The sequence below is a fragment of the Arthrobacter sp. P1_B11 genome, assembly GCF_056406715.1.
The window spans coordinates 1-57,671 of sequence record NZ_JBFTZQ010000003.1 but is presented as its reverse complement, the minus strand read 5'-3'; the positions used below and the strand labels follow the sequence as shown (position 1 = coordinate 57,671).

The 57,671-nt window shown below is 63.9% G+C and carries 50 protein-coding genes and 3 tRNA genes; 25 read left to right on the top strand and 28 right to left on the bottom strand.

What is annotated here, in order from left to right; translation table 11 throughout:
* Window positions 1-223: 223 nt before the first annotated feature.
* From AC1D14_RS03640 to rpmH, 9 genes are all read right to left on the bottom strand, one after another.
* Window positions 224-568, bottom strand: coding sequence for a hypothetical protein (locus AC1D14_RS03640; RefSeq protein WP_476968058.1), 345 nt, complete (start codon window positions 566-568; stop codon window positions 224-226).
* A gap of 2,667 nt (window positions 569-3,235) precedes the next feature.
* Window positions 3,236-4,576: a ParB/RepB/Spo0J family partition protein gene (locus AC1D14_RS03635; protein ID WP_476881198.1), complete on the bottom strand. Its 1,341-nt coding sequence runs from the start codon at window positions 4,574-4,576 to the stop codon at window positions 3,236-3,238.
* A 67-nt stretch (window positions 4,577-4,643) separates the two neighbouring features.
* Window positions 4,644-5,696 (bottom strand): ParA family protein, encoded by a 1,053-nt coding sequence (locus tag AC1D14_RS03630; RefSeq protein ID WP_230119130.1) that lies wholly within the window; start codon window positions 5,694-5,696, stop codon window positions 4,644-4,646.
* Between the two features lie 86 nt (window positions 5,697-5,782).
* On the bottom strand, window positions 5,783-6,433 hold the full coding sequence (gene rsmG, locus AC1D14_RS03625; protein WP_476881199.1) for a 16S rRNA (guanine(527)-N(7))-methyltransferase RsmG: 651 nt from the start codon (window positions 6,431-6,433) through the stop codon (window positions 5,783-5,785).
* 19 nt (window positions 6,434-6,452) lie between these two features.
* Window positions 6,453-7,046 carry a Jag family protein gene (locus AC1D14_RS03620; RefSeq protein ID WP_230119128.1) on the bottom strand — a complete coding sequence of 198 codons (594 nt, stop codon included), beginning with the start codon at window positions 7,044-7,046 and terminating at the stop codon, window positions 6,453-6,455.
* Window positions 7,046-8,023 carry a membrane protein insertase YidC gene (yidC, locus tag AC1D14_RS03615; protein WP_230119127.1) on the bottom strand — a complete coding sequence of 326 codons (978 nt, stop codon included), beginning with the start codon at window positions 8,021-8,023 and terminating at the stop codon, window positions 7,046-7,048. The genes AC1D14_RS03620 and yidC overlap by 1 nt, the downstream gene beginning before the upstream one ends.
* A 16-nt stretch (window positions 8,024-8,039) precedes the next feature.
* Window positions 8,040-8,435, bottom strand: a complete 396-nt coding sequence (yidD, locus tag AC1D14_RS03610; RefSeq protein ID WP_230119126.1) for a membrane protein insertion efficiency factor YidD — start codon at window positions 8,433-8,435, stop codon at window positions 8,040-8,042.
* Window positions 8,428-8,838, bottom strand: a complete 411-nt coding sequence (gene rnpA / locus AC1D14_RS03605) for a ribonuclease P protein component (RefSeq protein ID WP_230119125.1) — start codon at window positions 8,836-8,838, stop codon at window positions 8,428-8,430. Before rnpA ends, yidD begins: the two co-directional genes overlap by 8 nt.
* Before the next feature lie 39 nt (window positions 8,839-8,877).
* Window positions 8,878-9,015: a 50S ribosomal protein L34 gene (gene rpmH / locus AC1D14_RS03600; RefSeq protein WP_011776797.1), complete on the bottom strand. Its 138-nt coding sequence runs from the start codon at window positions 9,013-9,015 to the stop codon at window positions 8,878-8,880.
* 469 nt (window positions 9,016-9,484) lie between these two features.
* Here rpmH and dnaA point away from each other — a divergent pair, with 469 nt between their 5' ends.
* The 12 genes from dnaA to AC1D14_RS03540 all read left to right on the top strand — a co-directional run bounded on the left by dnaA (window position 9,485) and on the right by AC1D14_RS03540 (window position 22,883).
* Entirely contained in the window at window positions 9,485-10,906 is a 1,422-nt protein-coding gene (gene dnaA / locus AC1D14_RS03595) for a chromosomal replication initiator protein DnaA (protein ID WP_230119124.1), read from the top strand.
* Window positions 10,907-11,431: 525 nt separating this feature from the next.
* On the top strand, window positions 11,432-12,556 hold the full coding sequence (gene dnaN, locus AC1D14_RS03590) for a DNA polymerase III subunit beta (protein WP_230119123.1): 1,125 nt from the start codon (window positions 11,432-11,434) through the stop codon (window positions 12,554-12,556).
* Between the two features lie 113 nt (window positions 12,557-12,669).
* Window positions 12,670-13,554 (top strand): phosphogluconate dehydrogenase (NAD(+)-dependent, decarboxylating), encoded by an 885-nt coding sequence (gnd, locus tag AC1D14_RS03585; RefSeq protein ID WP_230119122.1) that lies wholly within the window; start codon window positions 12,670-12,672, stop codon window positions 13,552-13,554.
* A gap of 57 nt (window positions 13,555-13,611) precedes the next feature.
* Window positions 13,612-14,814: a DNA replication/repair protein RecF gene (gene recF / locus AC1D14_RS03580; protein ID WP_230119121.1), complete on the top strand. Its 1,203-nt coding sequence runs from the start codon at window positions 13,612-13,614 to the stop codon at window positions 14,812-14,814.
* Window positions 14,801-15,361, top strand: a complete 561-nt coding sequence (locus AC1D14_RS03575; protein ID WP_230119120.1) for a DciA family protein — start codon at window positions 14,801-14,803, stop codon at window positions 15,359-15,361. The genes recF and AC1D14_RS03575 overlap by 14 nt, the downstream gene beginning before the upstream one ends.
* A 407-nt stretch (window positions 15,362-15,768) precedes the next feature.
* Window positions 15,769-17,856 (top strand): DNA topoisomerase (ATP-hydrolyzing) subunit B, encoded by a 2,088-nt coding sequence (gene gyrB / locus AC1D14_RS03570; RefSeq protein ID WP_290369765.1) that lies wholly within the window; start codon window positions 15,769-15,771, stop codon window positions 17,854-17,856.
* A 59-nt stretch (window positions 17,857-17,915) separates the two neighbouring features.
* On the top strand, window positions 17,916-20,597 hold the full coding sequence (gene gyrA / locus AC1D14_RS03565) for a DNA gyrase subunit A (RefSeq protein ID WP_230119119.1): 2,682 nt from the start codon (window positions 17,916-17,918) through the stop codon (window positions 20,595-20,597).
* Window positions 20,594-21,292: a DUF3566 domain-containing protein gene (locus tag AC1D14_RS03560; RefSeq protein ID WP_230119118.1), complete on the top strand. Its 699-nt coding sequence runs from the start codon at window positions 20,594-20,596 to the stop codon at window positions 21,290-21,292. Before gyrA ends, AC1D14_RS03560 begins: the two co-directional genes overlap by 4 nt.
* Window positions 21,293-21,391: 99 nt before the next feature.
* A tRNA-Ile gene (locus tag AC1D14_RS03555) sits at window positions 21,392-21,465 on the top strand.
* Between the two features lie 52 nt (window positions 21,466-21,517).
* Entirely contained in the window at window positions 21,518-21,640 is a 123-nt protein-coding gene (locus AC1D14_RS03550; RefSeq protein ID WP_354962153.1) for a DLW-39 family protein, read from the top strand.
* A gap of 72 nt (window positions 21,641-21,712) precedes the next feature.
* A tRNA-Ala gene (locus AC1D14_RS03545) sits at window positions 21,713-21,788 on the top strand.
* Window positions 21,789-21,959: 171 nt separating this feature from the next.
* Window positions 21,960-22,883 (top strand): DMT family transporter, encoded by a 924-nt coding sequence (locus tag AC1D14_RS03540; RefSeq protein ID WP_230119116.1) that lies wholly within the window; start codon window positions 21,960-21,962, stop codon window positions 22,881-22,883.
* Window positions 22,884-22,977: 94 nt separating this feature from the next.
* Here the strand turns inward: AC1D14_RS03540 and AC1D14_RS03535 are convergent, their stop codons facing one another.
* A complete protein-coding gene (locus AC1D14_RS03535; protein WP_230119115.1) occupies window positions 22,978-23,850 on the bottom strand; it encodes a glycosyltransferase family 2 protein in 873 nt (290 codons plus the stop codon).
* Window positions 23,851-24,009: 159 nt separating this feature from the next.
* Window positions 24,010-24,966: a hypothetical protein gene (locus tag AC1D14_RS03530; RefSeq protein ID WP_230119114.1), complete on the bottom strand. Its 957-nt coding sequence runs from the start codon at window positions 24,964-24,966 to the stop codon at window positions 24,010-24,012.
* Between the two features lie 156 nt (window positions 24,967-25,122).
* On the opposite strand from AC1D14_RS03530, the gene AC1D14_RS03525 reads away from it, so the two are divergent.
* The 3 genes from AC1D14_RS03525 (at window position 25,123) to AC1D14_RS03515 (ending at window position 27,858) form a co-directional block, all read left to right on the top strand.
* The gene (locus AC1D14_RS03525; protein ID WP_230119113.1) at window positions 25,123-25,668 is read left to right on the top strand and encodes a peptidylprolyl isomerase; all 546 of its coding nucleotides are present in this window, start codon (window positions 25,123-25,125) and stop codon (window positions 25,666-25,668) included.
* A gap of 7 nt (window positions 25,669-25,675) precedes the next feature.
* Window positions 25,676-26,554 (top strand): rhomboid family intramembrane serine protease, encoded by an 879-nt coding sequence (locus tag AC1D14_RS03520; protein WP_230119112.1) that lies wholly within the window; start codon window positions 25,676-25,678, stop codon window positions 26,552-26,554.
* An 836-nt stretch (window positions 26,555-27,390) separates the two neighbouring features.
* Complete coding sequence (locus AC1D14_RS03515; protein ID WP_230120380.1) at window positions 27,391-27,858, top strand: carboxymuconolactone decarboxylase family protein; 468 nt, start codon at window positions 27,391-27,393, stop codon at window positions 27,856-27,858.
* Between the two features lie 215 nt (window positions 27,859-28,073).
* On the opposite strand, the gene AC1D14_RS03510 is transcribed toward AC1D14_RS03515, so the two are convergent.
* Entirely contained in the window at window positions 28,074-28,667 is a 594-nt protein-coding gene (locus AC1D14_RS03510) for a DNA-3-methyladenine glycosylase I (protein ID WP_230120381.1), read from the bottom strand.
* A gap of 16 nt (window positions 28,668-28,683) precedes the next feature.
* Entirely contained in the window at window positions 28,684-28,938 is a 255-nt protein-coding gene (locus tag AC1D14_RS03505) for a cell division protein CrgA (protein ID WP_230120383.1), read from the bottom strand.
* Between the two features lie 175 nt (window positions 28,939-29,113).
* Between AC1D14_RS03505 and AC1D14_RS03500 the strand changes: the two genes are divergently transcribed.
* The gene (locus tag AC1D14_RS03500) at window positions 29,114-29,899 is read left to right on the top strand and encodes a class E sortase (protein WP_230120385.1); all 786 of its coding nucleotides are present in this window, start codon (window positions 29,114-29,116) and stop codon (window positions 29,897-29,899) included.
* A gap of 170 nt (window positions 29,900-30,069) precedes the next feature.
* A complete protein-coding gene (locus AC1D14_RS03495) occupies window positions 30,070-30,711 on the top strand; it encodes an anthranilate synthase component II (RefSeq protein WP_230120387.1) in 642 nt (213 codons plus the stop codon).
* Between the two features lie 125 nt (window positions 30,712-30,836).
* On the opposite strand, the gene pknB is transcribed toward AC1D14_RS03495, so the two are convergent.
* Genes pknB through AC1D14_RS03460 form a run of 7 tightly spaced genes read right to left on the bottom strand, consistent with a single transcriptional unit; the run spans window position 30,837 to window position 40,593 of the window.
* A complete protein-coding gene (pknB, locus tag AC1D14_RS03490; protein ID WP_476968057.1) occupies window positions 30,837-32,783 on the bottom strand; it encodes a Stk1 family PASTA domain-containing Ser/Thr kinase in 1,947 nt (648 codons plus the stop codon).
* Window positions 32,784-32,786: 3 nt separating this feature from the next.
* Window positions 32,787-34,634, bottom strand: coding sequence for a protein kinase domain-containing protein (locus AC1D14_RS03485; protein WP_476881206.1), 1,848 nt, complete (start codon window positions 34,632-34,634; stop codon window positions 32,787-32,789).
* Entirely contained in the window at window positions 34,631-36,085 is a 1,455-nt protein-coding gene (locus AC1D14_RS03480) for a peptidoglycan D,D-transpeptidase FtsI family protein (protein ID WP_230120390.1), read from the bottom strand. Before AC1D14_RS03480 ends, AC1D14_RS03485 begins: the two co-directional genes overlap by 4 nt.
* On the bottom strand, window positions 36,082-37,542 hold the full coding sequence (locus AC1D14_RS03475) for an FtsW/RodA/SpoVE family cell cycle protein (RefSeq protein ID WP_230120391.1): 1,461 nt from the start codon (window positions 37,540-37,542) through the stop codon (window positions 36,082-36,084). Before AC1D14_RS03475 ends, AC1D14_RS03480 begins: the two co-directional genes overlap by 4 nt.
* Entirely contained in the window at window positions 37,539-39,368 is a 1,830-nt protein-coding gene (locus AC1D14_RS03470) for a protein phosphatase 2C domain-containing protein (RefSeq protein WP_230120392.1), read from the bottom strand. The genes AC1D14_RS03475 and AC1D14_RS03470 overlap by 4 nt, the downstream gene beginning before the upstream one ends.
* 2 nt (window positions 39,369-39,370) lie before the next feature.
* On the bottom strand, window positions 39,371-39,853 hold the full coding sequence (locus AC1D14_RS03465) for an FHA domain-containing protein FhaB/FipA (RefSeq protein ID WP_230120393.1): 483 nt from the start codon (window positions 39,851-39,853) through the stop codon (window positions 39,371-39,373).
* Entirely contained in the window at window positions 39,850-40,593 is a 744-nt protein-coding gene (locus tag AC1D14_RS03460; RefSeq protein WP_230120394.1) for an FhaA domain-containing protein, read from the bottom strand. Before AC1D14_RS03460 ends, AC1D14_RS03465 begins: the two co-directional genes overlap by 4 nt.
* A 387-nt stretch (window positions 40,594-40,980) precedes the next feature.
* Here AC1D14_RS03460 and AC1D14_RS03455 point away from each other — a divergent pair.
* Window positions 40,981-41,063 (top strand) — tRNA-Leu (locus AC1D14_RS03455).
* Between the two features lie 312 nt (window positions 41,064-41,375).
* On the opposite strand, the gene AC1D14_RS03450 is transcribed toward AC1D14_RS03455, so the two are convergent.
* The 3 genes from AC1D14_RS03450 to AC1D14_RS03440 all read right to left on the bottom strand — a co-directional run bounded on the left by AC1D14_RS03450 (window position 41,376) and on the right by AC1D14_RS03440 (window position 44,262).
* On the bottom strand, window positions 41,376-42,752 hold the full coding sequence (locus AC1D14_RS03450) for an MFS transporter (protein ID WP_230120395.1): 1,377 nt from the start codon (window positions 42,750-42,752) through the stop codon (window positions 41,376-41,378).
* A gap of 172 nt (window positions 42,753-42,924) precedes the next feature.
* Window positions 42,925-43,104 carry a universal stress protein gene (locus AC1D14_RS03445; RefSeq protein ID WP_230120396.1) on the bottom strand — a complete coding sequence of 60 codons (180 nt, stop codon included), beginning with the start codon at window positions 43,102-43,104 and terminating at the stop codon, window positions 42,925-42,927.
* Window positions 43,105-43,290: 186 nt separating this feature from the next.
* Window positions 43,291-44,262, bottom strand: coding sequence for a 2-hydroxyacid dehydrogenase (locus tag AC1D14_RS03440; RefSeq protein WP_230120397.1), 972 nt, complete (start codon window positions 44,260-44,262; stop codon window positions 43,291-43,293).
* 311 nt (window positions 44,263-44,573) lie between these two features.
* Here AC1D14_RS03440 and AC1D14_RS03435 point away from each other — a divergent pair, with 311 nt between their 5' ends.
* The 6 genes from AC1D14_RS03435 to AC1D14_RS03410 are packed head-to-tail and all read left to right on the top strand — an operon-like array spanning window position 44,574 to window position 51,046.
* Complete coding sequence (locus AC1D14_RS03435) at window positions 44,574-46,133, top strand: ABC transporter substrate-binding protein (RefSeq protein ID WP_230120398.1); 1,560 nt, start codon at window positions 44,574-44,576, stop codon at window positions 46,131-46,133.
* Window positions 46,134-46,158: 25 nt separating this feature from the next.
* On the top strand, window positions 46,159-47,088 hold the full coding sequence (locus tag AC1D14_RS03430; RefSeq protein WP_230120399.1) for an ABC transporter permease: 930 nt from the start codon (window positions 46,159-46,161) through the stop codon (window positions 47,086-47,088).
* A gap of 8 nt (window positions 47,089-47,096) precedes the next feature.
* Complete coding sequence (locus AC1D14_RS03425; protein ID WP_230120400.1) at window positions 47,097-48,113, top strand: ABC transporter permease; 1,017 nt, start codon at window positions 47,097-47,099, stop codon at window positions 48,111-48,113.
* Complete coding sequence (locus AC1D14_RS03420; RefSeq protein WP_230120401.1) at window positions 48,110-49,276, top strand: ABC transporter ATP-binding protein; 1,167 nt, start codon at window positions 48,110-48,112, stop codon at window positions 49,274-49,276. Before AC1D14_RS03425 ends, AC1D14_RS03420 begins: the two co-directional genes overlap by 4 nt.
* Window positions 49,269-50,324, top strand: a complete 1,056-nt coding sequence (locus tag AC1D14_RS03415; RefSeq protein ID WP_230120402.1) for an ABC transporter ATP-binding protein — start codon at window positions 49,269-49,271, stop codon at window positions 50,322-50,324. The genes AC1D14_RS03420 and AC1D14_RS03415 overlap by 8 nt, the downstream gene beginning before the upstream one ends.
* Window positions 50,321-51,046 (top strand): sulfite exporter TauE/SafE family protein, encoded by a 726-nt coding sequence (locus AC1D14_RS03410; RefSeq protein WP_230120403.1) that lies wholly within the window; start codon window positions 50,321-50,323, stop codon window positions 51,044-51,046. Before AC1D14_RS03415 ends, AC1D14_RS03410 begins: the two co-directional genes overlap by 4 nt.
* On the opposite strand, the gene AC1D14_RS03405 is transcribed toward AC1D14_RS03410, so the two are convergent.
* Entirely contained in the window at window positions 51,039-52,070 is a 1,032-nt protein-coding gene (locus tag AC1D14_RS03405) for a 2-hydroxyacid dehydrogenase (protein WP_476968056.1), read from the bottom strand. The genes AC1D14_RS03410 and AC1D14_RS03405 overlap by 8 nt on opposite strands.
* Window positions 52,064-53,365, bottom strand: a complete 1,302-nt coding sequence (locus AC1D14_RS03400) for a glucarate dehydratase family protein (RefSeq protein WP_230120405.1) — start codon at window positions 53,363-53,365, stop codon at window positions 52,064-52,066. Before AC1D14_RS03400 ends, AC1D14_RS03405 begins: the two co-directional genes overlap by 7 nt.
* 121 nt (window positions 53,366-53,486) lie before the next feature.
* Between AC1D14_RS03400 and AC1D14_RS03395 the strand changes: the two genes are divergently transcribed.
* The gene (locus AC1D14_RS03395) at window positions 53,487-54,398 is read left to right on the top strand and encodes a LysR family transcriptional regulator (protein WP_230120406.1); all 912 of its coding nucleotides are present in this window, start codon (window positions 53,487-53,489) and stop codon (window positions 54,396-54,398) included.
* 73 nt (window positions 54,399-54,471) lie between these two features.
* Here AC1D14_RS03395 and AC1D14_RS03390 read toward each other — a convergent pair whose 3' ends face one another.
* The 3 genes from AC1D14_RS03390 to AC1D14_RS03380 form a co-directional block, all read right to left on the bottom strand.
* Window positions 54,472-55,167, bottom strand: coding sequence for a FadR/GntR family transcriptional regulator (locus tag AC1D14_RS03390; protein ID WP_230120407.1), 696 nt, complete (start codon window positions 55,165-55,167; stop codon window positions 54,472-54,474).
* A gap of 10 nt (window positions 55,168-55,177) precedes the next feature.
* Window positions 55,178-56,305 (bottom strand): L-talarate/galactarate dehydratase, encoded by a 1,128-nt coding sequence (locus tag AC1D14_RS03385; protein WP_230120408.1) that lies wholly within the window; start codon window positions 56,303-56,305, stop codon window positions 55,178-55,180.
* Between the two features lie 155 nt (window positions 56,306-56,460).
* On the bottom strand, window positions 56,461-57,671 hold a 1,211-nt coding region (locus AC1D14_RS03380), incomplete at its 5' end, for an HNH endonuclease signature motif containing protein (protein ID WP_476968055.1).

Sequence of the window (57,671 nt, the reverse complement as noted above, 5' to 3'; positions counted from 1 at the left end):
CGTGACTTCATTGCCGCTGGCGGCGAGCCCATCCACCGTCCTGAAGCCATCCACCGAAGACGCATTGAAGCAGCGGGGACGTGGCGAACGTGACTAATCCGCCAACTTTTGGCGGAAGAGACATGAGATTATTCACATGGTTATCCACATCGAAATCCACAGACTTTTCCACAGTAGCGTAGGACATCAGCCTGAAATTTCGGAATGCATGCCGTCTTGTCGATCACCGACGACGAATGGCATCTTTCAGAGAAGCGCGGGGCAGAGCCTGGCGACCGAATGCCACAGCAATATGTGTCCGCCGAACAGTGATCATGCTAAACCAAATTCGCTTAATCACGCGCAAAATAGCGCAATCTTTCGCCGTGTCCACACCAACGCGAATGGCTGCGCATTGTTTCACGTGAAACGATGCGCTTCTTCTTGGCCCGTTGTCGCCATGGAACGGTGCGACCCACCGAAACGAATCAGGGAAGCCGCCGTTGGGGTCGGCGAAAGGAAGCCATGTATCCCCAGAGTTATCCACAGGGTTTTCCACTGCAGTATCCACCGGTGTATCCACAGTCACGCCCCTCCTGGATGGGACCTTCGCTCAAGGGATCAACCGGCGTCAACCCTGGGGCATTCACAGACGTGCGGGAAGTTGTCAGCCGGGTCTGACCAACGGGCCCCAACTATCGTGGGTGCCACCGCTAGGGAATCCCATTCGCCTATGGGGATACGAGACGGGTCACCCTTCGCCGAGTCTGATGCAGTGAGACCGGAACGGTCTGACGGGGAACGACACAGACCGCTGCCCCCGACTGGGCAACTTGTGGTCTCCGCGGGCCGTCGGTGGGAAATCATTGGCCAGGGAGGCACCCTGAAGGGCCTTCCGTTGGGGGCAGTGCCGATATAGTTCTGGTCGCTATCGACATCCTGATCGTGGCCGCGCTCGTCTTGGTCGATACGCTCGCCAGTCGATCACGGAGATCTCGCCCGAAGATAGAGAAAACGGCCCAACAATCAGGGCGCTGCTGGCCTGCTCCGTATTGTGCGTTGTCGAGACGCCTCCGCCGGCTCGCGGGGACCTGGCTTGTCAGAAAGCCGGACAACTGGTCGCCACAGGTCCCGCTTCCCATACGCAACCGACGCTTTGCGCCTCAGAGCCATGTAACCAGCCTAGCCTGGTGATATCGGCAGGGCCCTTGGCGGAGCCTGTGCGAATGGGGGACAACGACCCATCGTTGGCCCACCGCTATATTCGATGCACGGGCCACCACCGCCCCCTCTCATGTTTCACGTGAAACGACGTCGGCAGAGTTGCACTTGAGACGTTGTGCGCCGCGGTACTCACCAGGTGGTCCGGGAAGGTGCTCAGGGGGAGGGTGGTGAGGGAAGGCCGGTACTCCGCCACTCCAGGGAGCCTGCTTTTTAGGTCGCCTGCTTCCTTGTGGGGAGTGATGCCCACTCGCCTCTCAGTTGTCGTTACATGCGAGCCCGGGGCCCGTGGCCTGGACAATCTAAATATCTCGACCATTTGGCGGCATTCGCCTTCTGAGTCGCCGACAAACTGTTCAACGATAGTTGAGGCCATTGTTGGAGTTCACCGGAACACGTTCATCCAGTGTACGGATTCCAATAAGGTTAGGATTCTGACAGGATCGGGCGTTCGGTGACAGTGATGGTGGGGAAAGTAGTGGTCATGCCGGACGCCACGCTGACAGTTAGCTCTCAAGAAAGCTCGTCCGCTGAGTCCCAATCGAATGCCAACCCCCGAATCGCTAAGGCTTGGCGCCCAAGGGAGAGGGTTCCGCTCGGCACTGCCTCGCGACACGGCATCGCTCCGATGGGGCGGGGCTTCCTGCTGCTCATCCTGCGCGCCGCAGTCAACGGAACCACTGCGCAACCCCGGCCGCCAGCCGGCAGAGGGTCGGAGCCCGGCAAGAGGTGGAGCAAAGGAGGTGGAACACTGGATCTCCTCTTAAAGTTCATGTCGGGCGTACGCGGAAGTTTCACGTGAAACATGGCCGTGATCGGGGTGGTCAAACAATACGGGGGCATCTCGGTGGACTCAGTTCTAGATACACCGCTCTGGATACGTCGCGATTCTGGATACCCCGCTCACACCTGACCGACCATGACCCGCAGAGTACGATCCGTGCAGTGAATGGCACCCCGAACTGCACAGCCAACAGATCGTTTCACGTGAAACACCTCTTCTGCACGCGGAAGGTCCGTTCGTCTCGGATCGGGTCCGTACGTCCTTCGGGCCTGCGACCTGCCGATGGTCGCCGCGGGCTGCAGTTCAAGCGGGTGCGTCGCAGCCGATCATTGTCTGGCCATCAGCTGCTGTTCCTTGAGGACCGCGGCGTCCCCAGGACGGCACCAAGCTCATCCCGAGCCGCTGAGGGGCCCGGAACCCATGGCCGGGCAGACACTTCGCCCTTGCTCTTGATTCAGGCTGTGCAACGGCTAGGGGGCTCCTGAATGCCCATCGGGAGCGCGCGGCCAACTGCTCCAGGGAGTCGTTTGAGCGGGCCCCGGCAGGCCCCAGCAGACGAAAGACGTCCTACCGGACAGTCCCTTGTCCACACGATGCCCAAAGGGATCCCCACGAGCCACACGGCCGCACCCTTATAGACGGCATACCCACCACATTCGCCGCGATCTGAGACAGCACGAGGGCCTGCGCCCTAGGAGCCCTAGGAGTGCTCGATTGAGCCCTTTGCGGCTCCGCAGACCAGCCATGGGCCACTAAAACGCCGTTTCGCCCTTTCGGGTGACCGAACCAGTCCGGAACGTGCGAGGCTGGGTTGGGCAGCAGCTTCGCTGGGCGCCGAAAACTTGGTCCAAGACGTAGGGCTAACGAACGAACTGAATTCGAACTCAATCGCGCCCGCGGACAGGGACCATTCTTCCCAGGCATCGGCTTACACAACGTGAAGCCAAAGTCTTCTGCCACCCACGATCCGGCGTTCATCAAATCGAACAGTCTTGTCCGACAGTTCGACCCCCGACCGGGACAGCGGCAGGGGTGTCTACGCCAAATGTTTGACCCTATCTAGCTCTGGATATGGTCCATCCCGGGACCGTAAAGAGGCCGACAAGCCAAGATAATAGTTGCCTCACGCGGCTCCACGAAGCCGACAGTCAAAAGTGATGCACGCGAGCCACCGAACCGGAGCGCCAACCCGCCTTGGGACAAAAAAAGGGGCCCGTTTCACGTGAAACGGACCCCGAAGTTCTTTCTAACTTAGCTTTCAGAGCCAGGAGCCAAAACATCCATGATTCTGTTGAGGTCCTCAACGCTCGCAAACTCGATGCTGACGCGTCCCTTTCGCGCGCCCAGCGAAATCTTCACGTTGGTATCCAGCCGGTCCGACAGCGACGACGCGAGGTAGTCCAGGCGTTCGTGGCGCGCCCCCGGCCGCGGAATGTTGTTTTTCGGCGCAGTTGCCGGTTCCCGGTGTAGCGTCACGGCTTCCTCGGTGGCGCGCACCGACATTCCCTCGGCAACAATCCGCTGCGCCAGACGTTCCATGGCGGCGGCGTCCGGCAACGCGAGAAGCGCACGAGCATGACCGGCGGACAAAACATTCGCAGCCACCCGTCGCTGAACCAGCGGCGGCAGCTTGAGCAGCCGAAGCGTATTGGACACCTGCGGGCGGGACCGGCCGATTCGATCTGCCAGCTGCTCGTGGGTGGTTCCGAAGTCCTCGAGCAGCTGCTGGTACGCCGCCGCTTCTTCCAGGGGATTCAGCTGGCTACGGTGAAGGTTTTCCAGCAGTGCATCGCGCAGGAGGTCATCGTCCGTGGTGTCGCGGACAATTGCCGGGATGGTCTCCAGTCCGGCAGCCTGAACGGCACGCCACCGGCGTTCGCCCATCACCAGTTCGTAGGGTTCTCCACCTTCTTCGGTTGAGGTACGCACCACAATTGGCTGGAGGACGCCGATTTCACGTACGGAGTGAACAAGCTCCGCCATGTCGTCCTCATCGAAGACGGTCCGGGGCTGTTTTCGGTTCGGATGGATGTCAGAGACGGGGATTTCGGCAAACCGCACTCCGGGGACCTCAACCAGCTCGACAACGTTTGAAGCCGATGATCCGCCACCGCCGTTCGCAGCCGGACCGGAGTCAACGTCAGTCACGTCAGTCTTCGCGCGGGACTCGGCTGAAAGAGACTCAGCCTTTGTGCCAGACGTAGCACCCTGTTCCTTGTCAGCTGCCTCGGTGTCCTTCACGCCAGCTTTGTTGCCGGCGGACCGTGCGCCGGCAGGCTTTACGGGAGAAGCCTTCGCCGCAGGCTCAGCAGCGGCCGTGGTACCGGGGGTGCGCCTGGAAGCTACCCCCTTAGCAGCGGTCTCAGAAGCAACGGACTCAGGGGCAGCGGACCCCGCGGAGACAGACTCAGAGACGGCAGGAGCGTCGGCGTCAGAAATAACCGGCGTGTCAGCGCGGGCAGTCTTGCGTGCTTCCGGGAAGAACAGGTCCACTGGACGCGACGGAGCCGCTCCGTTACCGGAAGCGCTTGCGGCGGAACTTGGAATGAGTGCGCCAAGACCGCGACCGAGCCCGCGTCGCTTATCGCTCATGGATAAATCCCTCCATTGGAAGAGCCCGGCTATGCCCGGCTCCGGCTGTTGCAGTGTTTGGAAAATTCTAACGCTCAGCGATTTCCGCTGCGGCTTCCAGGTAGGAAAGTGCACCGCTGGAGGACGGATCGTAAGTCATGACAGTCTGCTGGTAGCTCGGCGCCTCGGAGATCCTCACGGAGCGGGGGACAACCGCACCCAGCACCTGCTCAGGGAAATGCTGGCGCACCTCGGCAGCCACCTGCGCTGCCAAGTTGGTGCGGCCGTCGTACATCGTGAGCAGAATCGTGGAGACAACCAGGTCGGCATTTAGGTGCTTCTGGATCATCTCGATGTTCTTGAGAAGCTGACTCAGCCCCTCAAGAGCGTAGTACTCGCACTGGATGGGAATCAGCACTTCACCGGCGGCGCAGAACGCGTTGACCGTCAGCAGCCCGAGGCTCGGCGGGCAGTCGATGAAGATGTAGTCCAGGCGCGGTTCGCCCTTTTTCTCCCGGGCCTTCGCATAAACGTCGATCGCACGGCGGAGCCGTTGTTCCCTGGCAACGAGGGAAACGAGTTCGATCTCAGCGCCGGCAAGGTGAATGGTGGCCGGCGCACAGATGAGGTTGCTGATGTCAGGGCAGGGTGCCACAACATCCTCTAGCGCGACATCGTTGATCAGAACGTCGTAGATGCTGTCCACGTCGGCATGATGCTCAATGCCCAACGCCGTGGAGGCATTGCCCTGGGGATCGATATCGATAACCAGGACGTTCAGTCCGGCCGCAGCCAAGGCAGCAGCGATGTTGACGGTGGTGGTGGTCTTACCAACACCACCTTTTTGGTTTGACACTGTGAAGACGCGCGTCTTCTCCGGCTTCGGAAGGTTGCGGCCCAGCAGCCTTTCGCGGCGCTTGTTCTCGTGTGCCAGCTCGCGGGCTATGGGGCTGGAGTCATCCATGGTGTCCAGAACATTGGATGCACCCGGTGTTTCACGTGAAACCTTGGCGACACTTGCCTTGCCTGCAAACGGATTCAGGTGATTTGAGGCCGTAGCGATGGGCGCAGCAACGGCCCGTGCCGACCCCAAAGACACAAACGGGGGGATCCGCTGTGTGGAGGTTTCGCTACTGGTCACTGGGACACACTCACTCTCGTTCGGCTTTCGCTGCCGCTCTCTAGCCTAACCGGTCCATCATCAAGACCTGCGGCACCGGGCCTGGACTAGGCGATCTTTCGGGACTTCTTCACTACGATGCGCACCACGGTGGTGGGCTCGTCAAGCAGGTCCTGCCCGACTGTGACGACCGACGTCTGCACGCCGCCAAGCCTGCGGATCAATTTAGCGGCCTTCTGAAGTTCCTCAGCGGCGCTGCGTCCCTTGATGGCAACAACTTCGCCTTCTCCGTCAAGGAGTGGAATGGTAAGTCCGGCCAGGTTGCTCAGGGCGGACACTGCTCGCGCCGTGACAACGTTGGCCTTGACCATGCCGACGGCAAGTTCAGCGCGGGTGCGCATGATGGTGACATTGTCCAAACCGAGGTCATCAACCACTTCCTGGAGCCAGATGACCCGGCGTTCCAGGGGCTCAATGAGCGTCAGTTCCAGATCCGGACGGGCAATGGCCAGGCAGAGGCCGGGCAGCCCGGCGCCGCTGCCAACGTCGGCCACGTGGCTTCCCTGGGCGATCTCACTTTCGATGACAGCGCAGTTCAGTACGTGCCGTCCCCACAGGCGCGGAATCTCCCGCGGCCCGATCAGTCCTCGTTCAGTTCCCGACGTCGCCAGGTGTTCGACGTACCGTTCGGCCAGGCCCAGGCGGTCGCCGAAGATCTTCTCCGCCGCCCGGTGCTCAGCTTCCGTAATTTCAACCATCAGTCTGTCAGCCGGCGGTTCAGTCGGCGGAGACAACGATGTGGCGTCCGGCGCCTTCGCCCTCGGACTCGCTTACAAACCCCAGATCGGCTACGGCGTCATGAACGATCTTGCGCTCATAGGCGCTCATCGGCTCCAAGGCAACGGCGTCGCCGGTTTCCTTGACGGTGGCCACGGCGTCTTCGGCGATCTTCTGCAGGTGTCCGGCACGTTCTTTGCGGTAGCCGTTGATGTCGAGCACAAGGCGGGACCGGTTTTCCGTCGCGGACAGAACGGACAGACGCGTCAGTTCCTGCAGAGCCTCGAGGACTTCACCGTCGCGACCCACGAGGCTCTCCAGGCCGGCGGATTCTTCCTCGGCGACGATGGAGATGTAGGTACGTCCGTTGCGGACCTCAATGTCGATGTCGCCATCGATGTCGGCGATGTCGAGAAGTTCTTCGAGGTAGTCAGCTGCGACGTCGCCTTCTTCTTCCAGACGGCTCGCGGACGTGCCCTTGTCGGCGGCCGCAGCCCCGGCATTCGTGCCCTCGGCGGTCACGGCCTCGGCGTCGTTGTCCTGGTCTTCGCTGACTTCAGCGGAAAGTGCGTGCTCGGAGCTTTCAACAGACATTACTTCTTCTTCCTGTTCTTACGTTGTGGCTGGACGCGCTGGCTCCTGGCCTCCGCGACCGCAGCTGCAGCGGCGGCCTCTGCCGCTGCATCGACCTTCTTGCCTCCCAGAATGGGGAGGGCCGGAAGGCCCTTGGCGGCACGGCGCTCGGCGAGGGCCTTGGCGGCGGGGGATCCCGGCGTGGGCATGCGGCGGATAACGAAGAACTGCTGGCCCATGGTCCACAGGTTGGTGGTGGTCCAGTAGATGAGGACACCGATGGGGAAGTTGATGCCGCCGACGCCAAAGACGAGAGGCAGGATGTAGAGCATCATCTTCTGCTGGCGCATGAAGGGACTCGCCATGGCCTCTTCGGACATGTTCTTGGCCATGATCTGCTTCTGCGTGATGAACTGCGAGGCCGTCATGGCAAGGATCATCACGATCGACAGGATCCAAACGGCAACCTCACCGCCGGCAGTGCTGCCGTGTAGCAGCGACGCGGAGAGCGGTGCACCGAAGATGCTTGACTCGTCGAATTGCTTGACCTGCTCGATGCTCATGGCACCGATGCCCTGGCCACCCGCCTTGGCCGAGCTGATGCCGGAAAGCACCTGGAACAGCGCGAAGAAGAACGGCATCTGGATCAGCATCGGAAGGCAGGCAGAGAACGGGTTGGTGCCGTGCTTCTTGTACAGGGCCATCTGCTCCTGCGCCATGGCCTGGCGGGAGAGCTGATCCGTCTTGCCCTTGTACTTGTCCTGCATCTTCTTCAGGTCGGGCTGCAGCAGCTGCATGCCTCGCTGAGCCTTGATCTGCTTGACAAACACGGGGATCAGGGCGGCACGGATCACCAGCACCAGCCCGATGATGGACAACGTCCACGTCCAGCCGTTCGCGGCTGGCAGGCCGATGAAGCTCAGTCCGTCATGGAAGCCGACCATAATGACTGAAACCAGCCACTTGAACGGAGCCATGATTGTTCCAAAGATGTCCATGCGATATCCCTATTCGTTAGGCCGCAAGGCGGCCTTCTCCATCAGTCTGAGCAGCCAGGTACTTGTCCGGATTGTTCAGCACAACAATTGTGGGGGTCTGGTCTTCCGGCCATTCCCGGTGGCCGGCGGGGACGTGGTCCACACCGCCGGCATTCCATGGATGGCAGCGCGCGAGGCGCCTGGCAGCGAGCCAGCTTCCCTTTACCGCGCCGTGGACGGTGATGGCTTCAAGCGCGTAGGCCGAGCACGAAGGAAAGAAGCGGCAGACCTGTCCGTACAAGGGCGAAATCACCTTGCGGTAGGCCATCAGCAGAAGAATGAGGATGTTGCGCGGCAGGTTCCAGACGAATCTGCCGGCAGCCGCTGCTGCGGACTTTGGCGAACGGACGACGGCGGCAGTCAGGTCAAGCACGCTGTGTCCCTTCCCGTGTTGTTCCGTTCGAACCAGTTCCAGCCGACCGTTGATGGCGGCTTTCCAACCGCTTCGTGGTGGTTTCCAAGGCAGCGTTGTAATCCGTCAGCAGTTCCTGCCAGCTGGCGGTCGCCGATGAGGGCAACGCCCGTACCACAATAGCGAACCCGGTACCGTACTCGCGTAGCGAGACAGCACCGGCTTCCCTAAGTCTCCTCTTAACGAGGTTCCTGGCAACAGCGTTCCCGACAGCCTTGGAAACGATGAACCCGATCCGGCTAGGTTCATCGGCTCCGATAGTTGCCGTATATAACACTACGTTCCGGCGTCCATTGCGGACGCCGGAACGTACAGTTGTTGAAAAATCGGTTGAGGTCCTCAGACGGTTCCTGGTGGCCAGCACCGTTAAACTCGCAAAGGAAAGTTACCGACGAGTCAGTATTTAGGCCGACAGTTCGACGCGGCCCTTGCCGCGGCGGGCAGCCAGGATGGCGCGGCCGGCACGGGTACGCATACGAAGGCGGAAGCCGTGCTTCTTGGCTCGACGGCGGTTATTCGGCTGAAAAGTCCGCTTGCTCACGTTAGTTACTCCAGTGGATCAAAGGTGCGCCCACCCGATCAAAGGGGAAGAACTGGCCGACGCTAAGTTTTGTATATGTCTGCTTCCCCCGGTTTTCCGCAACGCTGGGCGTTCGAAAGATCCAAAAATGGGGTCAGAAAGCAGGCACAAAGGACTCCACAACGTTAGGCCAGACCGCGTCCTTGAGTCAAACCGGATGGGTTGCCGCCATCTTTCCCCAGCTGTGGCTAACTCCTTGTCCCAACCTGTGGATGAAGTGGCTCACAGGGCCCCTTTTCGAACCACACCGGTGTAATTATCCACAAGCTACTTCCCAGCTATCTTCTAGCCTTTTCATCCCCTAGAGTGGCTCAGTAGCCAATTATCCACGGACTGTGCATAAACCTGTGGATTAAGCCGGGCCGGTACCCCGGATCCGGGCTTGTGGCTGCATGTAATGCAGGTAAGCAAGCTTTGAGGAACCGGATTGATGACAGTAGACGAAGCCAACCACGCCAATACTGTCGGAAGTTCCTGGCGGCGCGTGGTGACTCTTCTTGAGCAGGACGACCGGGTATCCCCAAGACAGCGCGGCTTCGTTATCCTCGCCCAGGCGCAGGGCCTCATCGGTTCCACGCTCCTGGTCGCAGTGCCCAACGAACTCACTCGGGAAGTTCTCCAGACCCAGGTCAAGGACGCACTCGACGACGCGCTTCACAACGTCTTCTCTGACGACATCCGGTGCGCGATCGACGTGGACACAGATCTGGTGCCCCTCCACAAGGAGCCGGAACCCGCCGTCGAACTTTCCCTCGCAAGTGACCAGTCAGTTGAACTGAAGCCGCAGCCGATGCTGCCGAGCACCTCCCACGAATTCGGCCGGCTGAATCCAAAGTATGTTTTTGACACGTTCGTGATCGGCTCGTCCAACCGGTTCGCCCATGCAGCAGCCGTGGCCGTGGCCGAAGCGCCGGCGAAGGCCTACAACCCGCTGTTTATCTACGGCGACTCCGGACTCGGCAAGACCCACCTGCTGCACGCGATCGGCCACTACGCCCGCCGTCTCTACAGCGGCATCCGCGTGCGCTACGTGAACTCTGAGGAATTCACCAACGACTTCATCAACTCCATCCGTGACGATGAAGGCGCCAGCTTCAAGACCACCTACCGGAATGTGGATGTCCTCCTCATCGATGACATCCAGTTCCTCGCCGGCAAGGACCGGACGCTCGAGGAGTTCTTCCACACGTTCAACTCCCTGCACAACAACAACAAGCAGGTTGTCATCACCTCGGACCAGCCGCCCAAGCTGCTGGCAGGATTCGAAGACCGCATGAAGTCCCGCTTCGAGTGGGGCCTGCTGACCGACATCCAGCCGCCGGAACTGGAAACCCGCATCGCCATCCTCCGGAAGAAGGCCCTCAGCGAAGGCCTTTCCGCTCCGGACGACGCGCTGGAGTACATCGCTTCCAAGATTTCCAGCAACATCCGCGAGCTCGAAGGCGCCCTCATCCGCGTCACGGCCTTCGCCAGCCTGAACCGCCAGCCCGTGGACGTGGCGCTGGCCGAGATGGTTCTCAAGGATCTCATCACCGACGACGGTGCGCAGGAAATCACATCCAGCCAGATCCTCACGCAGACCGCGGATTACTTCAAGCTCAGCATGGAAGAGCTCTGCAGCAAGTCACGGACCCGGACCCTGGTCACGGCTCGGCAGATCGCCATGTACCTCTGCCGGGAACTGACGGACATGTCGCTGCCGAAGATCGGACAGGAGCTCGGCGGCCGCGACCACACCACGGTGATCCACGCGGACCGCAAGATTCGTGAGCTCATGGCCGAGCGACGTGTGATCTACAACCAGGTGACTGAGCTGACCAACCGGATCAAGCAGCAGCAGCGGGACTCGTAGGCCGCACTTCCTTACCTTATTAACAGGTGCATGTGGATAACCCTGTGGACAGTTAAGGGGACAACCGCGGTTAATGGGCTTAAAACCCTTAAGGTGTCTGTGGATCGCCGAAACGGCCAAAAATGTTATCCCCATCCACAGCCTGTTTAAAACCTGCCCCGCCCACAGTCCGTGAACAGGGCTTAACCCCGGATTCCTGCCGTGAAATAGAGTTATCCACAGTTTCCACAGCAGTTATTAACACTACTAATCCCAAAAAATTGAAATCCCTCAAACAACAATCTCGTTTCCCTACTCACCCGACTCCGCGGCCATGGCCCCAAAGGGCCAGCGTCCTTGCCGGGGATGGGGAAATCCTCAATGTTCCGGCTAAGCTGTCAGCAGCGCTCCCATCCCCGGGTCTGTCTGTGGTTCAGCAAGCGCGGACCATGCAGGTTCCGGTGTCCGGACGCAAAGGTTTTGTGAACTCCCTGCGGGAGTTCCCGTTCAGAAAATGGCAGCAGCAATGAAAGGCGGCACCCTTCCGTGAAGTTCAAAGTCGAACGGGACGTCCTGGCAGAAGCCGTCACCTGGACAGCCCGGTCGTTGTCCCCGCGGCCGCCAGTACCGGTCCTCTCGGGCCTGCTGCTCAAGGCCGAGGCCGGAACGGTCAGCCTCTCGAGCTTCGATTACGAAACGTCAGCGAGACTTGAAATCCCTGCCGACATCAGGGATGAGGGCACCATCCTGGTCTCTGGCCGGTTGCTCGCGGACATTTGCCGGAGCCTTCCGTCCGCCCCGGTGGAAATCGAAACCCAAGGCAACAAGGTGACGCTCACCTGCCGCCGCAGCAGTTTCCACCTCGCCACCATGCCGGAAGCCGAATACCCGCCGCTGCCGGCACTTCCCACCATCAGCGGAACGGTCGCGGGCGACTCCTTCGCACAAGCGGTGTCCCAGGTGATCATCGCTGCGAGTAAGGATGACACCCTCCCCATCCTTACTGGCGTAAGGATGGAGATCGAGGATGACCTCATCACCCTCCTTGCTACCGACCGCTACCGACTGGCCATGCGGGAAGTCCCGTGGAAACCAGTCACCCCAGGCATGTCCACCAGCGCCCTGGTCAAGGCGAAGACCCTCAACGAAGTCGCCAAGACACTCGGCGGCAGCGGCGACATCAACCTGGCCATTGCGGATGACGACAGCCGGCTCATCGGTTTCGAGAGCGGCGGACGCACCACGACTTCGCTTCTTGTCGACGGTGATTACCCCAAGATCCGCTCCCTGTTCCCGGATTCCACACCGATCCACGCGACGGTGCAGACCCAGGAACTCGTAGAAGCCGTCCGCCGTGTGTCGCTCGTTGCCGAACGCAACACCCCCGTGCGCCTCGCCTTCACGCAGGGCCAGCTTCACCTCGACGCCGGAACCGGCGAGGACGCGCAGGCTTCCGAAGAACTTGAAGCGCAGCTTTCCGGCGATGACATCACCGTGGCGTTCAATCCGCACTACCTCGTGGAAGGCCTGAGCGTGATCGAAACAAAGTACGTCCGCTTCTCCTTCACCACCGCCCCGAAGCCGGCCATGATCACGGCCCAGATGGATGCGGATGGCGAAGATCAGGATGACTACCGCTACCTCGTGATGCCGGTCCGCCTTCCCAACTAGCCACTTTCCCAACCAGGTCGCACTTAACGCCGTTTTGAGTGTTAAAGATGACATCTGCTGCGACCCAGTTGCACAGACCCACCACCACCCCAGCGCAGAAAAGAGTTCCCACCGTGCACATCGGACTGATCGGCCTTGGCAAAATGGGTTTCAACATGCGCGAACGGCTGCGCAAGGGAGGCGTGGAGGTCACGGGCTTTGACCGCAATCCGGACGTGACCGACGTGTCCTCCGTGGATGAACTCATCGCCGCCGTTCCCTCGCCCCGCCTGATCTGGGTGATGGTCCCGTCGGGTGACATTACGGACGCCGTCATCAGCGAACTCGGCAACAAACTTCAGCCAGGCGATCTCGTGATCGACGGCGGCAACTCTCGATTCACAGAAGACCAGAAGCACGGCGCCGCCCTGGCCGACAAGGGCATCCGCTTCGCGGACTGCGGTGTCTCCGGTGGAGTCTGGGGCCTGCAGAACGGCTATGGGCTCATGGCCGGCGGTGAGGCCGCGGACATCGAACGCGCGTTGCCGGTCTTTGACGCCCTTCGTCCTGAAGGAGAGCGGGCAGACAGCTTCGTCCATGTGGGCGGCGTCGGGGCGGGCCACTACGCCAAGATGGTCCACAACGGCATCGAGTACGGCCTCATGCAAGCCTATGCCGAAGGCTATGAATTGCTCGCTGCCAAGGAGATCGTCACCGATCTTCCCGGTACCTTCCGCGCCTGGCAAAAGGGAACAGTTGTCCGGTCCTGGCTGCTGGACCTCATGGTGAAGGCGCTGGATGAGGATCCTGGCCTGGCCTCGATCGACGACTACGTCGAGGACTCCGGCGAGGGCCGCTGGACCGTGGAAGAGGCCATCGCCAACGCGGTTCCAGCCCCGGCCATCACCGCCGCGCTCTTTGCCCGGTTCTCCTCCCGCGAGGACAACTCGCCGGCCATGAAGATGGTGTCCGCACTGCGCCACCAGTTCGGCGGGCATGCCACCCGTCCGGCAAAGTAGCACCCGCACCGGGGCCGTGAGTCCCGGAACCAGTGTCCCGAGAATCCTGAAGAGCGCGTGTACCTAGAACACCTGTCACTGACCGACTTCCGCAGTTATGCGCAAGTGGATCTCCGGCTGGAACCCGGCGTCACCGTCCTGGTCGGTTCCAACGGGATCGGCAAGACCAATCTGATGGAAGCCATCGGCTACCTTGCAACGCTGAGTTCGCACAGGGTGAGCGCCGATGGGCCGCTCCTGCGTTTCGGCACCGAACGCGCACTGATCCGGGCCAAACTGGTGCGCGGCGAACAGTCCACCGTGCTGGAACTTGAGATCAACGGCGGCCGGGCCAACCGCGGACGCATCAACCGCAGCAACCCTGTCCGGGCGCGGGATCTTCTGGGCATCTGCCACACCGTCCTTTTTGCCCCTGAGGATCTGGCCCTCGTCAAAGGAGATCCGTCCAGCCGGCGGCGTTTCCTTGACGAGCTGCTCGTGAGCCTTGTTCCGCGGCACGCCGCCACGCGGAGTGACTACGACCGCGTCCTCAAACAGCGTAACGCCCTCCTGAAGTCGGCCCGTGCCGGGAAATTCACGGCTGGCCATGAGACAACCCTGGATGTTTGGGACCAGCACATGGCGCGCGCAGGCGCGGAGCTGCTGCATGCCAGGCTGGAGCTCGTAGAGCGGCTTCGTCCGCACCTCAACAGCGCCTACGCCCAGTTGACCGACGGGTCCAAGGCCGCCGATGCGGTGTACCGGTCAACACTTCAAAACATGATTGACGACGACGGCGCACCCACCGGAACGAACGTGGAACCTTCCGCGGGTGGAGACCAGATGGAAGACCTCCTGCTGCTTTCCGTTGACGAGCTCACCGAGCGCTACGTGAGGGCCTTCGCAGCGTCCCGCCGCAAGGAACTCGAGCGTGGCATCTCGCTTGTCGGTCCCCACCGCGATGAGCTTGAACTTGTCCTCGGACAGGCACCGACGAAGGGCTATGCCTCCCATGGTGAAACCTGGTCCATGTGCCTCTCCCTGCGTCTTGCCTCCTACTACGTCATGCTCGATGACGCGCGCACCGGCGGTTCGGCACCCATCCTGATCCTGGACGACGTTTTTGCCGAGCTTGATGTGCAGCGGCGGCGTAAACTGGCCGCAATAGTAGCCGGCGCCGAACAGGTCCTCGTAACCGCCGCTGTTGACGCCGACATTCCTGAGGAACTGACCGGGCGGCGGGTGAAGGTTATCCCGGGAGGAATCGATGAACAGGGATAAGGACGGCGGCCTCCAGCCAGGCCGTGACCCTGATGAGATCGATGCCGCCCAGGCCGCGTTGAACAGGATGCGCGACGCTGCGGCTGCCCGCGGCGAGGTGCGCCGGGCGGCGCCCCGCGCCGGAAGCAGCGCCCAAAAACAGCGCACCGCGGCGCGGAACACTCGCGGATTCAGCCAGTTCCATGCCACCGGACGCGATCCCTTGGGACTGGGAAAGGTGGTGGGTCGCCTTGTTGCCGAACGTGGCTGGACCTCACCCGTGGCGGTCGGATCGGTCATGGCCGAGTGGGGCACGCTGGTGGGGCCGGAGATCGCTGCACACTGCACACCCGAAAGCTTTACGGACACCACGCTGCACGTGAGGTGCGACTCCACGGCCTGGGCCACGCAGCTTCGGCTGCTGAGCATCAGCCTGCTGGAGAAGTTCCGCACTGAACTTGGCGACGGCGTCGTCACCAGCATCCAGGTGCTGGGTCCGGCCGCGCCAAGCTGGCGCAAGGGGGGCCGCACCGTCAATGGCCGCGGGCCCCGGGACACCTACGGATAGAGCCCGTCCGCAAGTGGCAGCGGCCAGCCCGCGGCCGGATCTATTGAAAAATGCACAAACGGCGTGTAGGGCGTTCAAACCGCCGTGAGCCGTATAGGAACCCGAAGACGGTACCGCTGGGGCCTTGCAGGCGGGGCCAATGGCCTGCGAGAGGCACACTGCTCGCCGTTCGCCGCCCTGGAATGCGGGGATCGGTCCTCTTTCACGATAGAATCTCTGTAGATAACTGGGCGCCGGTGAAACGTTGACTGAGTCCGTTTTCCGACGCTTTTCCAGCGGCCGGAAGACGGTTCCGCAAGCCAACCAAGTAGACGGCGTTATCAGTGACGCGCCTGTTGGCGGGCGCCTTTCCCCTGGGAGACGGCATCGGCCAGCCACTATCAATTACAGAGGAGTCGAAAGCGCCTGTGGCTAACGACAATGCAGATATCCAGGCAGTGGAACCCGCAATGGAGGATGCCCCGACGCCTGACACGCCGGCTGAAGCGGTGACCAAACGGGAATACGGCGCCAGTGACATCACCGTCCTTGAGGGTCTTGAGGCTGTGCGTAAACGGCCCGGCATGTACATCGGATCCACCGGCCTCCGCGGCCTGCACCACCTCGTGTACGAAGTGGTGGACAACTCCGTTGACGAGGCCCTGGCCGGATACTGCACACATATTGAAATCGTCCTGCAGGCCGACGGCGGCGTCAAAGTGGTGGACGACGGCCGCGGCATCCCCGTCGACATTCACCCGAGTGAGGGCAAGCCCACCGTTGAGGTGGTCATGACTATCCTGCACGCCGGCGGAAAGTTTGGCGGCGGCGGATACGCCGTCTCCGGAGGCCTCCACGGTGTGGGCATTTCGGTGGTCAACGCACTCTCCAGCAGGGTAAACACCGAGGTGCGCAGGCAGGGCCACGTCTGGCGGATGTCCTTCGCCGACGGCGGCAAGCCCCAGGGCGGGCTGGACAAGGGCGAGGAAACCGACACCACCGGCACCACCCAGACGTTCTACCCCGATACCGGCATTTTCGAGTCGGTTGAATTCGACTTCGAGACGCTGCGCGCCCGCTTCCAGCAGATGGCCTTCCTCAACAAGGGCCTGCGCATCACCCTCACCGACGAGCGCGTCACTACCGCTTCCGGCGAGAACGATGATCTGGACCTTGACAGCGTCGCCACCGAAGGCGAAGTCAACGCGGACCACCGCACCGTTGTCTACCAGTACAACGACGGGCTGCTGGATTACGTCAAGCACCTGAATTCCGGCAAAAAAGTCGATGTGGTCCACGAGGACGTCATCGCCTTCGAAACCGAGGACACCGAACGCAAGATTGCGGTGGAAATGGCCATGCAGTGGACCAGCGCGTATTCAGAGAGCGTCCACACCTACGCCAACACCATCAACACCCATGAAGGCGGAACCCACGAAGAGGGGTTCCGGGCCGCGATGACCTCACTCATCAACCGCTACGCGCGGGAGAAGAGCATCATCAAGGAAAAGGAAGAGAACCTTACCGGCGACGACATCCGTGAGGGCCTCACGGCCGTCATCTCGGTGAAGCTCGCCGAGCCGCAGTTCGAAGGCCAGACCAAAACCAAACTGGGCAACTCGGAGGTCAAGGGATTCGTCCAGCGCGTGGTCACTGACCAGCTCGGAGACTGGCTCGAACGCAACCCCGGACCGGCAAGGGACGTGATCCGCAAGGCCATTTCGGCTGCCCAGGCTCGCATGGCCGCCCGCAAGGCACGTGACAACGCCCGCCGCAAGAGCCCGCTGGAATCCTTCGGCATGCCCGGCAAGCTCTCCGACTGCTCCTCCAAGGATCCTTCGAAGTGCGAGGTCTACATCGTGGAGGGCGACTCCGCCGGCGGTTCGGCCAAGCGCGGGCGCAACCCGGAAACGCAGGCCATCCTGCCGCTGCGCGGCAAGATCCTGAACGTGGAACGGGCCCGGCTGGACAAGGCCCTCGGCAACAACGAGGTCCAGTCCATGATCACCGCCTTCGGCACGGGAATTGGTGAGGACTTCGACCTCAGCAAGCTGCGGTACCACAAGATCGTCCTCATGGCCGATGCCGACGTTGACGGCCAGCACATCACCACGCTGCTCATGACGCTCCTGTTCCGCTACATGCGCCCGCTGATCGAAAATGGCTACGTATACCTGGCACAGCCTCCCCTGTACAGGATCAAATGGTCCAACGCCCCGCATGATTACGTGTACAGCGACCGTGAGCGCGACTCCAGGCTGGTGTCCGGACAGGCTGCGGGCCGACGCATCCCCAAGGACAACGGCATCCAGCGCTACAAGGGACTCGGCGAGATGGACTACACGGAACTGTGGGACACCACCATGGACCCGGACCACCGGACACTGCTCCAGGTCACCATGGAAGACGCCGCCGCCGCGGATCAGATCTTCAACGTGCTGATGGGCGAGGACGTCGAATCACGCCGCAACTTCATCCAGCAGAACGCCAAGGACGTCAGGTTCCTCGATATCTAAGCGGTTTACCGCACTGATATTCCCGAGCCGACATATACCTGAAACGGAAAATACACACTATGAGTGACGAAACCCCTGAGGTTCCCGCGGACTCCGGAGATCTCCCCGAGCCGGTGTTGGAGGGCGATCTGCTGATTGACCGCGTGGAGCAGGTCGACCTCCAGACGGAGATGCAGCGGTCCTACCTCGACTACGCCATGGCCGTTATTGTGGGCCGCGCGCTGCCCGACGTCCGGGATGGTCTGAAGCCCGTGCACCGCCGCGTGCTGTACGCAATGTTCGATGGCGGCTACCGCCCGGACCGTTCGTTCAACAAGTGCGCGCGCGTCGTGGGCGAGGTAATGGGCCAGTACCACCCTCACGGTGACACCGCCATTTACGATGCGCTGGTGCGCCTGATCCAGGACTGGACCATGCGCTACCCGCTGGCACTCGGGCAGGGAAACTTCGGCTCCCCGGGCAACGACGGCGCAGCAGCACCGCGGTACACCGAAACCAAGATGGCTCCCCTCGCCATGGAGATGGTGCGGGACATCGACGAGGAAACCGTCGACTTCCAGGACAACTACGACGGCAAGAACCAGGAACCCACCATCCTGCCGGCCCGGTTCCCGAACCTGCTGGTCAACGGCTCCTCGGGCATCGCCGTCGGCATGGCCACCAACATTCCGCCGCACAACCTCCGCGAGGTTGCCGACGGTGTCCAGTGGTACCTGTCCAACCCCACCGCCAGCCGCGAGCAGCTCCTCGAAGAGCTGCTGCTCCGCATCAAGGGACCGGATTTCCCCACTGGCGCCACCATCCTGGGCCACAAGGGGATTGAGGACGCGTACCGCACCGGCCGCGGCTCCATCACCATGCGCGCCGTGGTCAACGTTGAGGAACTCCAGGGCCGCACGTGCCTGGTGGTCACCGAACTGCCCTATCAGGCCAACCCGGACAACCTCGCCATCAAGATTGCCGAGCTCGTCAAGGACGGCAAGGTCCAGGGCATCGCCGATCTCCGTGATGAAACTTCGGGACGCACCGGCCAGCGCCTGGTGATTGTCCTTAAGCGGGACGCCGTGGCAAAGGTGGTGCTGAACAACCTTTACAAGCACACCCAGCTGCAGGAAAACTTCGGCGCCAACATGCTGGCGATCGTGGACGGTGTGCCGCGCACACTCAGCCTAGACGCCTTCATCCGCCACTGGGTGACGCACCAGATGGACGTCATCGCGCGGCGTACCCGTTACCGCCTGCGCAAGGCCGAGGAGGAAGCGCACATCCTGCGCGCGCTCCTGAAGGCCCTGGACATGCTGGATGAGGTCATCGCCCTCATCCGTGCGTCCAACACCACCGAAGCCGCACGCGATGGCCTAATGGAACTGCTGGATATCGACGAGCTTCAGGCAAGGGCGATCCTGGACATGCAGCTCCGTCGCCTGGCAGCCCTGGAACGCCAGAAGATCCAGGACCGCCACGCCGAACTCGAAGCGATGATCGCAGAGTTCAACGCGATCCTTGCCTCGGAGGAGCGCCAGCGTGAGATCATCAGCACCGAGCTGGCGGAAATCGTTGCCAAGCACGGGGATGACCGGCGAACCAAGATCCTCATGGGCTACGACGGTGACATGTCCATGGAGGACCTGATCCCCGAAGAGGAAATGGTGGTTACCATTACCCGCGGCGGGTACGTCAAGCGGACAAGGAGTGACAACTACCGCTCCCAGCAGCGCGGCGGTAAGGGCATAAAGGGCGCCCAGCTGCGCGGCGACGACGTCGTGGAACACTTCTTCGTTACCACCACACACCACTGGCTCCTCTTCTTTACCAACCTCGGACGCGTCTACCGGGCCAAGGCCTATGAACTGGCTGAGGCCGGCCGGGACGCCAAGGGACAGCACGTGGCCAACCTGCTGGCCTTCCAGCCGGACGAACACATCGCCCAGGTGCTGGACCTCAGGGACTATCAGCACTCGCCGTACCTTGTGTTGGCCACGAAGCGCGGGCTGGTCAAGAAGACGCGGCTGGAGGACTACGACACCAACCGCTCCGCCGGCGTCATCGCGATAAACCTTCGCGACGAGGATGAGCTTGTTTCCGCCCAGCTGGTATCCGAGACAGACGATCTCATGCTGGTATCCCGGAAGGGCCAGTCCATCCGATTCACCGCGACTGATGATGCACTCCGCCCCATGGGTCGGGCCACCTCAGGCGTGACGGGCATGAAGTTCCGCGAGGATGATGAGCTCCTCGCCGCGAACGTGGTCACCGACGGATCATTCGTGTTCATCGTCACCGAAGGCGGCTACGCCAAGCGGACCGCCGTCGAGGAGTACCGTCTCCAGGGCCGCGGCGGGCTGGGCATCAAGGTGGCTAAGCTCGCCGAGGAACGCGGTGACCTGGTTGGCGCCCTGATCGTCCAGGAAGAGGATGAAGTCCTGGTGGTCATGGAGGGCGGCAAGGTGGTCCGCTCGTCCGTGGCAGGGGTTCCCGCCAAGGGCAGGGACACCATGGGCGTCATCTTCGCAAAACCTGACAAGAACGACCGCATCATTGAGGTGGCGCGGAACAGCGAACGTGGCCTTGAGGGAGAGGAATCTCCGGAGGATGACGTAACGTTGGCTGAAGATACGGGATCCGTAGACGGGTCCGCAGAGGCAGAAACAGCAGAGGCAGAGCCGGCGATGCCCGCGGCATCCGAGGATGCCGACAGCGACACCGAGCTGAACGAAGACAACACCGGAGGTAACGAGTGAGTAATTCCGACTCATTTCCCAAGCCGAGCAGTAATGGTCCCGGCGGGATGCGGCAGCCGGCAACCGCTCCACGAGTGAATGCCCCGGTGCGTCCGCAGCAGAGTCCGGGCACGGCGTCGGGCATTCCGGGGCAACGCCCCGCGGCGCCAGGACAGTCACTGCCTGGACAGTCAACCCCGGGACTGCCCTCCCAGGGCCAGCGCCCGGCGGCGCCGGGACAGCGCCCCGTCCAGGGGCAGCGGCCCCAGGCCCCGGGCCAGAGGCCCGCGGCACCCGGCCAGCGGCCGGGCCAGAGTGCCCCGGGACTGGTGAAGCCGGCCCCGAAGGCCAAGGTCCGCCGTGCGCGCCTGCTGGTAAGCAAGGTGGACCCCTGGTCCGTCCTGAAGATGGCGTTCCTGCTCTCCGTGGCACTCGGCATCGTCACCGTGGTTGCGGCCATTGTGCTGTGGACCGTCCTGGACCTGACAGGCATCTTCGACCAGGTGGATAGCCTCCTTGGCACCCTCGCGGGCTCCGAGGGTGGCGGTTTTGAACTGAAGAAGGTTGCGTCGCTCGGCCAGGTGGCATCCTTTGCCGTCATCATCGCCGTAGTCAACGTTGTGCTGCTGACGGCCCTGTCCATGCTGTCCGCCGTGCTGTACAACATCTCCGCCACCCTCGTGGGCGGCATCGGCGTCACGCTGACGGACGACTAAAAAACCCGTGATTCCGCGGAATTAGCACCGCGGAATGCCTCGATTTGAGATCGGGCCGGGATGTGCTGTAAAGTCATGTCTCGGCCCGATGAGGCATCGGGGCGTATAGCTCAGGCGGTTAGAGCGCTTCGCTGATAACGAAGAGGTCCCAGGTTCAAGTCCTGGTACGCCCACGGAACCTGCACAGGTTCAAGTAAAGGATCAGGTAAGACTGACCGGAACGGGGTGCGTGTGAAGAAGTTGCTGGCATTTGCAGCTGCGATCGCAGGCGTCCTGCTCTACAGGAAAGTGCAGGAATCCGAGGCCCGGAAAACGGTCTGGAGTAAGTCAACCGATACGGTTGAATAGTCCGGATCCCCGGTACGGAGGCTGGTCAGACGGCCTCCGGAACTAGGGTATGATTGACGGGTTGCTTCTTATGGGGGCATGGCGCAATTGGTAGCGCACCTGCTTTGCAAGCAGGGGGTTCGGGGTTCGAGTCCCCGTGCCTCCACCATAAGGAAAGTCCCGGCCAGAGATGGCCGGGACTTTTTTGTTTAGCGGGTTGCCGTAGCCCCGCCCGGCGGACCTTGCCACAGGGATCTGGCCCTTCGGACCTTGCCACAGGGCGGCGAGCGGCCCGTATTGGCCGAATCGGAGGGCCGCCCGGGCACACTACTGTGGAGTCGTGAACTTCTTCCTCGCGGCCCTGGGCGTACTGGGGGTGGCCTCCTCCGGGCCCCTCATCGCTGCGACACTCGGTGCAACCACGGTCAGTGCCCTCGCTATCGCCTTCTGGCGCAACGCGATAGGTGCTGCGGTCGTGGCCACACCCACCCTGATCAGGGAACCGCGGCAGTTCGGCCACATCACGGGCCGGGAGTTCCGCTGGTCGCTCGTGGCGGCTTCGGCCCTCGCGTTGCATTTCGCCTGCTTCATTACCTCCCTGCAGCTGACATCGGTTGCTGCGGCAACCGCCTTGGTCTGCCTCCAGTCCGCCTGGATCGCCGTCATACAGATGCTCCGCGGCGTGAGGCACCGGTGGCAGGTCCTCGTGGGGCTCGGCATCGCTTTCGGCGGCGTCGTCGCCATTACGGGCTTTGACATGGGCGCATCGCCCGAGGCGCTGCTCGGCGACCTCCTGGCGGTAGCTGGCGGGCTCCTCGCAGGGGTTTATACGCTGGCCGGGGGCCGTGCCCGGCAGAGCATGACAACGGGAACCTACACCACGCTCTGCTACGGCATGTGCGCGGCGCTGGTGGCGCTGCTGGCGCTCATCACCAGGCAGCCGCTCCTGGGGTTCGACGCCGGCGGCTGGCTGGGGATCGTAGCCATCACCGTTTGTGCGCAGCTGGTGGGGCACACCGCCTTCAACTACCTGCTGGCAACCATGAGTCCACTGCTCGTCTCAATGATCATCCTGCTTGAGATTCCCGGCGCAGCACTGCTTGCGGCCATCTTTCTGAACGAGACCCTGCCCGCCGGTACGTATGGCGGCCTTGCACTGATCCTGGTGGGGCTCGCCGTCGTCGTCACAGGTCAGCGCACCGGCAAAGCCGGGCGGGGCAAAACACCGCAGGAGCGGCCCTTGGCGGAGCTGGGGACGGACTGAGGGGGAAAGTTTCCCGCCCCCGGCAGGCGCTGAAGCTGTTTGACGGAGCCGCGGCGCCTGGGCCGGCGCTAAGGGCCGGCTTCCAGCGCTGAGACTACTGTCCGCCGCGGCGGGCTGGCTGGCTGGTGTTGACCGTGTGAATGGCTCGCAGGAGCTTCGCAGGGAAGTACACGGAGAAGAAGACCACCATAGGGGCCTTGAGGGCCATTTTCTTGACGTTGTGGGCCTTATATGTGCGGTCAAAGCGGGTCACGTAGTAGCGGTAGTCACGGGGTGAGTCCTCGAGCCGCCGGGCGGACATTCCAGAGACCATCTGCGGCCAGTACTGGACCCGCAGGTCGTGGTCGGCCAGGTGGAGGGAGAGATCAATGTCTTCATGCATCTCGTCCTTCTCATCCCGGCAGGTCTCGCCGCGGATGATCTCCCAGGCAGAACGCCGCAGCGCCATGTTGGAGCCAAACAGAAAGTGGTATTGGTGCTTTGCCAGCTTGAGCATCAGTTGGCGCATCTTGTCATCGGCCTTGAGGCCGAAACGCCGCATGGGCATGTCGTAGTAGACGACCGGTCCCGTGGCAGCCTGCGTGGACTGGTCCGCGAACGCTTTCTGGACCTGCTCCACCCAGTCCGGTTCCACCACCGAGTCGGCATCGATCCGGCCCAGGATTTCACCGGTGGCGTGGTCGAGGCCGAAGTTCCGTGTGGGGATGAGGCCCTGGCTCGCGTCCTGACGAAGCAGGATGATGGGGCTCTCCGGGTATTCCTGCTGCATCTGCAGGACGATGTCCGCAGTCCGGTCCTTGGACATGTTGTCCACCACGATAATCTCGTGCGCCGGAACGGACTGGTAAACGGCCGCGATGAGGCACTGCCGGATGACGCTTTCCTCGTTATATGCCGGTATGACGATTGATACGCCCGGCAGCTGAGCGTCGTGCAAGGAATCCTCGGCGGATCTATCGGGTGACATCACCTCAAACTTAGCACCGATCGATTTTCTTTCCGCGGCCTACGCAGCCGGACCCACAAAAGGTTCCAGCGGTCCAAGCAACCTGGCCATAAATGACTGGAGGGGCCCCGCACCAGGCGGAACCCCTCTAACCGCACGCCCGGTGGGCGTGGAGATTGTTTACTTGTCGGCCGGTTTGTCCGCGCCGTTGTCGATGTTGGCCGCAATGTTCTTGACGGCCGTCTTCGCATCGGAGGCGACAGCACCGGCGTCGGCGTCTGCATCCTCGGCCACGTGCTTGGCCTTGTCAGCTGCGTTGTCGCTGTCCTCTGCGGAGGCAGGGGCCAGCGGTGCGGCGTCGGATCCGGGTGCCGATTCGTTCACCGTGGCGGCGGCTACGGGCGCCGGCGTCTCGGCCACAGGGGCGGAAGGCGCTGTGGTGGACGGTGCCGGTGTAACGGGGGCCGGGGTCTTCCACGGGTCCTCCACCGGTTTGGAAGCCTTCCACGCCGCGACACCGGCTGCGACCGCAGCTGCGATCACACCGACGATCAGGAGACCGCGCTTTTTGGGCTTCTCCGGCTGGATCAGCGGCTTGCCGGTCACTGCCCGGCTTGCCTCGGAGGCTGCCGACTTCAACTGGCTGCCGGCAACCTGTGCCTGCTCCTGGAGGGAGTGGATGATACCGACGTCGCCAAGCCTCTGTGCTACGGCGTCCACCCGGGCCGGTGCGCCCTCCAGCGTCCGGTGGACCACTTCCGACGCCGTGCCGATCTGGTCCGAGAGACGCGGAAGGTATTCCACTACCACGCGGTCACGGGCCTGGTTGATAACAGGCGTGGCCCGGTCCAGGGCCTCGTGCAGCCTCGGCGTCGCGCCCTCAACGGCGTCGTGAATCCTGGGCGCCAGCTGCGACAGTCCGTCCTGGAGGCGGGGCGTCACGGTGGCAACTCCGCCAGCCAGGTTGTGGGCTGCCGACTTGAGCCCTTCCTGGATCTTGGGGGAAGCGGTGTCGATGCCATGCTGCAGCCGGGGTACAGCCCAGTCCACTGCAGCTTCCATCCGGTCTTTTGCGTTCTCTACTGCGGAACTGACCGACAATTCCAGTTCACGGGCAATACGATCCGATTTCTTCACAACTACCTCCCGATTAATGTGACGGTTCTGCAGTTAGCCTACGTTGCGGATGAGCTGCCCTGCTATCGTTCAGGCGGATTCAGAGCGGATTTCACCCAGCGCGGAACTGCGTTTCAGGCCCCGTCCCGCGTTGACCCGCCGTGAAAGAATGACCGTATGACTGCCACAGCAACTGCAAAAGCAACCATCCACACAAGCCTCGGCGACATCGTCGTGAACCTCTTCGGCAACCACGCGCCGAAGACTGTTAAGAACTTCATTGGACTGGCCACGGGCGAACAGCCGTGGACGCACCCGGAGAGCGGCGAAGACAAGTCCGGCACGCCGCTGTACGACGGCACCATTTTCCACCGCATCATCAAGGACTTCATGATCCAGGCGGGCGATCCCCTGGGCCGCGGCACCGGCGGACCCGGCTACCGGTTTGACGACGAGATCCACCCCGAGTTGAGCTTCAACGCCCCCTACAAGCTGGCCATGGCCAACGCCGGCCTGCAGATGGGCAAGGGCACCAACGGCTCCCAGTTCTTCATCACCACCATCCCCACTGACTGGCTGCAGGGCAAGCACAGCATCTTCGGCGAAGTTGCAGACGACGAGTCCCGGAAGGTGGTGGACGCCATTGAGGCTGTCCGCACCGGTATGGGCGACCGCCCGGTTGAAGACGTAAAGATCAACAGCATCGATATCGAGCAGCTCTAACCCCACCATGAGTTACGGAATTCCGTCGGCAGAGCCGTCCGCGCAGGTACCCGTGTGCCCCAGGCACCCGGACCGGCCCTCCTATGTGAGCTGCCAGCGCTGCGGGCGTCCCGCATGCCCAGAGTGCCAGCGGGCGGCCGCCGTCGGATTCCAGTGCGTTGACTGCGTCAACGAAACAAAACGTACGACGCCGGCAGTCCGGACGGTCTACGGCGGCGCCGTGGCCACCGGGAAACCGGTGGTGACGTTCGGGATAATCGCCGTGTGCGCGCTGCTGTACGTCCTGCAGTGGGTGATTCCGGGAAGCGCCGTGTTCCGGACGCTTGCCTACGCCTCCGTCTATGCCACCCCCGAGTTTGGCGTATTCCAGCCGTGGCGAATGATCACGTCGGCCTTTTTGCATTCCCAGGGCTTCCTGCTCCACATCCTGCTGAACATGTACACGCTATGGATCTTTGGCCAGGCCCTCGAACCATTGCTGGGCAGGATCCGGTTCCTCGCTGTCTATCTCCTCTCCGCACTCGGTGGATCCGTGGGGTACCTGCTCCTGACGCCTATTCTTCCGGAGGGCGGCCCGGTGGGGGTCGTGGGTGCTTCGGGGGCCATCTTCGGGCTCTTCGGCGCCATGCTCGTGGTGCAGCGCCACCGCGGCGGCGACACCAGGCAACTCTGGGTGCTCATCGCCATCAACGGCGTTATCGGATTCATGGTCCCGCAGATCGCCTGGCAGGCCCACCTTGGCGGCCTGATCACCGGTGCGCTGTGCGCGGCTGTCATCGCCTACGCACCCCGCGGACCCCGCCAGCACCTCATCCAGTTGGCCGGGCTGGCCATTGTTCTGGCACTCCTGGTAGCGGTCTCCTGGTACCGCGTCATCACGGCCTGACCCCCGCCACCGCTCTCTCCCCTCTCCACCCGCCCCGCCCAGAACGCCTGCACCCACGTTGGGCGCGGGCGTTCTGCATAGGAGCCCCGTCGCTGCTGCTATGGACCTGCCCGTCCAGGCAGGCTTGCGCCGTTTTGAGCGCCGACAACTGCGCGTGCGGCTGCCTGGTCGCCTCCCAGACCGTCACCCGCTTCCCGCAAGCGAACGGACTTCCCACGTGGTCGACTCTCGACCCTCCTTCGTTCGGGCTCCGCACCCTGCTGCTATCGCTGCCGAGTTTTCCACAGGGGTTATCCACACTGTTGGTAACTTACACAGCTGTAGTTCTGTCGGACGTGTCTAGAAATCCGCCCGGACTGGCGGATCTTCGGACTGGGCCGTCCGCTGGGTCCACAATTGTGGATAAGTACTCAGGAAGGCCCTGTGGTTAAGTGGACAACTATTCCGCGAATAAGTGGCGGACAGGGGCCAATCCACAGCTGTACCGGTGCCTGTACCGGGTGGGTAGCTCCAGGGCGCCTGCCGCTGCCAAGCCAGGGGCAAGGCAGCCGGGAGCCTTGGCTGTGCACAGCAGGAATTTTCAACAGGCTTATTCACAGTGTTAATAACTTCCAGCCATGTAGTTCAACGTTGGAGTGCCGTTCTGAGGCCTACATCCCGGTAAATCCGTCCGCGCCGTCCCACAGGTTATCCCCACCTGTGGATAACCTGTGGGTAGTCGCCTGTTGTTAAGTGGATAAGCGCACCCCGTCCGCGTGTAGTCTCGGACTAATCGCCAGCCCGCCTCACAAGTCCGCCGGCTCCGTGCGGCGGCCCGATTCTTCGAGGAGTACGCCATGAGCACCACTGAACATATCTACTTGGACAAATACCACCCTGCGTCTTGGCGTGCCCTCAATGGGCTGGGGCTGAAGGTGCGGGAAGCCGCCCTTGAAGCCGGGCTGGACCCCAAACTCGTAGAACTGCTCAACGTCCGCACGTCCCAGCTCAACGGTTGCGCGTACTGCCTGGACATGCACGTGGCTGACGCCCTCAAGGGAGGCGAATCAAGCCAGCGTCTGGCTGTTCTCCCCGCCTGGCGCGACACGGACCTGTTCGACGGGACCGAGCGGGCCGCCCTGGCCCTTGCAGAGAGCATCACGGCCCTTCCCGATACGCACACCCGGGACCTGGAGGACGGCTACGCGCGCGACCACCTGACGGCCGAGCAGTATTCGGCGGTGAGCTGGCTGGCCATCACGATGAATGCGTTCAACCGCGTGTCCATCACGAGCCGGCACCCCGTCCGTCGGAAGACGCAGTAAGCCGGACGGACGCGACCAGGCCTTTATCCACAGCCTTTCCACAATTGTTAATAACTTGAGCTGTCGTTCGCGCGGATCGGCTAGTGGCTGAACAGCCATGGCGTGCGCTTGCTGCGAATGTGGGCGCTTGGGTTATCAACACTGTGGATATCTTTACCAACACGTGTGCACGCGCGCTCGGCCGTGAAGCAGCGAAACTGAGAGAGCCGGCCCGGCTACAACCAGACCCCGGAGGTGCCTCGGCGGTGACTGTCAATGAGGTGTGTGTCCACCATCCCGACGGCTTCCATGAGGGCGAACATCGTAGTTGGCCCCACGAAGGCGAATCCCTCTTTCCTCAGCGCCTTGGACAGGGCTATGGACTCCGGAGACCGGGTGGGCACATCGGCGTGCGTCGAAGGGGCAGGAGTCGAGGTGGGCTGGAATCCCCAGACAAAGTCCACCAGTCCGCCCTTGTTACGCAGCTCAATGGTGGCTTGGGCGTTGGTGATGGCGGCGCGGATCTTCAGCCTGTTGCGCACGATCCCGGTATCCTGCTGCAGCCGTTCGACATCGGTCTCGGTGAACGCGGCTACGGTCTCGGGGTGGAAGTTGGCGAAAGCCGCACGGAAAGCGGGCCGCTTGCGCAGGATGGTGGCCCAGGACAGGCCAGCTTGAAACGCCTCCAGGCTGATGCGCTCGTAGAGGCCCTGCTCGTCACGTACGGGCAGACCCCATTCTGTGTCGTAGTACTCGCGCATCAGGGGATCGACGGAGGCCCACAACGGACGGGCGAGGCCGTCGTCGCCGACGATGATGCCTTCGGTCATGGCTGCTGCGTGGTGTTCAGGAACGCCAGCGGGTGGTCATCAGGAAGCCCACGATCGCGATGCCGAATCCGGCCACGATGTTCCAGGATCCCCAGTCGCCAACAGGGAGCTTTCCTTCACTGATGTAAAACGTGATGATCCACAGCAGCCCGATGATCATGAGACCGAACATGACCGGCTTGAACCACACAGGGTTCGGCTTGTACGTCTGTGTTGCAGAGACCGGCTCGGCCGCGCGGGCGGTCTTCTTACGTGGCTTTGACTCGGGCACATGTCCTCCTTGGCGGGCTGAATCAAGAACGGCGACCCGGCTTGATATCCTGCTCAGAGGAATATTGCCGGCGGCCTGCGCGCTCCTGGTCAAGTCTGAAGTCTTACTAGCAGCCAATTCTAGCTGTAGTTCAGGCCACACCAGCGCCCACCGCAACCGCCTTTGAGGAGAACGCGTGGTACTGCAGGAAAAGGTGATCGCCCCTGCCAAGCCGGCAGCCGGCGTCGTGATCCTGCGAAAGGCCGTGCAGATCATTGGCGAGCTGCTGATTACGGTGGGCATTGTGCTCCTGCTCTTCGTCGCCTGGCAGTTGTGGTGGACCAACGTGGAATCCGATGCCAAGCAAAGCGCGGCGGTCAAGGACTTCACCCGCGACCTTGGTGGACCCGTAACGCCGGCGCCCAGCGCGGAGGCGCCGGCAGGGCAGAAGAACTACGGCGCACCGGCAGTTGCCCAGGCTCCCGGCCACGGCGGCACCATCGGCATCATGTACATTCCCAGGTTTGGCGAAACCTACACCCGTCCCATCGTCGAGGGCACCACGGCGGATGTGCTGGACACCCTCGGCCTGGGCCACTACGGCGGAACGGCCATGCCCGGTGCCGTAGGCAACTTTGCCGTGGCCGGACACCGCCAGACGCACGGTGCCGTCCTGGACAATATCCACACCCTCGTACCGGGTGACAAGATTTATGTCCAGACGCGCGACGGCTACTACGTTTACGTCTTCCGTAACAACCGGATCGTGATGCCCTCCAACGTTGACGTCTTGCTCCCCGTGCCCTCGAAGCCCGGGGTCAGGCCCACAGAAAGATTCCTGACCATGACCAGCTGCAACCCCCGCTTCGGTTCGCAGGAACGGATCATTGCGTACTCCGTGATGGAACGCTGGCAGCCCGCATCCGCAGGACCGCCTGCCGAGATTGCCGCCCAAGTGGCACGCGCACGAGGGGAAGGCTGAGACTTGTACGGTTGGATATTCCGGCACCTGCCGGGCCCGCTTTGGCTGCGCATCCTCACGTCAGTGGCGCTGATCGCCGGGACACTGTTCCTGATGGTCGAGTTCCTGTTCCCCTGGATGTCCCAGTTCACACAATTCACCGACTCAACGATTGGTGCGGCAAGTAACCCATGAGCACAACCAAGATCCTCGTCGTGGACAATTACGACAGCTTCGTCTACACCCTGGTGGGCTACCTCCAGGAACTGGGCGCCGAGACCACGGTGGTCCGCAATGACGACGTGACGCTCGCCGAAGCGATCGAAATGGCTGAAACGCGCGACGGCGTACTCATCTCGCCCGGTCCGGGCGCACCGTCGGAGGCGGGCGTCTGCATCGAGCTGATCAAGTGGTGCGGGGACAACAGCAAAGCCATGTTCGGCGTTTGCCTGGGCCATCAGGCCCTCGCCGAGGCCTACGGCGGCATTGTGACGCACGCGCCGGAACTGATGCACGGCAAGACGTCCCTGGTCCAGCACCAGGGCGCCAGCGTCTTCGCAGGCCTGCCCTCCCCCGTCACCGCGACGCGCTACCACTCACTGGCCGCCGTGCGGGAGTCCATTCCGGACATCCTCGAAATCACTGCCGAGACCGCCACCGGCGTCGTCATGGGGTTGCAGCACCGCACCGCCCCTCTGTGCGGCGTGCAGTTCCATCCGGAATCGGTCCTTACCGAGGGCGGCTACCAGATGCTGGGAAACTGGCTCGAGTCACTGGGCATGGCGGGCGCGGCCGCACGCGCGGCCAAGCTCAGCCCGCTCATCCAGCACTAGAACCCGGCAGAGGACTCCGGCGCCGGCGGGTGCCGGCCACGCGGGGCAGGTGCCGGCCACGCGGGGCAGGTGCGCGTGCCGGTCACGTAGCTGGCGGCCACTGAGCTGACGCCTGAGTCGAAGCCCTAAGGCTTGGGCTTCGCCGTGCCGGTGCTGCTCGGTGTTGGCGTCGGGGTGGGCTTCGGCGCCGGAGCCTTGGAAACCGTAACGGTGATCGCCTTACCCTGCTCTACCAGGGAATTGAGGGGATCGCTCTGCCCGGTCACCTTGCCCGGAACCACCTGGGAGTTCTCCACTTCGTTGATGACGGCCGGCAAGCCCAGGGCCTTCAGCGCGGCCTCCGCTTCGGCGCGGGTCATTCCTCGGAGTTCGGGCATGGCCACCTTGCCCGTGGAGACCACAATTTCCACGGTGCTCCCGACGGCCACCTGCTGGCCCGGAGCCGGCTTGGTAGTGATCACCAGGCCTCCCGCTACCGTGGCGCTGTTGGCCATGGTGGTGGACGGTGCCCCCACCAATCCGGCCTGTCTCAGGATGTCGCGGGCCGCCGCTTCCGTCCGCCCAGGCAGTGCTTCCGGGACCTTCACCGCGCTTGGTCCGGCGGAAATGTTGAGGGTCACGTCCGAGTCCGGCTCAAGCGATGAACCGGCCGCGGGCACGGTTCCAATGGCCGTGCCCTTGGCGATCGTGTCATGCTGCACACGCTTGATCTGGGGCCGCAGCCGGGCGTCGTACAGCAACTGAAGGGCTTCAGTTTCTGTGCGGGCCTCCACAGACGGGACAGAAACCTTGACCGGCTCGGCCGGAGGCTGGTTCATCACGTTGTACAGCCATAGCCCGCCGCCGGCCAGCACCAGGAGGGTAAAGATGACAAAGGTGGCGGTCCAGGCCCGACGGCGGGACTTCTGTACGCCCGTACGCTCCCGTTCGCGGGGCAGGCCCAAGGGAAGTTCGTCCTGCTCTGCGGTCTCGTACACCGCGGCGGCCTCCGCGGGAAGCACGGCGTCGCCTGCGTCATCGTAAGCAGGCCTGAGCCGGCCTCCGGGGGCATCGTCAAGGAAGCTGGCGCCGGTCATGGAAAAGGCCGCGGTGGGAGGATTGCGGTGCGGTTCGGGAACATGGTCGTTGGGGTCGGTCGGCGCCTCGCTGGCTGACAGGCCAGGCACCGCGACACCGTTTTTGGCTGCACGGAGCGCGCGCCGGAAGGCCGCCGCGTCCTGGAAACGGTCGGCGCGGTTCTTCTGCAGGGCCTTTGCGAGGACGCTGTCCAGTGCTTCGGAAACCTCGGGATTCAGGCTGCTGGCCGGTTCCGGGATTTCGCGCACATGCTGGTACGCCACGGAAACGGGGCTCTCGCCGACGAACGGCGGACGCCCGGTCAGCATTTCGAACAGCAGGCAGGCCGCGGAATAAAGGTCGCTCCGGGCATCCACGGTCTCGCCGCGCGCCTGCTCTGGCGAGAGGTACTGGGCCGTGCCCACCACGGCCTGCGTCTGGGTCATGGTGGCGGCGGAGTCGGCCATGGCCCGTGCGATGCCGAAGTCCATGACCTTGACCATGTTCGAGCTCTCGCAGAACATCACGTTGGCAGGCTTGATGTCCCGGTGCACGATGCCGGCTTTGTGGCTATACTCCAGCGCGGACAGTACGCCGAGGGTGTAGCTGATGGCCTGGTTAATGGTGATGTCCTTGGACCGGATGAGGTCCCTGAGGGTTTGCCCGGCGACGAATTCCATCACGATGTAGGGAACCCGGATCTGGTCGTGGGCATCCCCGGGGACTGCGTGGTCACCCGTGTCGTAGATAGCCACGATCGACGGGTGGTTCAGGGCGGCAACTGCCTGCGCCTCGCGCTTGAATCTCGCCTGGAACTGCGGGTCCCGTGCCAGATCCGGACGCAGCAGCTTGATGGCCACCGTCCGCCCGAGCCGGGTGTCGATGCCACGGTGCACGTCCGCCATGCCACCTCGTCCTATGAGCTCGCCGAGCTCATAGCGTCCGCTGAGGACGCGCTGGGCTGTCACCGGGAGGCTGTCCTCCCGGTGCGACGGCGTTCTTGGCGGCGTGGTCACGGCTTACCGCCCGGTCGGAGGGGCACTGGGAGTGACCGTGGCCGAGGGTGAGGGAATCAGGGCTTTGGCGAGGTGGTACGTCACCACGGAACCGGCGTCGACCTTCTTGCCGGCGCCCGGATCAGAGCTGACAAACGTACCGGGCTCCTGTCCCGGATCACCCTCGACATCATCTCCCTTTTGCCAGCGCAGCCCGGCCTTTTCGATGGCGCTCTGTACCTCGGCCTCGCTGCTGCCGGCGCTGATATCCGGTACTACGATCTGCTCCGGACCCTTGGAATACGTGACCTTGATCGTTTCACCCGCCGGAACCGGGCCGGACGGATTGATGTCCGTGACGGTGCCGGGAGCAGCGGGATCGGCGACCGGGACGCCGTTCACCTGCAGCCCGAGCGCGATCAGGTCGCTGCGCACCTTGCTGTACTGCTGTCCCAGGTAGGCGTCGGGAATCAGGTTGATGGCCTCCGGGGTGGTTTCCGTGGGCGTGGGCGTTGGCGAGGGGGTCGTGGGCGTGGGCGTTGCCGATGTCGCGGAAGGCGTCGGGCTGGCGCTCGTGGAGGTTGTCCGGCTTGGCGAACTCGAGGTGGTGCCCGCAGGCGCCTGCGACGGGAAAAGAATGCCGGCTTGGCTCAGGAGGATGCCGACGACGGCGAACAGAACCAGCAGGATCAGGGCGATCAGCGGCCAGGTCCACGGGCTGCGCTTGCGACGTTCGGGCTCATCGGCAGGCTCGTCGTCGTACTGTTCCTCTTCCTGGACCCAGCTGCGTTCGGCGGCCAGGGCGTCAGCCCGCGAAAGGGTGCTGCCGGCACGGGTGGGCGTTCCCTCGCCTGCTGCGCCAGCTGCGCCCGCGGCTGCAGCACCCGCGGCTGCGGCGCCGAGCACCGGCAGGGCGGAGGTCGCCGTCGTTGAGTTCTTCTCGGAGCCAATGACTCCGGTGGGCGCCGTGTGCATCTTGACCGGGGCCGTGATGGGGCCGGTGGCTGCCTCATAAAGCAGCATGCCGGGAACGGCGGCGTGGGCTGCCGAAATGTCTCCGTTGCGGATGGCTTCGGCGGCTTCGGAAAGTTTGATGGCGTTGGCCGGCCGGTTCTTCGGATCCTTGGCGAGCATGGACATCAGGAGCGCCCGGACCGGCTTTGGCAGGGTGTCCGGCAGGGGCGGCGGGGCATCGTTCACCTGAGCCAAGGCGATGGCGATCTGGGACTCGCCGGAGAACGGCCGGTGGCCCGTGAGGCACTCGTAACCGATAACGCCGAGCGAGTAGATGTCGGAAGCGCCCGTGGCCGTCTGGCCGGTGGCCTGTTCCGGGGCGAGGTACTGGGCGGTACCCATCACCTGGCCGGTCTGCGTCAGCGGGACCTGGTCCGCAAGGCGGGCGATGCCGAAGTCCGTCACCTTGACCCGTCCGTCGGGTGTGATCAGCAGGTTGCCCGGCTTGATGTCGCGGTGCACCAGGCCTTGGGCATGGGCAACCGACAGCGCACGTGCGGTCTGGGCCATCATGGACAGAGTGCGGTCCGGCGAGAGGACCTGCTCGTGTTCGATGATGCTGCTCAGCGGCTGGCCGGGGACCAGCTCCATGACCAGGTAGGCGGACCCCTCCTCCTCGCCGTAGTCAAAAACATTGGCGATGCCCACGTGGTTTAGCAGCGCGGTGTGGCGGGCCTCCGCACGGAATCTCTGGAGGAAGCCAGGGTCTCCCGTGTACTCCTCCTTGAGCACTTTGATGGCCACGATGCGGCCGAGGATAAGGTCCTTGGCTTTCCAGACTTCGCCCATGCCGCCGATCGCAATACGCGTGGTCAACTGGAATCTGCCGCCGAGGGTGATTCCCGATGTAGGCCTCACTTATTCAACACCGCCTCAAAAATCTTCTTTGCGTTCGGACTGGTTAGCTGTGCGCCGGTGGTGATGTCAACGCCTTGCATGACGATGGTGACAGACACCCGCGGGTCCTTAGCCGGGGCAAACCCGGTAAACCAGGAGTTGTTCAAGCCGGTTCCCAGCTCTGCGGTGCCCGTCTTACCGGCAACTTCGACACCGGGGACGGCCGCCCCGCCCGCGATTCCTTCACTCACCACGCTGGTCATCCAGTCAGTGATCTGGCCGGCTATCTCCGGCGTGGTGGAGGTCCGCAGCGGAACAGGCTTCGGTTCTTCGAGGACGCGCAGGTCTGGGGACCGTACGGCCTTGATCAGGTTGGGTGCCATCTGCACGCCGCCGTTGGCGATGGCCGAGGTCATCAGCGCGATCTGCAGCGGCGTGGCGCGGACGTCGCGCTGCCCGATGGCGGACTGCGCCAGCCCGGCCGCGTCCAGGTCCCGCGGGAAGATGCTCTTGGCATAGTCGAGCTTGAGCTGGTCGCCCAGTTCCTGGCCGAAGCCGAACTTAGCCGCCTGCTCGGCGATCGCGTCCTCACCGAGTTTCTGGGCGATGCTCGCAAACGGTGTGTTGCAGGACTGCTGGAGCGCAAACGCGAAGTTGGCGGTGTTCCGGGTGTAGCAGTTGCCGCCGGCATAGTTGGGCAGGCGGTACTGGATGCCCGGGAACGACATTTCGGCCGGATTCGGCAGTTCGCTGTCCGCGTTGTATTTGCCCGAGCCCAACGCTGCCGCGGTGTCCACGAGTTTGAAGACCGACCCCGGTGCCAGGAGGGCGCCCGTGGGGCCGCTGACTGACTGGTTCAGGTTGACGCCGGGAACCTTGATGACCTCGTTGTAGCTTGCCTGCTCCTTGGCCGCGTCCTGGGTGGCGATGAGGTTGGGGTTGTATGACGGCTTGCTGACCATGGCCAGGATGTTGCCAGTCTTGGGGTCCGTGACCACGATCGATCCGCGCTGGCCGTCCGGGATGAGGTCATACGCCAGCTTCTGGATCTTGGGGTCGATGGTTAGTTCCACGGAGGCACCCTTCGGCTGGTTGCCCAGGAACAGCTGCCCGATGCGGTCCAGGAAGAGCTGGTCCGAACTGCCGGCGAGCTGGGCGTCCATGGCGCGCTCGAGGCCGGTCACGCCGTAGTTCTTCGAGAAGTAGCCTGTGAGCCCCGCGTAGAGCTCGGGCTGTGTGTAGGTCCGCTGGAACTTGCAGGTCTCGTTTCCCTCAACGGACTCTGCGATGGCCGTGCCGCCAACGAGGATCGCGCCGCGGTCGTTGCAGTAGTTCTGGAGAATGGCACGCTTGTTCCAAGCGTTGGCCTTGAGCTCGTCGGCCCCAACCACCTGGACATAGCTGAGCGCACCGAAGATCAGGGCGAACATGGCGATCGCGGCGATCCATGAATGTCGAATGGCCTGGTTCACAGGTGTTTCACCGCCTCGGTGGGAGCGTCAGGAAGGGTCTGGGTGGCATTCCTGCCGGGCCGTCCGCCAGCAACGGGAGCGGGCTGCTGCGCCGTTGTCTGTGCCTCCGGGGTTTTGCCCGGCTGCATTGGCGTGGTGTCCACGGGGCCGCGCGCAGTGTGCGAAATCATCAGCAGGAGGCCCACGATGATCCAGTTCGCGAGGAGGGAAGAACCTCCCGCGGCAAGGAAAGGTGTGGTCAGGCCCGTCAGGGGGATGAGCCGCGTGACGCCGCCGATGACCACAAAGCACTGCAGGGCCACCGCGAAGGACAGGCCGCACGCCAGCAGCTTGCCAAAGGCGTCCCGCGTGCCGAGGGCCGCCCGGAAGCCGCGGGTGAAGAGGAGGAGGTACATCATGACGATGGCGAACAGCCCAATCAGGCCAAGCTCTTCACCGAAGGATGCGATGATCATGTCGCTGTTCGCAAAGGGAACCAGGTTGGGACGTCCCTGGCCAAGCCCGGTGCCCACGAGTCCGCCGCTGGCCATGCCGAAGAGGCCTTCGACGATCTGGCCGCTGCCGCCCGGGGACCGGCCGAAGACTTCCTCGGTAAATGCATTGAGCCAGGCGTCGATGCGGAGTGCGACGTGGGAAAAGACCTTGGACGCCACAAAGCCGCCACCCAGGATGAGTGCGAGGCCGATGACCACCCAGCTGATTCTGCTTGTGGCCACGTAGATCATCACAATGAACAGTCCGAAGAACAGCAGGGAGGATCCGAGGTCGCGCTGGAAGATCAACACGCCGATGCTGACCAGCCAGGCGGTGATCATTGGTCCCATGTCCTTGAACCGCGGGAACTGCAGCGGACCGATTTTCCGGCCCGCCAGCATGATCAGGTCGCGGTTCGAGGAAAGGTAGCCAGCGAAGAATATAGCCAGGGTGATCTTCGCGACCTCGCCGGGCTGGAACGTCATGGGGCCGAGGCGGATCCAGACGCGGGCGCCCAGGATTTCGCCGGCGGAAATGCCGGGCACCAGCGGCAGGATCAGCAGCAGTGCACTCACTGCAAGGGAGATGTACGTAAAGCGGCGCAGGACCCGGTGGTCCTTGAGCAGCCAGATCACGGCAATCGCGACGGCCATGGCGATGAGGGTCCACCTCATCTGGTTGTTGCCGGTGTCTTCCCCCGGCGCGTCCAGGCGGTGGATCATTGCCAGGCCGAGGCCGTTGAGTGCGATCACAAGTGGAAGTATTACCGGATCGGCATACTTTGCACGGAGCCGCAGGACCACATGGAAAACCAGGGCCGCAATCGCCAGCAGGCTGGATTGGAACCAGAAATCCGTGTCAAAAGCGGTCTGCTCGTCGATGCTGATCAGCGCGTTGGCGCCGATGCTCACGCCAAGTGCCAGTACGAGCAGCAGCAACTCGACGTTGCGGCGTGGCTTCGGGATTGTGTCGGCGTGGGTCATTGGCCACCCTCACAGGTTGCGGTTGGAGATGGCACTGCGGAGGCGCCGGCGGTGGCTGTTGGAGATGCCGTCGGCTTGGGGCTGGCCGTCGCGGTCGGACGCTTGGAGGCAGATGCCGTGGGTTTGGGAGAGGCCGTGGCGGTAGGGGGTTTCGGAGACGGGGAGCCGGCAGCGGTGGAAGTCGGTGATTGGGTCAGGCACTCATCCGACGGTGCGGTGCTGCCCGTGCGCTCGAGGTTCTTAACGATGCGCTGGGCGTCGTAGAGATCGCGTGCAGGCACCGTCTGGCGCACGCGCTGCTGGGAGAACTGGGGCAGTGAATCCATCCGTATGTCGGTTACGGCCTCAAGGGTGGACAGCTGGAGCGGGCCAAGGCGCTGCGAGACGCCATTAAAAATCGCCACCCGCTGGTCGAATTCGCCAATGTAATAGCGCGTCTGCGTCCAGGCGTATCCCAGCCAGAGCCCCACCGCGAGGGCCACGAGCGCTGCGGCCGCGATGCCCATGGTGATCCACCGGCGAGGCCGCCGTTCCGGGCCCAATTCGGCGGCTTCGTCGCGCGCCTGTTCGGCTTTGTGGGTCAGGACTGTAGCCGCCCGGCGTGCGACGGTGCGCCCAGCGATGGTGGGGATGGAGCCAGTTTCGGCCGCCGCGACGGCCGCTCCAACGAGGAGGTGGGGTCGTGAGGACAGCTCCTGCCGCAGCACCTCTGCCGAGAGATGTTCGCCCAGATGGGGGTCCGTGGTGGTTGTAGGCTCTTCGCCGGCATCCTGGCCGGTGTCCGCGGTGTCCGCGGTGTCCGCGGTGTCCGCGGTGTCCGCGGTGTCCGCGGTGCCGGCGGCGTCTGCCTGGTCGGCGGTGTCCGGAGCCGAAGGTTCGGACGCCCGGGGGGTGCCCGGGGCGGGGGCGGACGCCGTTACCGGCGCCGCTTCACCGGGCTGCTCCACAGAATCGGCCGTGGCCGCGGCGGCAACCGCACCGGCGGCTGCAGCCGGCTTTTCGCCGGTCAGTTCAGCGGGAGGAACGATTTCGACGGCGGCTGTCTTGACGTCGTCGTCCGTTTCCTCGGCAATTTCGACCATGACGACGGTGACGTTGTCCGGGGCGCCGGCCTCCAGGGTGAGATCGACAAGCGTTTCCACGCATTCGCGCATGTCCTTGGTTTCCCGGACTGTCCGTTCCACGACGTGGCCGGCCACATAGTTCAGGCCGTCGGAGCAGAGCAGCCAGCGTTCGCCGGGCTGAACGTCCAGCGTGTCCAGGTCCAGCTCGGGGCTTGCATCGACGTCTCCGAGGACGCGCATCAGGACGTTCTTGTGCGGGTGGGTTTCGGCTTCCTCGGGGCGGAGGCGGCCTTCATCGATCAGGCGCTGGACGAACGTATGGTCAATGCTGATCTGTTTGAACTCGCCGTCCCGGAGCCGGTACGCTCGCGAATCGCCGATATGGGCGAAGTGCAGCTTGCCCTCCGCGAGCAGCAGGGCCGTCACGGTAGTGCCCATGCCGGCCAGTTTGGGATTGATGTGGACGAGTTCGGACAGCAGCGAGTTGGCCGTCTGGATTTCGTCGGCGAGGACGGTTCCGGCGTCGCCCTCGTACTCGTCCGTATCCAAGTGGATCATGTCCAGGACGGTCGCCGCGGAGGCGACGTCACCTCCGGCGTGCCCGCCCATGCCGTCGGCCACGACGGCCAAGTGCCGGCCTACGTAGGCGGAGTCGTCGTTTTTCGCGCGGATACGGCCGACGTCGGAGCGCGCGGCGTAGCGCAGAATCAGGGGACGCGGCGAGGCTGGCGCCTTCTCCGCGGGGATGTCCGGAGCGGCCATGGCTATGGCCTCAATTCGATGACCGTCTTGCCGATTCTCACGGGTACGCCGAGGTCCACTGGGAGGGCCCGGGTGAGCTGCTGGTCGGCCAGATAGGTGCCGTTCGTGGAGCCGAGGTCCTCAATGAACCAGCGGCTTCCCTGCGGGAAAAGCCGTGCATGCCTGCCGGAGGCGTAATCGTCCTCCAGCACCAGGGTGGCTTCCTGGGCTCTGCCCAGCAAGATTGGGCTGGCAGCCAGGGGGACGGTCCGGCCCTTGAGCGGGCCTTCCGTCACCACCAGCTGGCGGGCCTGCTGCTTCACCGGCGTAGGAGCCGGCTCGGCAAGGTCGGGGTTCTTGCGGACCTGCCTGGCCGTGGGGACGCCCGTGGCGGCCTTGCGGCCGATCATGAGGTCGCGGCGCATAGCAGAGACGATGCTGAAGATCAGAACCCAGAGAAGGAGCAGGAAACCGAAACGCAGGGCCGTGATGGTCAGTTCGCTCATGGGCGGCCGCCAGCGTTGGCCGGCAGGAGGCGGAAAATGATTTTGGTCCGTCCCATCGTGATGGTGGAGCCGTCGGTGAGCTCCATGCTGCCGGCCACTTTGTGTCCGTTGACGTAGCTGCCGTTGGTGGAACCCAGATCTACGGCCGTGGTGGTGCCGCCGGCTGTTTGGATTTCCAGGTGGCGGCGGGAGACTCCGGTGTCGTCCACGAGAATGTCAGCTTCTGATGAACGGCCAAGGACGATTGAGGGCGCGTTGAGTGAATACCGCTGGCCGTCGATGTCCAGGACGGGCTGCAGGCGGACGGGCTGGCGGCTGGGCGCAGCCGGAACGTTGGCGCGCAGCGGGGCCGCGGCAGCCGGGCCGGAAGCCTTTTCGGTCTTGGAGGTAATTTCGAAGTCTCCCGGACGGTGGGCTTCATCGCGACGGAACGAGATGCGGACCGGACCCTGCAGCGTGTAGCCCTGGCTGCGGACGTGGTTGATCACCACATCGCAGAGTTCCTCGGCCAGGGGCGTGCCCCATTCCTGGGCCCGCTGGAAGTCGTCATCGCTGAGCAGCACGTCGAAGACGTTGGGTGCCAGGGTTCGGCCGGCGGCAATCGTGATGGCCTTGTGGTCCACCTCGCGGCGGAGCCGGCTGGCGATTTCCACGGGCTCAACCTGGGCCTTGGAACCGGTGGAGAAGACGCCGCGGACGGCCTTCTCGATGCCGCGCTCGACTTTGTCAAGCAAACCCATGGTCCTCTCCTTTCCTTGCAGCCGCTGGGCGGCACACCTCGTGGAACTCATCTGGTAATGCAGGTCATAACAGAACAGTGAGCCCGCCGGGAAGCGGGCGCCTATACATCCGATACTACTTGCCACCCCTGTGAATGACCTTAATCCACAACGCGCCGGACGCTCGATTCGTTCATTCACGAACGCCCGGTGTTGCTGTGATCACGCGGGCATGCTCTGCGTTCGGCGGAGGAACAAGGGCGGATCACGCGCGCGTCCGCAGGTGGTTTGACGGCCCCAAAACGGCCGATTGGCATTTTGCCGTGATTGTCCGTTATGCTTGATCTCGCTGCTTTTACGAGGTTGCAACTCCGGGATTCGGAGCTGGAATCGAATGGAAGAAGATGCGCGCGAGTGGCGGAACGGCAGACGCGCTGGCTTCAGGTGCCAGTGTCCGAAAGGGCGTGGGGGTTCAAATCCCCCCTCGCGCACGCAATCAAGGAAAACCCCGGTCTTCGGACCGGGGTTTCTTTTTTGCCACAACGGTCTGTGGCTGGTCTGCGGCTGGCTCGTCTGCGGAGCCGTAGGCCTTGCCTCTACGACGGAGCCGCCGCTGCCGGACGGTAGGCGTGGCTGGGGTTTCAGCAGCCGTTCTCGTAACGTGTACGCCTCAGATCGATCGCGAGTCTCTTGGCTCCGGCCAGACGGCGGCCAGCGGGTCACTCTAGACCTACGGGCCCGGCAGCAGAGCTGCCGGACCCGGTCCGATTGAGGGTTTGGTTGAACGATTATTTGTTGACCGATTATTTGTTGACGGCGACCTTCGGCCGGGCATTCGCCTCAACGGGGGTTTCCCCTTCAGGCCGGGCCTCAGTTCCGTCCGGGGAGTTGGCGGCCTTGCGTTCCTTCAGGAAGTAGACGAGGCCGGCAGCCACCGTGGAGGCGGCGGCCAGGGCGAAGAGTCCCGGTACCACGCTTCCGGTCTGTTCCTTGATGATGCCGAATCCAAACGGGGCCACGAATCCGCCCAGATTGCCCAGGGAGTTGATGATGGCGATGGCGGGGGCGAGGACCAGCGGGTGCAGACCGGACTGGGGGATGGTCCAGAAAAGCGGCGAGGCGCTCTTGAAGCCCATGGCGGCGACGGCCAGGAATACCAGCGCCAGAACCGGGGTGGCGACGGCTGCCGCAAACGTTCCCACGGCTGCAACGAGCAGGGCAACCACGAGCAGGGGACGCTTGGATTTGGCTTTGTCCTGCCATTTGGCGGCGAAGTACATGGCGAAGACGGCGCAGACCCAGGGTATGGCCGAAAGGAAGCCGACGCTCAAGTCGGTGGTGCCGGGGATCTGCTTGACGATGCTGGGAAGCCAGAAGGTGTTGGCGTAGATGGAGAGCTGCACGGAGAAGTAGATGCCGCAAAGCAGGAGAATCTGCGGATTCAGGAGCATCTTCCAGCGGTTGACCTTGTCGCCGCTTCCGGCTGAGTGCTGGGCATCCTCACGGTCAATGGCGCCGGCGAGTGCGGATTTTTCCCCTGCCGTGAGCCATTTGGCATCTTGGATCCTGGCGTCGAGGACGAAGAATACGGCCATCCCGACCGTGACGGACAGCAGTCCCTCGAAGCCGAACAGCCATTGCCAGCCGCGCAGGCCCGCGACATCGTGGAGGCTGAGAAGCACTCCAGCGATCGGGCCGGACAGCGCCGCGGCGACTGACGATCCCGCGATGAAGACGGCGGTGGCCTTGCCCCGCTGGCCGGCCGGCACCCAGCGGGCGAAGTAGAAAATGACCGCGGGAAAGAACCCGGCTTCGGCTGCGCCCAGCAGGAACCGCAGAACGTAGAACATGGTCTCGTTCTGAACAAACACCATCAGGAAAGAGACGATGCCCCAGCTGATCATGATCCGGGTGAGCCAAATCTTGGCACCGAACTTCTCCATCATCACGTTGCTGGGAAGTTCGAAGATGGCGTAGGCGATGAAGAACAGCCCGGCTCCAAAGCCGTAGGCCGCGGCACCGATTCCGACGTCCGCCTGCAGGTGATCCTGGGCGTAGCCGATGTTGGAGCGGTTCAGCTGGTTACAGACGAGCATGACCAGCATGATGGGCAGCACTCGCCGGAAAAATTTCTTCGTGGCCGAAGCCAGATCCGTGACAGCGGTGTCTACAGACTGCATGGGAAAATCCTCTTTGATAGATCAACAAGCCTACGCTGCGGGGGCGGCCGGGAGGCCGGCCTTTGTGGTCCCCGCCACAGCTTCCCCTCGACTTTATTCAACCGCAGTGATGCACGTCCAACACATATTTTGCATTGCTTGATACCTCCAGGGCACTGTGCAGCCCCCTGGCTCAGATGCGCGGGCCGACGTCTGCTTTTACTGCCGTGACCGGGCAGCCAGCTTCCAGGATGACCCGCTGGGCAGTGCTGCCCAGGAAGAGCTTCCCCACCGGGGAGCGCCGCCGGACCCCGATCACTGTCAGCTCGACACCCTCCTCGTAGGAGGCGTCGATCATGCGGTCCAGCGTCATTGCCTTCGCTGGGGCGCAGTGAGGCCTGCACACCCGCTGCCGCTGCCGCGGCGATGGCGGCGCGGATGTCCGACTCCGCCTCGGCGGACACTTCGCCCGCGTCCGGGCCCATGATCTGCAGCGCGGTCCCTCGTAGTGCAGCCTCCTCGATGGCGGCACTGAGGGCCGCACGGCCCTCTTGGCTTGCTACGTAGCCGACTGCGACGCTGATGCCTGCACCGCCGTCAGGACCGAACCGGTGGCCACGAACTGCCGCAGGTTCGCGAGCGTCAGCTCTGCCATCGCCGCCCTCGTTTCGTGGGTCCCGCTCCCCAGGTGCGGCAGAAGGACCACATTTTCGAGGGCGAGGAGGTCTTCCGGGACCTTCGGCTCCTCCTCGAACACGTCCAGCCCTGCCCCTGCAAGCCGTCCGGCCAGGAGGGCAGCCACGAGGGCGTCCTCATCCACCACAGATCCTCGGGCAATGTTGATCAGGTAGCCGTCGGGCCCGATCGCACCGATGACGTTGGCATCCACGAGCCTGGCCGAACCGGGACCGCCGGCGGCGGCGACAATCAGTACGTCGCAACCGGCGGCAAGTTCGTGCGGGGACGCCTTGTACTCGTAGCTGACTCCGTCCACCGGATTGCGGCTGTGGTAGCTGATTTCGCAGTCGAAACCTTCCAGCCTGCGTGCGATGACCCGTCCGATCCGGCCCAGCCCGAGGATGCCCACCCTTTTGCCGCTGGCTTTGGTGGTCAGCGGGAAGTTGCCTTTGCTGAGCCAGTCGCCGCGGCGGACGAAGCGGTCCGCTGCGCCGACCCGGCGCAGGACGTCCAAGTACAGGGCGATGGCAGTGTCCGCCACACAGTCATTGAGGACATCGGGCGTGTTGCTGACGATGATGCCGCGCTGGGCAGCCTGGGCGACGTCGGTGGTGTCATAGCCGACACCGAAGTTGATGACCGCGCGAAGGTTGGGGAGCGCGTGCATCAGCTCCGTGCCGACGCCGAACTTTCCGGAAGTCACGGCCACCTCGAAAGACCCGCCGTGCAGCCTCAGGAACTCTTCCTGCTCGGAGGGCAAATCGGGAAGCCGCACGGCGCCGTATTCCCTTGTGATGGGTTCTTGAACGCTTGGCATGAGTGGCCCTACCTGGAGGACAGCGATGTTCTTCATAACTGCACCCTAGGATTCCGATTCATACGCGTCCAACATGTAAATGGCATAGTTCGATTCACGAAGTGAATTGATGGGACCACTCCGGCGGAACCACGCGGATTTCAGGCCAGCGTGGTGCCCATCACACACCCCGAGCGCCTCGCCGGCGCCCCTTCGGGCGCGGCTGGCGACCGCCACGAGCCTTGTGGAGCCTGTGGCCCTCAATTAGCTTGAGTCCAGCGCGGCCCCGAAAGCACCTGTTCTTGATGCCCTGCTCCACCGCTGCAAGAGCACCCCGCTGCCGCAAGTATCCAATCCGGAGGAATCCAATGACGTCTTCTTCAAAGCTCCCCTTTTCCGCTGGCTTGCTTAGGTGGCCAGCCCTTGCATCCGTCGCGGTGCTGGGCCTGAGCGGCTGTTCAGTTGCCAATTCCGACGCGGGCGCGGCTTCATCGAGCACGGTGCGCGTGGTCCTCGCCCAGGAACCGCCCACCCTCGAAGCCTGTGAATCGAACCTGACCTCCACCGGTGTTGTGGTGCGCTCGAATGTCACCGAGCCGCTGATCGAACGCAATCCCCAGAGCGGCGAGCTCGAGCCGAAGCTCGCCACAGAATGGAAAGCCACCACCGATAGGGAATGGACGCTGAAGCTGCGCGAAGGAGTCAAGTTCCAGGACGGCACGCCATTCAATGCCGAAGCCGCCGCCTTCACCATCGAAAGGGCGGTCAACTCCAAGCTGGGCTGCAACGTAGAGGGCTATGTCTTCGGCGATGCGGATCTCGCCGTGAAGGCCGTAAACGCCACTACCCTCACCGTCACCACACCGGAACCCGACCCCATCCTGCCGCTGCGCCTTTCGTTCCTTGAAGTGGTCCCGACGTCGACTAGCGCCACGGAGAAGGTCCGTGAGCCGATCGGCACCGGTCCCTACAAGATCGAGAAGTGGGACGCCGGCCAGAAGATCACGCTGTCCAGCTGGGACGGCTACTGGGGGGCCAAGCCCGCCTATGCCAAGGCCGAGTACCAGTGGCGTTCCGAAAGTTCGGTGCGGGCGGCCATGATCACCAGCGGCGAAGCTGACGTCGCGATGGGGCTTAGCCCGGACGACAACATCGGTGACCTCGGCGTCGACTACCCGAACAACGAGACAGTGGCCCTGCGGCTCGACGCCAACGAAGCACCGCTCAGTGACATCCGCGTCCGCCAGGCCATCAACTTCGCCATCGACAAGGAAGGAATCGTCAACTCGCTCTACCAGGGCAAGCACCAGGTGGCAGCCCAGTTGGTTCCTAAAGGCATCGTGGGGCACAACGACGCACTGAAGGGCTGGCCGTTCGACCTGGACAAGGCGAAGTCCCTTGTTGCCGAAGCCAAGGCCGACGGCGTTGACACGTCCGCGCAGATCTCGCTGGTAGTCCGCAGCGCCCAGTTCCCCAAGATCACTGAACTGGGCCAGGTGCTGCAGGAGCAACTGAGCCAGGCCGGCTTGAACGTAAAGCTCAAAATGCTGGAAACCAGCCAGCACCTGACCTATCAGGTCCGCCCCTTCGCAAAAGATGAAGGCGCAGTGGCGCTGATGACACAGCACGGAAACCAGGCCGGCGATGCCGCCTTCACTGTGGACCAGTACATGCTGTCCACCGGAGCCCAGAGCTACTTCGGCACCCCCGAGTTCGACGCCATGATCAAGAAGGCGGACGCGGCATCGGGCGACGAACGGAAGAAGGACTTCGAGGAGATCTTTGCCTACCAAAACGACAAGGTTGTCCAGTTCGCCCACATCTCGCACCAGACCGGCATCATCGGCAAGGCCAAGTCCGTGAACTACACGCCCAACTCGTCCAGTGGCGATGAGTTGCGTGTTTCGGAAATGACCCCGGCAAGCTAACCCGGCTCCGGGAGGAAGGACAGCCATGCTGATCTACTTGAGAAAGCGGATTGCCTCGAGCGCATTGCCGTTGATGGTGGTGATCGTCGGTGTGTTCGCGCTGGCCAGGATGACGGGAAATCCTGCCAGTCTGTACCTGCCGCTGAATGCCACGCAACAGATGCGCGATGCCTTCAGTGCGCGCAATGGTTTGGACCAGCCGCTGCCGGTGCAGATGGCCGACTACTTCGGCGGTGTGCTCCGGCTCGATTTCGGCCAGTCGCTGCGCACGGGGCAGGACGCGGCCGCCATGGCGCTGCGTGCCTTTCCTGCCACCTTGCAGCTTGCCGCCACCACCATGGTGCTGGCCATCCTGCTGGCCCTGGTGGTGGGTTGCTGGGCGGCATTAAAGCCGAACGGCATTGCGGACCGTATCTCAAGTTTCGTCTCGATGGCTGCCGCTTCCATCCCGGATTTCTGGCTGGCAATCGTGGGAATCTGGGTGTTCGCCATCACCTTGGGCTGGCTTCCGACATCAGGCGTGTCGGGAGCCGGTGCCTGGGTGCTGCCCATCGCCACGCTGCTCCTGCGGCCGTTCGGTGTGCTGGTCCAGATAGTCCGCGGTTCCATGGTCTCCGCGCTTTCTGAGCCCTACATCAAGCTGGCCCGCAGCCGTGGAGCAGGCGAACTCCGGGTCGTTACGCATCACGCGCTGCGTAATGCGGCCGCCCCCGCGCTGACCGTGGCCGGGGACCTGACGGTGGGCCTGGTCAACGGCGCCGTTGTGGTGGAAACCATTTTCGGCTGGCCGGGCATCGGGAAGCTCATGATCGATTCGATCCTGCAGCGGGACTTCGCTGTCCTGCAAGCAGCCGTCCTGCTCACCGCTGTCGCGATCTTCGCCCTGAATATCCTCATCGACATGGGTTATGCGCTGCTGGACGCACGCGTCCGTCCCGTCACGGTAAAGGCTTAGGAGTAGCCATGAAGAGTTCATTGACTGAAGGTGCGGCTCGGGCGCAGCTGCCGGCGGCCCTCCCGGAAGGAAATAGCGACGGTACGAGCAATGGTAAGAAGGACAGCAAGCAGGATGGAAAGCTCAGTCTCTTCCGCCTCCTGCTCAAGGACCGCTTTGCCACCGTCTCGGCACTGGTCCTTATCCTCATCGGCCTGACAGCCCTCATCGGCCCTGCCCTGATGGGCGATCTGGCCACCAAGCAGAACCTGTTGTTCGCCAACAAAGCACCCTTCACCTTCGCGCACGGCTGGGAATACTTCCTCGGCAGCGATTCCCTGGGCCGCAGCATGCTGGCCCGGCTGGTGGTAGCCAGCCGTACCACCTTCTCCGTCGCCTTGCCTGCGGTGGCAGTGGCCCTCATTGTTGGCTCCCTCTGGGGCGTTTGGGCCGGGTACCACCGGGGCTGGCGTGAGAACGTGTCCATGCGCATCGCCGACGTGATCATGAGTTTCCCGTCCCTGCTGCTCGCCGTCGTCGTGCTTTACGTGTTCAGCCCCAGCTCAGCGAACATCGTGCTGATTTTGGCCCTCACCCGCATTCCCATTTACCTGCGGACGGCGCGCGCCGAATCGGCCGAGCTCCAGAGCCGGACGTTTGTGGATGCGGCGCGCACGTTCGGTGCCAAGCCGAATGCGATCATCGTCCGGCACGTCATTCCCGTGGTGCTGCCGACGCTGCTGACGCTGGCTACGCTCGAGTGTTGTTACGTGATGCTGGCCGAGTCCTCGCTGAGCTTCCTGGGCATCGGCATTCAGCCGCCGGATGTCAGTTGGGGCCTGATGGTCTCCCAAGGCCGACAGTATCTGCAGACCGCGTGGTGGCTGTCGATTTTCCCCGGCGTCGCCATCGTGGTCACCACCATCGCGGCCAACGTCCTTGCCGCCTGGCTGCGGATCGCCACCGATCCGGCCCAGCGCTGGCGCCTCGCACTTCCCCGCAAGCGGCTGATCGCCCGCATCCCAGCCAAGGAGACACAGCCGTGAAAACAGCTACCGACCCAGCACCCGCAAAACGCTCGCGTGCCGCAGCCGCAGCCGCAGCCGCAGGCACAGCAACAGGGCAGGCGAAGGCACACGACGTCGTCCTTAAGGTCCGCGACCTTGCGGTGGACATCCGCACGCACCGCGGCACCGTGCGCGCCGTCAACAGTGTGGCCTTCGAAGCCAGGGCCGGAGAAACCCTGGCGCTGCTCGGGGAATCCGGCTGCGGAAAATCCATGACGGCCAAGGCACTGGCCGGGATCATGGACCCCGTCTGCGATCTGGCCGACGGCGAGATCAACCTCAACGGCACCGATCTCGCTGCCCTCACTCCCAAGCAACGGCTCAAGTTTGCCGGGCCCGAGCTGGGCATCGTCTTCCAGGACGCCCTGACTGCCCTGAACCCCGTTTATACGGTTGGCACCCAACTCGGCGAGGCCTTCCGCATCCACCGCGGCCTGAGTGCCAAGGAGGCCCGGGTTGAGGCGATTGATCTGATGAAGCGCGTGGGAATCCCTGAACCGGAGTCCCGGGTCAACTCCTACCCGCACCAGTTCTCCGGTGGCATGCGCCAGCGCATCCTCATCGCCATGGCCGTGGCCCTCAATCCCCGCCTGCTGATCGCCGATGAACCCACCACCGCCCTGGACGTCACGGTCCAGGCGCAAATCATGCAGCTGCTCCGGAAGCTCCGCGAAGAGGGCCAGATGGCTGTCATCCTGATCACCCACGACCTCGCGGTGGTGGCTGAGGAGGCCGATTCCGTGGCTGTAATGTACGCCGGCAACGTAGTGGAGAGCGGGCCGGTCTTCGAAGTCTTCGCCGACCCCCGCCATCCCTACACCAAGGGGCTGCTGGAATCGGTGCCGGTCCACCTGGAGCGCGGCGCACAGCTCAAGTCCATTGCTGGCAGCCCGCCGGAGCTCCACGACATCCCCGCCGGATGTGTCTATCAGTCCCGATGCCCGTTGGTCCAGGAAATCTGCTGTGCGGAACGGCCGGCGCTCCGTCCGGTCAGTGGTGCGGGCACCGGTCCGGTCGGCGGTGCGGTCACCGGACTTGGCGCCGCTGTCACGGGCAGCGCTTTGAACGTCCCTTCCGGCAACGAGCCGCGGCCTGCCCGCGCCGCCGCCTGCCACTTCAGCGAGGAGATCAACAATGTCTGAGCCGCTTCTGAAAATTGATGGCCTGACCAAGACGTTCCACGTGGCCAAGAGCGCCAGCGGCAATACGCGGCTCAAGGCCCTGGACGGGATCAGCCTGACCGTTGGCCGCGGTGAAACGCTGGGCCTGGTGGGTGAGTCCGGCTGCGGCAAGTCCACCCTGGCCCGGACCCTGATGATGCTGGAAACCCCGGATGAAGGGGCTGTCAGTTTTGAAGGGACCAATCCTTTCGGGCTCCGCGGGAAGGAGCTGCTGAGCTGGCGACGGCGGGTGCAGATGGTTTTCCAGGACCCGTTCGCCTCGCTGAATGCCCGGATGAACGCAGGGGACATCATCACCGAGCCGTGGGCCACCCACCGTGGCCTCTACCCGACGTCCAGGGAACGCGAAGCCCGGGTCCGCGAACTGCTGCACATGGTGGGTCTGCGACCCTCGGATGCATGCAAGTCGCCGCAGGAGTTCTCCGGCGGCCAGCGCCAGCGCATCGGAATTGCCCGGGCCCTGGCCCTGAACCCCGATGTCATCATCCTCGATGAGCCGGTCTCGGCCTTGGACCTTTCCGTCCAGGCACAGGTCCTTAATCTGCTCAATGAGCTCCAGCAGGAGCTCGGGGTCTCCTACATCTTCATCTCGCACGACCTGACCGTGGTCCGCCACGTGGCAGACAGGGTCGCGGTGATGTATCTCGGACGGATCATCGAGACGGGAGCCACGGAAGAGGTCTTTGACCATCCACGGCACCCCTACACGGCTGCCCTGATGTCGGCGTCCCCGAAGCTCGACGTCAGCGGTGCGAAGCAGGACAGGATTGTCCTCGAAGGTGAGTTGCCCTCTCCGTTGGATCCGCCGTCGGGCTGCCGCTTCCGGACGCGGTGCTGGCAAGCCCAGGACATCTGCAGTGAGGTTGCGCCGGAACCGCAGGTCCTCTCGGCCCTCGGTACGCGGCACGTTGCAGAGTGCCACTTCCCGCTCGATTCCATCAAGGGCCTGAAGGCCACCAGCGCCTCCGTCCCTATCGCGACTGCGCCTGCCACCGCCTCCGCCCCGTGACGGGTGCCGAATACGCCATCATTGCCGGGGTGATCTTCCTGGCCGCGTGCCTGCAGGCATCCAGCGGATTCGGCATGGGCATGCTGGCGGCGCCGGTGATCGCGATGGTGGATCCGGCGCTGCTGCCGGCCACGCTGATCCTCCTCGCGTTTCTGGTCACCGTGATGGTGACGGTGCGGGAGCGGCAAAGCCTGGATTTGCGGGGCGCAGGCTGGGCGCTGGTGGGCCGGGTTCCCGGAAGCTTCCTCGGCGCGTGGCTGGTGGCCGCCCTGTCCAAGGAAGGCCTTGCCTGGATGGTCGTGGCCGTAGTGCTGACCGGACTGGTGCTGGCAGGCCGCGGCTGGGCGCCCCGGCCTGTCCGGGTAAACCTGATCGCGGCAGGCGCGGCGTCCGGCGTCATGGGAACGGCCACGTCGATTGGCGGCCCGCCTATGGCGTTGGTCTGGCAAGGCCACGATGGACCCCGGCTGCGCGCCACCATGAGCGCATTCTTTATGGTGGGTTCGTCGATTTCCATGATGATGCTCTGGATCGCCGGTGCGGTCTCGGCCGAAATGCTGGTGTTGGCGATGTGGATGGTACCGGCGGCTGTGGGCGGCTACGCGGCTTCCCGGTTTGTTAACCGCTTCCTCAACGCGGTGCGCCTCAAGGCCCTGGCCCTGGGGGCGTCGGCGCTGGGTAGCGTCCTGCTGATCGTGCAGCTGGTCCTGGCAACTACGTAGCCGGAACCGGCCGCGGCACCAGGTTCAGAAGTTTCCCTGCGCGGGCCAGTCGCCCGATGTTGGCGGCAATGTCCGCTGCCCTGCGTTCAAAAGTGACCCGTGCATGGCCCGAATGGTGCGGCGTCAGTACGGTGTTCTCCAGCGCCGCGAAAGGCAGTTCTGCCGGCGGGACCACACCGTCCGCGGGCGACCCCCACCAGACGTCGAGGCCTGCTCCGGCGATGCGGCGTTCCTTCAGGGCTGCGTAGAGCGCGGCCTGGTCAACCACGGGACCGCGGGCCACATTAATGAGGAACGCCGAGCGTTTCATGCTGGCCAGTTCAGTGGTCCCGATCATTCCCTCCGTTCCGGGATCCAGCGGCACCGTCACCACAACGATGTCCGACGCGGCCAGAAGCCTGTGGAGCTCGTGGTTTCCTCCGACCCAGTCGAGGCGGACCCCCTCCGGAAGAGGGGCCGAAGGGTTGCGCCGGACAGCCCGGACCTTCATGCCCAGCATTCCGCCGACTCGGGCCACCTCGGCGCCGATGGAGCCCAGGCCCACCAGCCCCAGCGTCAGGTCGGCGAGAACGGGATGGAAAGGCACGTCGTCGTCCGTTGCGATGGTGCGCCACTTTCCTTGGCGGACCTCCCGGTCGGCGGCAGCCACATTGCGCGAAAGCATGAGCGTGACCATCATGACGTGCTCGGCGATGGGCCGTGCGTGGTGGAAGGTGTTGGCCACCTGAGCCGACGGCGCCAGATGAGGGAAAGAAATCTTGTCGTAGCCTGCGCCCGTGACATGCACCAGCCGCACGCGGCCGGCAGCCTCCGCTTCCGCGGGGCCGAGGGAGGAGCAAACCACGACGTCGGCACCCGCGAGGGCGGTAAGCCGGCGTTCGGGAGTCCAAGCCGCAGCCATGTCCCAGTGGTAGGCGCCGCCGTCGGCCCTTAGCCGGTCCTCGAAGCGGCTGATGATAGGGTCCGTGACCACGATCTTCAGCGATTGCACGCCGCCCGAAGCCCGCTCCCCGGCGTTTACCACCGGGGGCTCTGAAGCTCATAGGAGGGTTGGAGCCGCTGCATGTAGCCAGTGTCATCCCGGCTCCTGATCCCGCAGTCCAGGTACTGGCGGTGCAGGCGATCCAGGGCGTCGCGGTCTACCTCGACCCCCAGGCCCGGGCCGGTGGGGACCTTGACGGCGCCGTCCTTGAACGTGAACACGCCGCCGGCAATGACGTCCTCCGACGGGTCCTTCCACGGCCAGTGGGTGTCGGACGCATAGTCGAGGTTGGGGGTTGCCGCCGCCAAATGGACCATGGCGGCAAGGCTGATGCCCAGATGGGAATTCGAGTGCATTGACAGCCCCAGGCCGAACGTTTCGGTGATGCCGGCCAGGAACTGGGTTCGGCGGAGGCCGCCCCAGAAGTGGTGGTCCGAGAGGATGACATCCACTGCGCCGGCAGCCACGGCGGGCGCCACGTCCGCGAAGCTGACCACGCACATGTTCGTGGCCAGCGGCATGCCCACCTCACGGCGCACGGCCGCCATGCCATCAATGCCGGGCGTGGGGTCCTCGAGGTACTCCAGAACGCCGTGCAATTCCTTGCCCACGCGAATGGAGGTCTCCACCGTCCACGCACCGTTAGGATCAATGCGGAGCGGCAGGTCGGGGAATTCCGCACGGAGGGCCTGGATGGCCGCGATCTCTTCTTCCGGTGCGAAGACGCCGGCCTTGAGTTTAAGGGCGGTGAAACCGTAGCGGTCCACCATGGTCCGGGCCTGCTTCACGATCCCGGCAGGGTCCAAGGCCGCACCCCAGCCATCGTCCTCCTGGCCGGGGTGGCCCGCCCACTTGTAGAACAGGTACCCGCTGAACTGCACAGAGTCTCGGACAGCGCCGCCTAGGAGGTCGCTGACCGGCCGGCCGAGGAGTTTGCCCTGGATATCCAAGGCTGCGACGTCGAACGCGGACAGCACGCGGTCAGCTGTGCTCGAGCCGGTCACCATGCCGCTCATGCCGTGGCCGCCCTGGATGTTGTCCTGCTGCAGTGCCTCGGTGATCCGGCTGCGCAGCCGGTTGATGTTGAAAATGTCCGTCCCGGGCAGGGCGGCAGCTGCGAGCTGGAGCCGGGCAATGTGGCCGGCGTCGCCGTAGGTTTCACCGAAGCCAGATACGCCGGCGTCCGTCTGGACCTCCACGATGGCCCGCAGCGCGAACGGTTCGTGGACGCCGACGGTGTTCAGGAGCGGTGGGTCCTTGAAGGCCACCGGGGTGATGAAGACGCCCGTTATCCTGGCCTGGTCGACGTACTGGGCGGGATCGTATGCCTGGTCCACTGCGCTGTGCTCCTTGGGTTGGCTCGGGGTTGATTTACCTGCTCCGTTCCCCGACCATAAGGGGAGTCATCGATCCACGTCCAAGCTAATTTGCGCACTCAACAATTCAGTAAAGGTATGAATGTTTTCCCTACCCCAGTTAGAAGCGTTCGTGGCCGTCGCTGAAGAGCTTCACTTCGGCGCTGCGGCGGAGCGGCTCAACATGACGCAGCCGCCGTTGAGCCGCCAGATACAGATGCTGGAGAAGAAGCTGGGAGCCCAGCTCTTCGGCCGCACCAGCAGGAAGGTGGAGTTGACCGCCGCCGGCGCCACCCTGCTTCCGCGGGCACGGCAGATCCTGGACATGTGCATCAAGACGGACCTGGATGTCCGCCGGGTCTCGTCCGGCGAAGCGGGCGCCATCACTGTGGGGTACACGGCCATAGCCGGGCAGAGCGCGCTGCCGCTGATGCTGCGGCGAGCCGCGGAGGGAATGCCGGGGGTGTCCTTTGTACTCCGGGAACTGGTCTCAACGGACCAGATGGACGGCCTGGTGAAGGGCAGCGTGGACATCGGCCTGCTGCGGCCCATCGTGGCCCGGCCGGGCGTAGTGTCCCGGCCGCTCATGCAGGACCGTCTGGTGGTGGCGCTGCCCGAGGGCAGTTCGTTGCTGGGCAACATGGCGGCGCCGCAGGGGGAGTCGCTGCCACTCGGGTCCCTGGACAGGCTTCCGTTGCTGATGTACTCCACCAAGGAGGCCCGTTATTTCCATGACCTGGTGCTCCGGCTGTTCGCCAGCGCCGGCGCCCACGCCAACATCACCCAGTACGCCAGCCAGGTTCCCGCTCTCCTGGCCTTCGTCCAAGCCGGGCTTGGTGTGACACTTGTCCCCGCCTCGGCAATGGCTTTCGCCCCCACAGGAGTGGAATTCCATGAGATCGACGGACGGCACGGCATTCAGGAGCTGAACCGGGTGGACTTGGAGCTGGCATGGAACGAAGAAACAGCCAACCCCGCGGTCCTTCGGCTTCTGAAGCTGATCGAGACGTTCTGACCGGCCCGGCTGGCGCCTGGCGGGTCCTGATCGGCCCGTCCTGACTGGGTACGCCCTGACCGGCAGGCCGGAACTACTGGCGTCCGGCCCGGAGCCGTCGCCGTGAGTTAGCGAGGTGGCTGCGCATGGCAGCCGACGACGACGATTCGTCACCATCTGCGATGGCGGCATAGATGGATCCGTGCTCGTGAACCACCTGCTCGAAGTGGTCCCGGGCGTAGTGCTCGGTTCCGGTCATCAGCCGCGTCCGGGGCATGGCGATCATGGTCTGCCCGAGGGAGGCCAAGCAGTCGGAGTAGAACGGGTTGCCTGAGGCTGCGGCGATGGCTCGGTGGAACTCGTAGTCCGCCTTCATGGCGTGCGCCGGGTGCTCCACGCCGGCCGTGAAGTCCTCGAGCGCGTTCAACATTGCCTTGAGTTGGCGGTCGGTGCGGTTCCCGGCGGCGAGGGCGGCGGCCTCGGACTCGACGCCGATTCGGAACTCCAGCAGGTGAATCCGGTCTTCCATGGTGACCACAGCCCTGGTGCCGTTTGCCGCCGTCGGGCCGTCCGGGGGCGGGGACAGCGCGAAGCTGCCCCGCCCGCGTTCGGTCTCCACGAGTCCCTCCGCCTGAAGGCGGGTAAGAGCGGCCCGGACCACGGTGCGGCTCACGCCAAACTCGCCGATCAGCGTGTTTTCGCTCGGTAGCTTGTCCCCGGGCTGGATGTCGCCGTCGACTATGCGGTTGCGAAGATCGGCGGCGAGGTCCGCGGTCAGGTTCCGGCTCATGGCTTCAAGATTACGCGCCGAACTCCACTGTCTCGGTGGTCCAGGCGCGGGCCTGGTCACTGAGGCTCACGCCGAGGCCGGGGCGGTCTGGGACGATCATGCGGCCGTTCTTGGTTTCGAGGCGCTCGTTGAACAGCGGGTCCAGCCAGTCGAAGTGCTCCACCCACGGCTCGCGCGGGTAGGCGGCGGCGAGGTGCAGGTGGATCTCCATGGCGAAGTGCGGTGCCAAGCCCAGACCGCGTTCGTCCGCGAGGGCGGCGAGGCGGAGGAACTGGGTGATGCCGCCGACGCGGGGAGCGTCGGGCTGGATGATGTCGCAGCCGTTGGCGTTGATGAGGCCCTTGTGTTCGGCTACCGAGGCCAGCATCTCGCCTGTGGCGATGGGCGTGTCCAGGACGGCGGCGAGGTGGGCGTGGCCCTCGAAGTCGTATGCGTCCAGCGGCTCTTCGATCCACACGAGGTTGAACTCCTCGAGCTGGCGGCCCATGCGCAGCGCGGTGGCGCGGTCCCACTGCTGGTTGGCGTCCACCATGAGCGGAACGTCCCAGCCGATGTGTTCGCGGATCCCGGCGACGCGGCGCAGGTCCTCCTTGCTGTCCGGGAGTCCGACCTTGATCTTGATGCCGCCGATGCCTTCGTGGATGGACTGGGTGGCACGTGCCTTGACCTCATCCAAGGTCGCGTTGAGGAAGCCGCCTGAGGTGTTGTAGGTCTGCACGGAGTCACGGTACGAGCCCAGGAGTTTGGCCAAGGGCAGGCCGGCACGCTTGGCCTTGAGATCGTAGAGGGCGATGTCGATGGCGGCCAAGGCCTGGGTGGCTACGCCGGAGCGGCCAACGGATGCCCCGGCCCAGAGGAGTTTGGTGTAGATCTTGCCGATGTCGTTGGGGTCCTCGCCGATGATGCCATCGGCAACTTCTTTGGCGTGGGCGTACTGGGCAGGCCCGCCGGCTCGCTTGGAGTAGCTGAAGCCAATTCCGCTGTGGCCCTGTTCGGTGGTGATCTCGGCGAAGAGGAAGACTACCTCGGTCATGGGTTTCTGACGGCCGGTGAAGACCTTGGCGTCGCTGATGGGAACGGCCAGCGGGAGCCTCGCAGTGGAAAGTTTGACGTGCCGGATCAGGTCGACGGTGCTCATGGGTTCTCCTTGGAAGCGGAAGGGGGCAACATCGCCCGCAGGTCTTATGCTACAAGTAGCGAACTTGTATTACAAGTTCCTCTCGATGGACCCGACCATTGGAGGTGCCGAAGCCGAAGAGTTCGCATGCCAGGACCGCCGGGTGGGTGGCCGTTTTATGTTCGGTGGTGGTGGTTGCGTCGGGGTTTTTGGGTGGGGTCGATGTGGGGTGGGGGGATGAACCAGGGGATGCCGGTGGCGATGTGGATTTGCCATTGTTCTTTGTGGATGAGGTGGTGGTGGTGGGTGCAGAGGAGGACGCCGTTGTCGGTGTTGGTGGGTCCGCCGTGTGACCAGTAGGTGGTGTGGTGGGCTTCGCACCAGGGGGCGGGGATGGTGCAGGTGGGGAAGGCGCAGCCTTGGTCGCGGGCGGTGAGGGCTTTGCGGAGGTGGGGTGGGAAGATCCGGGTGGTGCGGCCGATGTCCAGGATGCGGCCTTGGCTGCCGAGGAGGATGGGGATGATGTCGGCGTCGCAGGCGATCTTGCGGACGGTGGCGGGGGTGACGGGGCCGGTGAAGGCGAACGTCCCGGTCCCGGCGGGCGTGTCGGGGAGCGGGGGCTGGCCGGTGGCGGTGTCGGGGAGCGGGGGCTGGCCGGTGGCGGTGTCGGGGAGCGGGGGCTGGCCGGTGGCGGTGGCGGTGTCGGGGAGCGGGGGCTGGCCGGTGGCGGTGTCGTCGGTCGCTGCGGGTGCTGTGCCTGTGGCTGCCGGGTTTTGCCAGTGGGTTTGTGCATTGTCGCCGGGGCGGCTGGGGTCGGCGGTGTTGGTGGTTGTCCGGGTCGTGGGTGTGTGTCGGGTGTAGCGGGGGCCGTTGGCGGCGGTGGTGTGGAGGCGGTTCAGGAGGTCCTGGTAGCTGATGGTGACCATGACCTGGGGCCGGAGTCCGCCGGTGGCTGGCAGGGTGTTGGTGGCGAGGGCTGTTTTGCAGGCGCCGACGAGGCCGTCGAGGAGTTGTTGGGGTCGGGTGCGGCGTTCGAGGTGGGCGTCCGCGGCCGCGGCTTCGGCCGCGGCGCCGAATCCCGGCCCGGTATGCGCGCCGTCGTCACCGCCGGCGGTGTCCTGTTGGCCGGTGCCTGTTCCGGTCCCTGTTCCGTCCGCGGTGGTGGGTTGGGTGCGGGGGTTGGTGGCGGTGTTCATGGCGGTGAGGAGGTGTTCGTATTGGTCGGTGGTGGCGAAGATTTCCAGGTGGTGGAGGCCGCGGCGGGGCCGGCGGGTGAAGGCGCCTTGGCGGTGGCGGAGTTCTTCTTCGCTGGGTTCGGTGCCGTCCTGGTCGATGGCGTCGGTCCAGCGGTGGGCGATGCGGAGCAGGAAGTCGTGGTCTGGTCGTT

Coding starts and splice junctions, on each gene's coding strand:
- AC1D14_RS03635 (WP_476881198.1), bottom strand. CDS start 4,576: ATGAGCGATAAGCGACGCGGGCTCGGTCGCGGTCTTGGCGCACTCATT.
- yidC (WP_230119127.1), bottom strand. CDS start 8,023: ATGGACATCTTTGGAACAATCATGGCTCCGTTCAAGTGGCTGGTTTCA.
- AC1D14_RS03520 (WP_230119112.1), top strand. CDS start 25,676: ATGAGTTACGGAATTCCGTCGGCAGAGCCGTCCGCGCAGGTACCCGTG.
- AC1D14_RS03415 (WP_230120402.1), top strand. CDS start 49,269: ATGTCTGAGCCGCTTCTGAAAATTGATGGCCTGACCAAGACGTTCCAC.
- AC1D14_RS03395 (WP_230120406.1), top strand. CDS start 53,487: ATGTTTTCCCTACCCCAGTTAGAAGCGTTCGTGGCCGTCGCTGAAGAG.
- AC1D14_RS03445 (WP_230120396.1), bottom strand. CDS start 43,104: ATGACGCTGGACCGCATGATCGACGCCTCCTACGAGGAGGGTGTCGAG.
- AC1D14_RS03495 (WP_230120387.1), top strand. CDS start 30,070: ATGAGCACAACCAAGATCCTCGTCGTGGACAATTACGACAGCTTCGTC.
- AC1D14_RS03510 (WP_230120381.1), bottom strand. CDS start 28,667: ATGACCGAAGGCATCATCGTCGGCGACGACGGCCTCGCCCGTCCGTTG.
- AC1D14_RS03525 (WP_230119113.1), top strand. CDS start 25,123: ATGACTGCCACAGCAACTGCAAAAGCAACCATCCACACAAGCCTCGGC.
- AC1D14_RS03470 (WP_230120392.1), bottom strand. CDS start 39,368: ATGGCCGCTCCGGACATCCCCGCGGAGAAGGCGCCAGCCTCGCCGCGT.
- AC1D14_RS03475 (WP_230120391.1), bottom strand. CDS start 37,542: ATGACCCACGCCGACACAATCCCGAAGCCACGCCGCAACGTCGAGTTG.
- AC1D14_RS03620 (WP_230119128.1), bottom strand. CDS start 7,046: ATGTCTGTTGAAAGCTCCGAGCACGCACTTTCCGCTGAAGTCAGCGAA.
- AC1D14_RS03450 (WP_230120395.1), bottom strand. CDS start 42,752: ATGCAGTCTGTAGACACCGCTGTCACGGATCTGGCTTCGGCCACGAAG.
- gyrA (WP_230119119.1), top strand. CDS start 17,916: ATGAGTGACGAAACCCCTGAGGTTCCCGCGGACTCCGGAGATCTCCCC.
- AC1D14_RS03460 (WP_230120394.1), bottom strand. CDS start 40,593: ATGGGTTTGCTTGACAAAGTCGAGCGCGGCATCGAGAAGGCCGTCCGC.
- rsmG (WP_476881199.1), bottom strand. CDS start 6,433: ATGGTTGAAATTACGGAAGCTGAGCACCGGGCGGCGGAGAAGATCTTC.
- AC1D14_RS03535 (WP_230119115.1), bottom strand. CDS start 23,850: ATGTCACCCGATAGATCCGCCGAGGATTCCTTGCACGACGCTCAGCTG.
- AC1D14_RS03440 (WP_230120397.1), bottom strand. CDS start 44,262: ATGAAGAACATCGCTGTCCTCCAGGTAGGGCCACTCATGCCAAGCGTT.
- AC1D14_RS03515 (WP_230120380.1), top strand. CDS start 27,391: ATGAGCACCACTGAACATATCTACTTGGACAAATACCACCCTGCGTCT.
- AC1D14_RS03575 (WP_230119120.1), top strand. CDS start 14,801: ATGAACAGGGATAAGGACGGCGGCCTCCAGCCAGGCCGTGACCCTGAT.
- dnaA (WP_230119124.1), top strand. CDS start 9,485: ATGACAGTAGACGAAGCCAACCACGCCAATACTGTCGGAAGTTCCTGG.
- AC1D14_RS03425 (WP_230120400.1), top strand. CDS start 47,097: ATGAAGAGTTCATTGACTGAAGGTGCGGCTCGGGCGCAGCTGCCGGCG.
- AC1D14_RS03465 (WP_230120393.1), bottom strand. CDS start 39,853: ATGAGCGAACTGACCATCACGGCCCTGCGTTTCGGTTTCCTGCTCCTT.
- AC1D14_RS03430 (WP_230120399.1), top strand. CDS start 46,159: ATGCTGATCTACTTGAGAAAGCGGATTGCCTCGAGCGCATTGCCGTTG.
- AC1D14_RS03435 (WP_230120398.1), top strand. CDS start 44,574: ATGACGTCTTCTTCAAAGCTCCCCTTTTCCGCTGGCTTGCTTAGGTGG.
- AC1D14_RS03385 (WP_230120408.1), bottom strand. CDS start 56,305: ATGAGCACCGTCGACCTGATCCGGCACGTCAAACTTTCCACTGCGAGG.
- AC1D14_RS03390 (WP_230120407.1), bottom strand. CDS start 55,167: ATGAGCCGGAACCTGACCGCGGACCTCGCCGCCGATCTTCGCAACCGC.